39 protein-coding genes, 1 pseudogene and 2 riboswitches (1 of these 42 only partly in view) are annotated in these 52,526 nt (G+C 61.5%); of the genes and pseudogenes, 20 read left to right on the top strand and 20 right to left on the bottom strand.

The window, feature by feature from the left end:
* Together ACQKRQ_RS40585 and ACQKRQ_RS40580 are read left to right on the top strand one after the other, a co-directional pair.
* A partial coding sequence (locus ACQKRQ_RS40585; RefSeq protein WP_427483369.1) for a hypothetical protein occupies positions 1–209 on the top strand: 209 nt, incomplete at its 5' end.
* 239 nt (positions 210–448) lie between these two features.
* Complete coding sequence (locus ACQKRQ_RS40580; protein ID WP_427483368.1) at positions 449–1,393, top strand: flagellar brake protein; 945 nt, start codon at positions 449–451, stop codon at positions 1,391–1,393.
* Between the two features lie 35 nt (positions 1,394–1,428).
* Here the strand turns inward: ACQKRQ_RS40580 and ACQKRQ_RS40575 are convergent, their stop codons facing one another.
* From ACQKRQ_RS40575 to cobW, 4 genes are all read right to left on the bottom strand, one after another.
* Entirely contained in the window at positions 1,429–1,968 is a 540-nt protein-coding gene (locus ACQKRQ_RS40575; protein WP_408318148.1) for a vWA domain-containing protein, read from the bottom strand.
* Positions 1,969–2,099: 131 nt separating this feature from the next.
* Positions 2,100–3,170, bottom strand: coding sequence for an ATP-binding protein (locus ACQKRQ_RS40570; protein ID WP_427483366.1), 1,071 nt, complete (start codon positions 3,168–3,170; stop codon positions 2,100–2,102).
* Complete coding sequence (gene cobN / locus ACQKRQ_RS40565; protein WP_427483365.1) at positions 3,167–6,973, bottom strand: cobaltochelatase subunit CobN; 3,807 nt, start codon at positions 6,971–6,973, stop codon at positions 3,167–3,169. The genes ACQKRQ_RS40570 and cobN overlap by 4 nt, the downstream gene beginning before the upstream one ends.
* A 6-nt stretch (positions 6,974–6,979) precedes the next feature.
* On the bottom strand, positions 6,980–8,071 hold the full coding sequence (gene cobW / locus ACQKRQ_RS40560) for a cobalamin biosynthesis protein CobW (RefSeq protein ID WP_427483363.1): 1,092 nt from the start codon (positions 8,069–8,071) through the stop codon (positions 6,980–6,982).
* A gap of 199 nt (positions 8,072–8,270) precedes the next feature.
* Positions 8,271–8,551: riboswitch (cobalamin riboswitch) on the bottom strand.
* A 67-nt stretch (positions 8,552–8,618) separates the two neighbouring features.
* Positions 8,619–8,870: riboswitch (cobalamin riboswitch) on the top strand.
* 238 nt (positions 8,871–9,108) lie between these two features.
* Here cobW and cobA point away from each other — a divergent pair.
* Genes cobA through bluB form a run of 5 tightly spaced genes read left to right on the top strand, consistent with a single transcriptional unit; the run spans position 9,109 to position 12,881 of the window.
* Positions 9,109–9,882, top strand: coding sequence for a uroporphyrinogen-III C-methyltransferase (gene cobA / locus ACQKRQ_RS40555; RefSeq protein ID WP_427483375.1), 774 nt, complete (start codon positions 9,109–9,111; stop codon positions 9,880–9,882).
* Positions 9,879–10,322 carry a cobalamin biosynthesis protein gene (locus ACQKRQ_RS40550; RefSeq protein ID WP_427483361.1) on the top strand — a complete coding sequence of 148 codons (444 nt, stop codon included), beginning with the start codon at positions 9,879–9,881 and terminating at the stop codon, positions 10,320–10,322. Before cobA ends, ACQKRQ_RS40550 begins: the two co-directional genes overlap by 4 nt.
* 11 nt (positions 10,323–10,333) lie before the next feature.
* Positions 10,334–10,936: a cob(I)yrinic acid a,c-diamide adenosyltransferase gene (gene cobO / locus ACQKRQ_RS40545; RefSeq protein ID WP_408293428.1), complete on the top strand. Its 603-nt coding sequence runs from the start codon at positions 10,334–10,336 to the stop codon at positions 10,934–10,936.
* A gap of 3 nt (positions 10,937–10,939) precedes the next feature.
* Entirely contained in the window at positions 10,940–12,238 is a 1,299-nt protein-coding gene (locus ACQKRQ_RS40540) for a cobyrinate a,c-diamide synthase (RefSeq protein ID WP_427483359.1), read from the top strand.
* Complete coding sequence (gene bluB / locus ACQKRQ_RS40535; protein ID WP_427483358.1) at positions 12,222–12,881, top strand: 5,6-dimethylbenzimidazole synthase; 660 nt, start codon at positions 12,222–12,224, stop codon at positions 12,879–12,881. The genes ACQKRQ_RS40540 and bluB overlap by 17 nt, the downstream gene beginning before the upstream one ends.
* A 12-nt stretch (positions 12,882–12,893) precedes the next feature.
* Here the strand turns inward: bluB and ACQKRQ_RS40530 are convergent, their stop codons facing one another.
* The 6 genes from ACQKRQ_RS40530 to ACQKRQ_RS40505 form a co-directional block, all read right to left on the bottom strand.
* Entirely contained in the window at positions 12,894–13,538 is a 645-nt protein-coding gene (locus ACQKRQ_RS40530) for a DUF4136 domain-containing protein (RefSeq protein WP_427483356.1), read from the bottom strand.
* Complete coding sequence (locus ACQKRQ_RS40525; protein WP_427483354.1) at positions 13,535–16,078, bottom strand: CHASE2 domain-containing protein; 2,544 nt, start codon at positions 16,076–16,078, stop codon at positions 13,535–13,537. Before ACQKRQ_RS40525 ends, ACQKRQ_RS40530 begins: the two co-directional genes overlap by 4 nt.
* 66 nt (positions 16,079–16,144) lie before the next feature.
* Positions 16,145–17,596, bottom strand: a complete 1,452-nt coding sequence (locus tag ACQKRQ_RS40520; RefSeq protein ID WP_427483352.1) for a FecR domain-containing protein — start codon at positions 17,594–17,596, stop codon at positions 16,145–16,147.
* Positions 17,593–18,330: a response regulator transcription factor gene (locus ACQKRQ_RS40515; RefSeq protein WP_132377043.1), complete on the bottom strand. Its 738-nt coding sequence runs from the start codon at positions 18,328–18,330 to the stop codon at positions 17,593–17,595. Before ACQKRQ_RS40515 ends, ACQKRQ_RS40520 begins: the two co-directional genes overlap by 4 nt.
* Before the next feature lie 475 nt (positions 18,331–18,805).
* Positions 18,806–19,033 carry a hypothetical protein gene (locus ACQKRQ_RS40510; protein ID WP_427483350.1) on the bottom strand — a complete coding sequence of 76 codons (228 nt, stop codon included), beginning with the start codon at positions 19,031–19,033 and terminating at the stop codon, positions 18,806–18,808.
* Positions 19,034–19,367: 334 nt separating this feature from the next.
* Complete coding sequence (locus tag ACQKRQ_RS40505) at positions 19,368–19,709, bottom strand: hypothetical protein (RefSeq protein WP_427483348.1); 342 nt, start codon at positions 19,707–19,709, stop codon at positions 19,368–19,370.
* A gap of 627 nt (positions 19,710–20,336) precedes the next feature.
* Here ACQKRQ_RS40505 and hpnJ point away from each other — a divergent pair.
* The 11 genes from hpnJ (at position 20,337) to ACQKRQ_RS40450 (ending at position 35,509) form a co-directional block, all read left to right on the top strand.
* A complete protein-coding gene (gene hpnJ / locus ACQKRQ_RS40500) occupies positions 20,337–21,758 on the top strand; it encodes a hopanoid biosynthesis associated radical SAM protein HpnJ (protein ID WP_427483345.1) in 1,422 nt (473 codons plus the stop codon).
* Between the two features lie 1,191 nt (positions 21,759–22,949).
* Positions 22,950–23,453 (top strand): hypothetical protein, encoded by a 504-nt coding sequence (locus ACQKRQ_RS40495; RefSeq protein ID WP_427483343.1) that lies wholly within the window; start codon positions 22,950–22,952, stop codon positions 23,451–23,453.
* Between the two features lie 301 nt (positions 23,454–23,754).
* A complete protein-coding gene (locus ACQKRQ_RS40490) occupies positions 23,755–23,925 on the top strand; it encodes a hypothetical protein (protein WP_427483342.1) in 171 nt (56 codons plus the stop codon).
* Between the two features lie 783 nt (positions 23,926–24,708).
* A complete protein-coding gene (locus ACQKRQ_RS40485; RefSeq protein WP_408318111.1) occupies positions 24,709–25,206 on the top strand; it encodes a MaoC family dehydratase in 498 nt (165 codons plus the stop codon).
* Between the two features lie 2 nt (positions 25,207–25,208).
* A complete protein-coding gene (locus ACQKRQ_RS40480; protein WP_427483340.1) occupies positions 25,209–26,939 on the top strand; it encodes a PHA/PHB synthase family protein in 1,731 nt (576 codons plus the stop codon).
* Positions 26,940–27,493: 554 nt separating this feature from the next.
* Positions 27,494–28,495 (top strand): AraC family transcriptional regulator, encoded by a 1,002-nt coding sequence (locus tag ACQKRQ_RS40475; protein WP_132377036.1) that lies wholly within the window; start codon positions 27,494–27,496, stop codon positions 28,493–28,495.
* 248 nt (positions 28,496–28,743) lie between these two features.
* Positions 28,744–30,546 carry an acyl-CoA dehydrogenase gene (locus ACQKRQ_RS40470; protein ID WP_427483338.1) on the top strand — a complete coding sequence of 601 codons (1,803 nt, stop codon included), beginning with the start codon at positions 28,744–28,746 and terminating at the stop codon, positions 30,544–30,546.
* Between the two features lie 17 nt (positions 30,547–30,563).
* On the top strand, positions 30,564–32,237 hold the full coding sequence (locus tag ACQKRQ_RS40465; RefSeq protein ID WP_427483336.1) for an electron transfer flavoprotein-ubiquinone oxidoreductase: 1,674 nt from the start codon (positions 30,564–30,566) through the stop codon (positions 32,235–32,237).
* A 61-nt stretch (positions 32,238–32,298) separates the two neighbouring features.
* Positions 32,299–33,495 carry a beta-ketothiolase BktB gene (gene bktB, locus ACQKRQ_RS40460; protein WP_427483335.1) on the top strand — a complete coding sequence of 399 codons (1,197 nt, stop codon included), beginning with the start codon at positions 32,299–32,301 and terminating at the stop codon, positions 33,493–33,495.
* 25 nt (positions 33,496–33,520) lie between these two features.
* Entirely contained in the window at positions 33,521–34,372 is an 852-nt protein-coding gene (locus tag ACQKRQ_RS40455; RefSeq protein WP_427483373.1) for a 3-hydroxybutyryl-CoA dehydrogenase, read from the top strand.
* A 579-nt stretch (positions 34,373–34,951) separates the two neighbouring features.
* The gene (locus ACQKRQ_RS40450) at positions 34,952–35,509 is read left to right on the top strand and encodes a hypothetical protein (RefSeq protein ID WP_427483333.1); all 558 of its coding nucleotides are present in this window, start codon (positions 34,952–34,954) and stop codon (positions 35,507–35,509) included.
* A 7-nt stretch (positions 35,510–35,516) separates the two neighbouring features.
* On the opposite strand, the pseudogene ACQKRQ_RS40445 reads toward ACQKRQ_RS40450, so the two are convergent.
* Positions 35,517–35,673 (bottom strand): annotated as a pseudogene (locus ACQKRQ_RS40445) (IS30 family transposase); the annotation flags it as partial.
* Between the two features lie 245 nt (positions 35,674–35,918).
* Between ACQKRQ_RS40445 and ACQKRQ_RS40440 the strand changes: the two are divergent.
* Both ACQKRQ_RS40440 and ACQKRQ_RS40435 read left to right on the top strand, forming a co-directional pair.
* Positions 35,919–37,508 (top strand): EAL domain-containing protein, encoded by a 1,590-nt coding sequence (locus tag ACQKRQ_RS40440; RefSeq protein WP_427483332.1) that lies wholly within the window; start codon positions 35,919–35,921, stop codon positions 37,506–37,508.
* 701 nt (positions 37,509–38,209) lie between these two features.
* Entirely contained in the window at positions 38,210–38,713 is a 504-nt protein-coding gene (locus ACQKRQ_RS40435) for a hypothetical protein (RefSeq protein ID WP_132377029.1), read from the top strand.
* A gap of 184 nt (positions 38,714–38,897) precedes the next feature.
* On the opposite strand, the gene ACQKRQ_RS40430 is transcribed toward ACQKRQ_RS40435, so the two are convergent.
* From ACQKRQ_RS40430 to ACQKRQ_RS40390, 9 genes are all read right to left on the bottom strand, one after another.
* Positions 38,898–39,722: a hypothetical protein gene (locus ACQKRQ_RS40430; RefSeq protein WP_427483330.1), complete on the bottom strand. Its 825-nt coding sequence runs from the start codon at positions 39,720–39,722 to the stop codon at positions 38,898–38,900.
* A gap of 712 nt (positions 39,723–40,434) precedes the next feature.
* On the bottom strand, positions 40,435–41,589 hold the full coding sequence (locus ACQKRQ_RS40425; protein ID WP_427483329.1) for a BamA/TamA family outer membrane protein: 1,155 nt from the start codon (positions 41,587–41,589) through the stop codon (positions 40,435–40,437).
* A gap of 241 nt (positions 41,590–41,830) precedes the next feature.
* A complete protein-coding gene (gene arcD / locus ACQKRQ_RS40420) occupies positions 41,831–43,306 on the bottom strand; it encodes an arginine-ornithine antiporter (protein ID WP_427483327.1) in 1,476 nt (491 codons plus the stop codon).
* A gap of 192 nt (positions 43,307–43,498) precedes the next feature.
* Complete coding sequence (arcC, locus tag ACQKRQ_RS40415; RefSeq protein WP_132377025.1) at positions 43,499–44,425, bottom strand: carbamate kinase; 927 nt, start codon at positions 44,423–44,425, stop codon at positions 43,499–43,501.
* A gap of 97 nt (positions 44,426–44,522) precedes the next feature.
* Positions 44,523–45,533 (bottom strand): ornithine carbamoyltransferase, encoded by a 1,011-nt coding sequence (locus tag ACQKRQ_RS40410; RefSeq protein WP_342960750.1) that lies wholly within the window; start codon positions 45,531–45,533, stop codon positions 44,523–44,525.
* A gap of 63 nt (positions 45,534–45,596) precedes the next feature.
* Entirely contained in the window at positions 45,597–46,850 is a 1,254-nt protein-coding gene (gene arcA / locus ACQKRQ_RS40405) for an arginine deiminase (RefSeq protein ID WP_427483325.1), read from the bottom strand.
* A 676-nt stretch (positions 46,851–47,526) separates the two neighbouring features.
* Positions 47,527–47,880, bottom strand: coding sequence for a BON domain-containing protein (locus ACQKRQ_RS40400; RefSeq protein WP_132377023.1), 354 nt, complete (start codon positions 47,878–47,880; stop codon positions 47,527–47,529).
* Positions 47,881–48,166: 286 nt separating this feature from the next.
* On the bottom strand, positions 48,167–50,260 hold the full coding sequence (glgX, locus tag ACQKRQ_RS40395) for a glycogen debranching protein GlgX (RefSeq protein ID WP_427483323.1): 2,094 nt from the start codon (positions 50,258–50,260) through the stop codon (positions 48,167–48,169).
* Positions 50,244–52,526: the 3' portion of a glycogen/starch/alpha-glucan phosphorylase gene (locus tag ACQKRQ_RS40390; RefSeq protein WP_427483321.1), read on the bottom strand. It continues 213 nt past the right edge of the window; 2,283 of the gene's 2,496 nt are visible here — the last part of the coding sequence; its start codon lies off the right edge, out of view; the stop codon is at positions 50,244–50,246. Before ACQKRQ_RS40390 ends, glgX begins: the two co-directional genes overlap by 17 nt.

The following is a 52,526-nucleotide window of genomic DNA, read 5'->3' as shown; positions in this document are numbered from 1 at the left end:
ACTACCGGACCGGCACCGCGCGTCGTCAACCTCACAACCACCCGGCACCGCTTCGTTCTGCGTCGCTGCATCAGCAGCAGAGAAACGAGATTATGGAGAGCGAGCGACAGGTCGTCAACCCCCTTCGCGCAATATTTTTCAGAAAGTTGAGAGACACCGAAACAGACCGCCACCACAACGCCGTCAAATTAGTTAGCCATCCGATTTAATTGACCAATCATGAGGCAATCGTGCTCGCGACGACCAGACAGCAATCGGCGACCTCACCTCCCCGCTGCCAACCAGCCAAACCAGCCTCCGTACCATATAGAGAGCCACGAGACCCATCCGGCCCACACCCCAAAGAAGCGCCGCAAGAACCGGAAAGCCGGCCGCGCCGCTAAAACCTAAAGTTTCCCTCTCGCCAGCCGTCAACCAAGATATCCTGTCACTTAAATGGCCGCCGACCATGGATAACCCAGTTGAGGAACACGTCGAGGAAACCTCACTCGCAGCCCAAATGCCAGCTCTGAATCCGGAGAAGGTGCCGGTAGGCACGCCCCTCGACTGGCCAATCGTCGACGCCGACGGCACGCTCCTTTTCGCCAGCGGCACCATCCTCGCAACCACGGACGAGCGCAAATTCCTGTTCGGGCACTTCCGTCCGCAGCGCGGCGACCTGGTGGGCGCGGCCGCGCAACCGACGCTCCAGGCAGAGCCACAAGCGGACCCCAACGGCGAACTGACGCTCAAGGACATGCATCTGGAAATCGGTGCATTGATCGGTGTGCGCTCGCAGCTCGGCAGCGGCGCGCCCATGCATCCGTGCCGCATCATCGGCTTCGCGCCGAATCTTTCGCTCTTCGTCACTCCGCCAATGCACGAAGGCCGCATGCTCCCGCTGGGCGTCGGCGAAAACATCGAAATCGTCGCAATCGCCAGCCATGCGGTGTTTCGTTTCGTCTGCACGATCGAAGCGATTTGCCGCACGCCGTTCGACTACGTCGTGCTGTCGAAGCCGGGCGTGATCCGCCGCCTGCGCGAACGCAAGTCGATCCGCGTCCGCGCGCACCTCGCAGTGCGTTTCGGCATCGGTCAAAGCGGGGAATCGTATGAGGGCCTCGGACTCGCGAGAGGCATCAGCGCACTCGGCATGTCGCTGGACGCCTCGTGGACGCTGGGCGCCGTCGGCGACCGCTTGCGCGTTGCGTTCCGCCTGAAATCGAAGGATCTCGACACGGAGATCGAAACCACGGCGGTGATCCGCAACGTGCAGAAAGGCGGCGGCCCCGGCGAGCCTTCGACTCACGGGCTCGAACTCGATCAGCTCGACGCGTCTCAGCAAATGGCGATGAAAGTCTTCGTGTTCGACCGCCAGGACGACGTGGTGTATTGGTCGAGCGGTCTGAAATAAGCGCAGGCCCGCGAGCGAAACACCTCACGCGCCGCTCAGCCCATCAGTTCTTCCGGCGTGAAACGCCGCGCGCCCCACGCATCGGCGAGCATTTCGCAACGTCCCAACCGGATCGCCTCGCGCTCGAAATCAACGAATACGACTTCGTCCACATCGAGCGGCCGCACCGGCATATCACGCGTGCGACCATCGGTCAGAATCCACAACCAGCGTTGCTGCCCGGGCTTGCGGCGCGCGCTGCGCTCCAGCAGTTCGGTTGCTCGCCGGACGCCCGCCGTCAACGGCGTGCCGCCTCCGCCGCCCACGGGCCTCAGCCACCGCTCGTTCCACCAGCGGGGCACAGCGGGGCCGAAACGCACATCCGCACCGGCGCCGCCGAAACAGACCAGCGCCGCTTCGGCACGCGCGGCGCTCGCGCGATCGAACAAGGCGATCAGCAGTCCCTTGGCGAGCGCGAGGCGCTGCCCGGCCAGCATGGAGCCCGAGCAATCGAGTACGAAGCAATGCAGCACACCGCCGCGCGGCGCCTCGCGCACGAAACGCAGATGCTCGGCGCGCAGCGCGTCCTGGCGCATCGCGGCGAGTGTCGGCGGCCAGTCGATGCGCTTGCGCGGTTCCCCGCTCAAGCGGCCGCGCGCACCCGCGCCCGCGCCTTGCCGCCATCGAAAACCGCTGCGCGAGTCAGCGGCGGCGCCCTTCCGATGGCTCAGCGTTTTTTTACGTTAAGCGGTATGACGCCTTTGACGTGCGTGGTACCGGCCGGTTCGGGCGCGAGGTAGCCCCAATCGCTATCGCCGGTAGCGGCGGCTGGCGGCGCATTTCCTTCCGCAGATGAAGCACGGCTATCGGAAGAAGTCTCCCGCTCGGCGTCACGCTTACGCGCATCGCCTTCGGCCTGCGACTCCCGAACATGGCGCCGATGAACCAACACCGCCTCGGCCACCCGATCGACATGCTCGGCCGTCACCGCGGCCGCCTGTTCGAGCGCGGCCAACGCGCGCGCCGCGCGCAGCATCACGAGATCGGCGCGCAGGCCATCCACGGCGGCGCCGATGCACAGCTCGCTGACATGCGCATGCACGGCGTCGTCGAACGCGAGTTGCGGCAGCGCTTCGCGCGCCGCTCGAATCTGCTCGATATAAGCCGCCTGCTGCTGCGCATAGTCCGCACGAAAACCCTGTGGATCCAGATCGAACGCCAGCCGTGCCTTCACGATCGCCTGACGCACGCGCGGCTCGAAGCAGTTCTGCAACTCGACCATCAATCCGAAACGGTCGATCAATTGCGGCCGCAGTTCACCCTCTTCAGGATTCATCGTGCCGATCAGCACGAAGCTGGCGTCATGGCTATGCGACACGCCGTCGCGCTCGACGGTATTCACGCCGCTCGCAGCCGCGTCGAGCAAGGCATCGACGAGTGCATCGGGCAGTAGATTGATCTCGTCCACATACAGCACGCCGCGGTGCGCTTTCGCGAGCAGACCGGGCGAGAACCGCACCGAGCCGTCGCGCAACACGGTTTCGATATCGAGCGTGCCGATCAAACGATCTTCGCTGGCGCCAAGCGGCAGATTCACCAGTTGCCCTTGCGGCAACAACTCAGCCAGCGCGCGCGCCGCGGTCGATTTCGCCGTACCGCGCGGCCCCGTGACCAGCACGCCGCTTAAGCCCGGATCGATGGCGGCCAGCAGCAGCGCCTGCTGCAACGGCGCCTGCCCGATCAGCGCGGCAAAGGGAAAAGCCGGCCGCGCGGCGCCCGCACTCATCGCTGGATTCATGTTTGCATTCCTTCGATCTGCTGCTCGCTCGCGAGCAGATGCTGTTCGACTTGCGCGCGATAGTCGCCGGGCGCCTGCCACAAACCGCGCTGCATGGCTTCGAGCAGACGCTCGCATATCGAATGCAACGCGTGCGGGTTATGCCGCTGCAAGAACTCACGGGTGTCCGCATCGTTCAGATAGGCATCGGTCACGAGCGCATATTGATGATCGGCGATCACGCGCGCGGTCGCATCGTAACCGTACAGATAATCGACGGTCGCGGCGATTTCGGCCGCGCCCTTATAGCCGTGACGCTTCACGCCATCCAGCCATTTCGGATTGACCACGCGCGAGCGGATCACGCGCGCGATCTCCTCGTGCAGCGTACGCACGCGCGGCGCGGCCGGATTGCTGTGGTCGGCGTGATACACGCTCGGCTGATCGCCAGCCAGATGCCGCACCGCCGCAACCATGCCGCCCTGAAACTGGTAGTAGTCGTTCGAATCGAGCAGGTCGTGCTCGCGGTTGTCCTGGTTCTGCAGCACCACGTCCATCGCGGCGAGGCGCGTACCGAACGCGTGGCGCGCTTCTTCGCCCGAGTTCTTTTGCGTGTACGCGTAACCGCCCCACGCCTGATACGCGTTCGCGAGATCGGCGTCGGTCTGCCATTGCTGCGAATCGATCATGTCCTGCAGACCTGCTCCATATGCGCCGGGCCGCGCGCTGAACACGCGCCAGCCGGCGCGCTTGCGCGCTTCGGCGGCATCCATGCCGCGCGCGATCAACGCATCGCGTTCGCGCAGCACGCGTACGCGAATCGGATTCAGGTCCTCGGGTTCGTCGAGTTCGGCGACGGCCTGCACCGCTGCATCGAACAGATGCATGACGTTGGCGAAGGCGTCGCGGAAGAAACCGGACACCCGCAAGGTGACGTCGATACGTGGTCGGTCGAACGCCTCGATCGGCATGATTTCAAAATCGGTCACGCGATGGCTGCCCGGCGCCCACTTCGGCCGCACGCCGAGCAACGCGAGCGCCTGGGCGATATCGTCGCCGCCCGTGCGCATGGTCGCGGTACCCCAGACGGAAAGCCCAATGGCGCGCGGATAGTCGCCTTTCTCCTGCAAGTGCCGTTCGATCAACTGCTGGGCCGATTTCAAGCCGAGCGACCAGGCCGCTTGCGTGGGAACTGCGCGCGTGTCGACTGAATAGAAATTGCGGCCGGTGGGTAGCACGTCGGGCCGGCCACGCGATGGTGAACCGCTCGGCCCCGGCGGCACGAAACGCCCTTCGAGGCCGCGCTTCAGTTGAAGCATTTCCTGCGGACCGCAAGCGTCGAGCCGTGGCAACACGTCGTTACGCAGACGCTCGATCACTTGCTCCGCTTGCGGCAAGCCGGCCGCAAAAAACGGCGCTACCGATGCGTCCGTTCGATCGCCACACACATCACGTAGCAACTCGGCCGCCAGCAACTCCAACCGTTCCCGCGTATCGCCACAGTGCCGCCACGGCGCATCGCTCACGCGCTGCAGCACATCGGGACGCGGCCCGTCCCACGCCGCCGACCAGTCCACCGACAGCGGATCGAACAGATGATCCATCCGCAGATCACGCGCCAGCGCGTCGATCAAACCGGCCTTGCCGCCTTGGCCGTCGCCGACCGGAAAACGCCCCAACGCTAGCAACGTATCGCGCCGCTGCACGCCATCAGGCGATTGCCCGAACGTATGCAAGCCATCGCGAATCTGCGCCTCCTTCAACTCGCACAACCACGCATCGACGCGCGTGAGCAGCGTGTCTTCATCGTCCTGCCCGTTCGGCGCCGCGAGACTCAGTTCCTCATGCAGCTTATGTTCGACGATGGTCGCCAGAATCGTGCGCCGCAACAGCTTCGAGCGGCGCGGGTCGACCATCAGCGCTTCATAGTATTCGTCGACCTGGCGCTCGAGATCCTGCAAGGGTCCGTAACTTTCGGCGCGCGTGAGCGGCGGCATCAGGTGATCGATGATGACGGCCTGCGCGCGGCGTTTTGCCTGGCTGCCCTCGCCCGGATCGTTGACGATGAACGGATACAGATGCGGCATCGGCCCGAGAATCAGATCGGGCCAGCAGGCATCGCTCAACGCGACGCTCTTGCCGGGCAGCCATTCCAGATTGCCGTGCTTGCCGACATGCACGACTGCGTCGATGCCGAACTGGTGACGCAACCAGAAATAGAACGCCAGATACGCATGCGGCGGCACGAGTTCGGCGTCGTGATAGCTCGCGTAGTCGCCCTGTTCGCGCGAACGCGACGGTTGAATGCCGACGAAGACCTGTCCGCAGCGCCAGCCCGCGATCATGAAGCGGCCGCGTCGCAGCGTCGGGTCCTGTTCGGGCGTACCCCAACGCGCGTTCAGCGCCTGGCGCGCCTCGGCGGGCAACGCATTGAAGTGCGCGAGATAGTCGTCGAGCGCGAGGCTTTGCAGCGCGGGACGCAGATCGCGCACGACCGGATCGTTGGTCACGCCTTCGGTGAGCTTCTTCAACAACGCGTCGCCGTTCGCGGGCAAGTCGGTGAGACGATAGCCCTCGGCGCGCAGCATCGACAGAATGCCGACCACCGAGGCGGGCGTATCGAGGCCCACGCCATTGCCGATGCGCCCTTCGCTCATCGGATAGTTGGCGAGGATCAGCGCGAGTTTCTTGTCCGCGTTATCGAGTGAACGCAGACGGCACCAGCGCCGGCTCAGTTCAGCGAGAAAGCCCACTCGCCCGGCGTCAGGCTGATAACGCACCACGTCGACCTGAGTGTGAGGACAACGGTACGCGAGTCCCTTGAAACTGATCGCGCGCGTGATGATGCGGCCATCCACTTCCGGCAGCGCGATATGCATGGCGATATCGCGCGAATTGAGGCCTTGATTGTCCTTGACCCAATCCTCGCGATTGCCGCCGCTCAGGATCACCTGGAACACCGGAGCGTCGCCGGCGAGCGCAAGCGGCTCGGGGTCGTCGATCGCGGACGCGGCGAAGGCGGTCGTGTTCAGCACCAACGCGACCTCGTGCTGCGCGCACAGCGACTGCACGACGTCTCGGCTCATCGCATCTTTCAGCGAGGTGATCGCGATCGGCAGCGGATTCAGACCTTGCGATTCGAGCGCGTCGATCAGCGCATCGAACACGGCCGTATTGGCCGCCTGCAGATGCGCCTTGTAGAACAGGATCGCCGCGACCGGCGCGTCCTGCCGCCAGCGCGCCTGCCAATCGGCAACCGTCGGTGTGTCACGCTCGGGATGGTAGAGCGTCGCGGCGGGCAACGCGCGCGGCGGCGCCGGTTCGCGTCCCCAGCCGCAGACACGGTGCGCGATACAGCGCAGGAACGCCTCGGCATTTTGTGGGCCGCCTTCACGCAGATAGCGCCACAGCTGATGGCACAGATCGGCGCTCGCGGTGCTGCGCGCGAGCAGGTTCGGATCTTCCTGCAGATCGCCGGAAAACATCGCGAGCGTCTGCTGCTTGCGCTCGGCGAGCGCCACCACCTGCTCGATGCCGTAAGGCCAATACGCCTCGCCGCCGAGATGATCGACCACCACCACGCGTGCATGCTGCAAGACGTCTTCGACATAGAAATCGACCGACGCCGGTTGCCGCAAATACGTGACGTTCGCGAGCCGCACGCTCGGGAAGCCCTCACCGAGGCGCGGAAAAACGCTCGCCAGCAGCGACAGCGTGGTATCGGCGGAGCTGAGCACCACGATATCCGCGGGCTGCTGATCGATACGGATCACGCCTTGCGTATCGTCGACAAAACCGCCAGGCGTGGTACGCAGCAGATGCATGAGCGCTCACGCCTGTTGCGTTTCGACGCTCGACGGCACGCCGAGCGCCGCGTCGAACGCGCGCTGCAACGCGGCCTGATCGAGGTCCTCGCCGATCAGCACGAAGCGGCTCGGGCCGCTTTCGCCGGCCTGCCAGCGTCGATCGAAATAGCTGTCGAAGCGCCGACCCACGCCCTGGATCACGAGACGCATCGCCGCGGCCGGCAGCGCCGCGAACCCTTTGACGCGGTAGATCGTGTTCGTTTCGACCAGACGCTGCAACGCAGCGATCACCGCTTCGCGCGACGACACATTCGCCTGCACGACCACCGAATCGAACTCGTCGTGATGGTGGTCGGCGTCGTCGGCGGAACCGTGGTGATCGTGGCGCAAGTGGATCGTGTCTTCCGAGGCCGCTTCGAGTCCCAGCAACGTGTGCAGATCGAGTTGCCCCATGTGCGCGCGCACGATCTTCACTTGCGGCGGAATCTCCTCGCGGAGCAACACTTCAACCGCGCTTTGCTGCGCGTCGTCGAGCAAATCCGTCTTGTTCAGAATCACCAGATCGGCCGCGGACAACTGATCTTCAAACAGTTCGTGCAACGGCGACTCGTGATCGAGATTCGGATCGGCCTTGCGTTGCGCATCCACGGCGACGGGGTTGTCGGCAAACTGGCCGCTAGCCGCGGCCGGACCGTCCACTACAGTCACCACGGCATCGACGGTGAAACTGTTCTTGATCTGCGGCCAGTTGAAGGCCTGCACCAGCGGTTTCGGCAACGCGAGACCCGACGTCTCGATCAGCACGTGATCGATCTGATCGCGGCGTTCCACGAGCTTTTCCATCACCGGAAAAAACTCTTCCTGCACGGTGCAGCACAAGCAGCCGTTCGCGAGTTCATACAGTTGGCCTTCGGTTTCGACGCCGTTTTCATCGCAACCTATGCCGCAACCCTTGAGGATTTCCCCGTCGATGCCGAGTTCGCCGAACTCGTTGACGATCACCGCGATGCGCTTGCCGCCCGCATGCTGAAGAATATGCCGCAGCAGCGTGGTCTTGCCGCTGCCGAGAAAGCCCGTGACGATGGTGACGGGGATCTTGCGCATTTGAGTTTGCATCGTGAGGTCCATCCGTAGGAGTTGCACGCGCACGCCGCTGTGCCTGTATGGCCATCTGCCTGCGCCGGGCAAAACGAGGCACAGGCCCGGCCAGCCACGACGATAACAAAACACGGGGACGAACGACGGCGTTGCCGCGACAACAGAAAAACAGAAAGCGGGAATGAGGTCATGAACGCAGCGCCGCATCCCCGCGGCGTTCGTCCTTCGTATTCTGGCCGGTATCCGGGCTGGCGAAAGCGCCGCTTCCCCTTCCCGGGCGAGTGATTTCTCGCCCAGTGGTGATATGCCGACGCGGCCTTGCGCGTGGACATCGAAGCCGGCTCCGCGGCGCTAATGAACTGAACTTAGCACCACATTTCGCTTACCGTTGCGGGGGCAGCACAGGTTGACCCGATCCATGGCAGGTGGGCACCCTGTTTCCCGTTTAACTGCATGCGCACGAGCGCGCATACGAGCACCAAAGTGCGTGCGAGTGTAGGCCCGCGGCCCGGTGCCGTCAAGGAACCGCAAGCCGCGAGCGCTTATCGGGCGGGGCGCCATGTGCTATCGTATGCGCGCGTTTGGTGCCCGCACATGCATTCGCGTGTGCAGTTAAACGGGAAACAGGCGGCGCTCCATGCGCTCAACCTGTGCTGTCCCCGCAACGGTAAGCGACCTGCGGCGCAATCTTGAGTTGTCTTGCGCCGCGCATGCGTTTTTTCGATGCCACTGTCCAGCACATTCCAGCGAATGCGGACGGGAAGGCAAAGCGCATGAGGCCGCCAGCCCGGATACCGGCCAGACGCGGAGGCGGCGAACCTCAGGGCAACATCGCGCCGCCGGCAGCCGGAATCCGCGAGGGACGGATGTGAAGGCGCTGAAGCACGACATGGTGTGTCCACGTATGCGGATTCCGGCTGGAATCGCTACGCGCCACACATTGCGCCGTGCCTGAATCCGTCGTACCGCATGACCCCAAAGTCCGCCGCCTGGCGACCGTCCGCGCTTTACCCCTTTCCGCTTGTCACGACATGGCGCTCGCCATGCACGCCGCGATGACCCGCGCCTGGCTGATCGGCGCCGGCCCCGGCGACGTCGAACTCATGACCATCAAGGCGACCCGTGCATTGGCGCAGGCCGACGTGGTGCTGGTCGACGATCTGGTGAATCCCGAGGTGCTGCAGTTCGCGCGTGCCGACGCGCTCGTCGTCTACGTCGGCAAACGCGGCGGCCATCCATCCACGCCGCAGGACGGCATCGTCGCGCAGTTGCTCGAACATGTGCGGGCCGGGCGCAGCGTCGCTCGTTTGAAAGGCGGCGATCCGTTCGTATTCGGCCGTGGCGGCGAAGAACAGCAGGCGCTGCACGCGGCGGGCATCGAGGTGGAAGTCATCAACGGCATTACCGCGGGAATCGCGGCGCCCGCGGCAATCGGCATTCCCGTCACGCATCGCGATCACGCGCAGGGCGTGGTGTTCGTCACCGGACACGGCGCGGGCAGCGGCGAGCCGGACTGGGCCGCGCTCGCGGCCACCCGCATGACGCTCGTGATCTACATGGGCATGCGGCGGCTCAACGATATCGTCGGCGCGTTGCTCACGGCCGGCATGAGCGCCGACACGCCGTGCGCGACGATCGAATCGGCCACGCGTCCCGAGCAACGCCATGCGCTCGCGCGGCTCGGCGAATTCGCCGACACCGTCGCGCGCGCCGGGCTCGGCTCGCCGGCGATCGTGGTGATCGGCGGTGTGGCGTCGCTCGCCTTGGAGCGCGCGGCGGCGCAGGCCGACGCCGCAACGCCGCCCGCAGACGAAACGGATACGCAATGAAAACGCTGAGCGTCGGCATCGGTTGCCGTTTGCACAGCCCGGCTGAGCAGATCGAAGCCGCGGTGCGCGCCGCGCTCGGCGCGCATTCGTTCGACGAAATCCGCAGCGTGGCCTCGCTCGATACCAAAGCCGACGAAACGGGCCTGCTCGAATTCTGCGCACGTCATGCGCTGCCGCTGACATTCTTCAGCCTTGATCAGATCGCGTCGATGCCCGTGGCGGAGGCTTCGGCGGCGGTGCGCGAGCATCTCGGCGTGGACGGTGTTTGCGAGCCGTGTGCGCTGCTTGCCGCGACTGCCGGGCTCGGCGAACCCGGCGCGCTCAATGCGGATCGAGCCCGCCTCGTCGTGCGCAAAACCGTCCATGCCGGCGTCACCGTGGCGATTGCTTCGAGCGCCGCGCACGCCGATAGTGAACACCCGAACAACGACACTCAGTAACAGGACCTGCCATGAAAACCGATCCCGAATCGCATCAACGCATGACCGAGCGTCGCCGCGAAGGCCACGAGAAAAAACAGGCCAACGCTACCGTCGAAAAAGGCCTGCTGATCGTCAACACCGGCACCGGTAAAGGCAAAACCACCGCCGCATTCGGCATGGCCGTGCGCGTGCTCGGCCACGGCATGCGCCTCGGCGTCGTGCAGTTCATCAAGGGCGCGCTGCACACGTCGGAGCGCGACTTTCTCGGCGCAATCGCCAACTGCGATTTCGTCACGATGGGCGACGGCTACACCTGGAACACGCAGAACCGCGACGCCGACATCGCGACCGCGCGCAAAGGCTGGAACGAAGCGCGCCGCATGATCGAGAGCGGCGATTACCAGATGGTGATCCTCGACGAACTGAACACGGTACTCAAGTACGAATACCTGCCGCTCGACGAAGTCCTCGCCGTGCTGACCGCGCGCGCGCCCATGCTGCATGTGGTGGTGACCGGCCGCCACGCGCCGGACGCGTTGATCGAAGCCGCCGATCTCGTCACCGAAATGCGCATCGTCAAGCATCCGTATCGCGAGCAAGGCGTGAAAGCGCAGCGCGGCGTGGAGTTCTGAGCGATGGCCGCGTGCCCCGCCCTGTTCATCAGCGCGCCCGCGTCGGGCCAAGGCAAGACCACGATCACGGCGGGTCTCGCGCGCTACCATCGGCGGCTGGGGCGACGCGTGCGCGTCTTCAAGACCGGACCGGACTTTCTCGATCCGATGATTCTGGCGCGCGCGAGCGGCGCGCCCGTGCTCTCACTCGATCTATGGATGGTGGGCGAAGCCGCCTGCCGCACGCTGCTCGCGCAAGCGGCCGCCGAAGCCGATCTGATCCTGATCGAAGGCGTGATGGGTCTGTTCGACGGCACGCCGAGCAGCGCCGATCTCGCCACCACGTTCGGCGTGCCGGTGCTCGTGGTGATTTCGGCGAAGGCGATGGCGCAGACCTTCGGCGCGGTCGCCTTCGGTCTCGCGCAATTCCGGCCGCAGGTGCCGTTTTATGGCGTGCTCGCCAATCGCGTCGGCTCCGCGCGGCATGCGCAGATGCTCGAAGAAGCGTTGCCGCCGGAGTTGCGCTGGTGCGGGCACATTGCCGCCAGCGATGAAATCGCGCTGCCCGATCGTCACCTCGGCTTGCATCAGGCGGACGAAATCGACGATCTCGACGCGCGCCTGGATCGTGCCGCTGACACGCTAGGCCGCACCGCGCTCGCCGAACTGCCACCGCCTGTCGAATTCGGCGCGCCCTTATCGGACGTCCTGCCGCGCCTGCTGGAAGGCAAGACGATTGCGATTGCGCGCGACGCCGCGTTCTCGTTCATCTATCCGGCCAACATCGCGCTGCTGGAAGCACTCGGCGCGCAAGTCGCCTTCTTCTCGCCGCTCGCCGACGAAGAACTACCGGAACACGCCGACGCTTTGTACCTTCCCGGCGGCTACCCTGAACTGCACGCCGCCACGCTGGCCGGCAACACCCGCAGCGGCGCAAGCATTCACGCGCACGCGAGCTCCGGCAAGCCGCTCGTCGCCGAATGCGGCGGCATGCTCTATCTGCTCGACCAACTCACCGACACGCACGGCGTGACCACACCGATGCTCGGCCTGCTGCCCGGCCACGCGACGATGCAAACGCGCTTCACCGCGCTCGGCATGCAGCAGATCGACAGCCTGCACGGGCCGATGACGGGCCATACGTTTCATTACTCGAAGCTGAACACGTCGCTTACGCCGCTGCGTTCAGCGACCCGGCCGCAGGGCGACGCGCCGGGCGAGGCCGTCTATCGCGCCGGCTCGATCGTGGCGACTTACATGCACGCTTATTGGCCCTCCAACCCGGCCTTCACGGCCGCCCTGTTCCATGGCGAAGCCTTTTAACGATTCCGAGCGCGACGCCGTCTACCGCGCGATTTACGAACGCCGCGACATGCGCCATTTCGTGCGCGACCCGGTCGACCCCGCCGTGCTGCAGCGTCTGCTCGACGCGGCGCATCACGCGCCGAGCGTCGGCTTCATGCAGCCGTGGCGAATCGCGCGGATCACCGATCCTGCGCTTCGGACCGCTTTGCATGACACGGTGGAGAACGAACGCCTCGCCACCGCCGACGCGCTCGGCAAACGCCGCGAAGAGTTCATGAAGCTGAAAGTGGAAGGCATGCTGGACTGCGGCGAGCTGCTGGTGATGGCGCTGATGGACGGCCGCGAGCGCCACATCTTCGGCCGCCGCACCTTGCCGGAGATGGACCTCGCGTCGGTGGCGTGCGCGATCCAGAACATGTGGCTGGCCGCGCGCGCCGAAGGTCTCGGCATGGGCTGGGTGTCGCTGTTCGACGTCGACGTGGTTCGCCAACTGCTGCACATGCCCAAGGGCGCGCGGCCCGTGGCGATTCTGTGTCTGGGCCACGTCGACCAGTTTTATAGCGAGCCGATGCTGGAAACCGAACGCTGGGCGAACCGCATGCCGCTCGTCGATTGCGTGTTCGAAAACCGCTGGCCGGAAGACAGCAATGCGCCGGAATGATCCCGACGCGCGTTACGGCCGAAGCGGCTTTACCGACATGACTTTCGGCACGCCGCTCGCCTCGTCGGCGCGCAGTTTCACGCGCCAATCTGGCGGCGCATCGAAGGGCAACCTGGCCAGCGCGCTTTTGACGAGCGTCGGCATGGCATGCAACGGATCCGCATCGCGGTCGCTGCTCACCGCGCTGACTTTGTAGACCTCCTGTCCGCTCGCACGCTCGAAAAACCGCAGCGTCAGCGCATGCTGATACGCAGGGCCGCCGAACAGCGAGAATGGTGTTTCGGGCGGTCGAACACAGTCGCCCGACGTGCAGCCTGTTTCACCGACGCCGATCGTCGCCCGGCGCGTGTCGTAGGCCACAGAAAGCAGATAACGCCCGGACTGCCCCGTCGTTTCGACGAAGCCCTGTTTCGTCAACTCGTCCACCAACAGGCTTTCGAATTGCGGATGGTCCGCACTGGCCTCCTGCGACGGCATGCGCGCCATCGTGTAAGTCCGCTCGCCTTGCAGCGCGGCGGTCGCGTTCGCGGCGTCGGCGGTATGCACGTCGGCGCTCAGGCCCGCGCAACCGGTGAGACTCGCCGCGGCCAGCGCGGCACAGATCAGGATTGCTTTCACCATCTTCTCGCTTCGATAGGGTGCGTATTCATATGTCATGTTCGTGGCACGAGCGAGGCGCCCGATTGCGCGTCTTCGAGCACCGGTAAGCAGATCGTAAATGCCGTGCCCTGGCCGGGCTCGCTGGCCACTTCGACATCGCCGCCGTGGCGCGTGACGACCGTCTTGACGAAGGCCATGCCGAGCCCCGCGCCGCCCACTTCCGGCCGCTCGCTTTCGTGAAACCGCCGGAAGCGCTCGAACAGCCCTGCCTGCTCCTCTTTGGGTATGCCGTAGCCCTGATCGCTAATCGTGCACGACACGCGCCTGGCCGCGCCCGGCACGCCCTTCGGCGTCAGGCTCGCGAGGCTGCACACGATCCGCGTATCCGGCGGACTGTACTTGACCGCGTTGTTCAGAATGTTGACGAGCGCGCGGGTCATCAACGAACGGTCGGCGCAGATCCAGTGGCCGTCATCGGCGGCGTCGGCGGCGCCAGTCTCCGTGTGCAGCGTGATGCGCTTGGCGTGCGCCTGCGGCCAGACTTCGTCGCTGGCGTCGATCAGCAACTCGGTCAGGCTCACCGGTTCGAGCACATAGGTTTGCGATTCGGCGCGCGCCAGTTGCACGAAATCGTCGGCCAGCGTGAGCGCGCGCTGCGCGTAGCGTTCGATGCGCTCCAGCAAGGCGCGCGCGAGCCCCGGCTCGCTGCGGGCGCGCTCGATCTCCACCAGCGCCAGAATCGACGCCTGCGGCGAGCGCATGTCGTGCGACAGAAGCCGCAGCGCGTCTTCCCGCTGACGCTCGGCCGCATGCAAGGCCGACACGTCGACAAGGCCCGCGATCCAGCCGGTGGTCTCGCCCTGCTCGTTGGTGCAGTTCGCGTAGCGCAGCAAGTGGTCGCGCTCGTGGGCGTCGCGCACCTCGACGCCGTGCGCCATCAGCGCGGCGAATTCGTGGCGCGCCGGATCGAGCGGCGCCGGCCAGTGCGTGCGGGCGAACAGATTGTTTTCGGCATCCGACGCCGCGTCGCCGTCGATCGTCTTCACGAGCGTCAGGCCGCCCAGCACGGCTTGCATCGAACGGCCTTCGGGCAGCGGCGCGCCGAGCCGCGCGAAATGCGCCTTGGCGGCATGATTCGCGATCAGCACGACGCCACGCACGTCGCTCACGAGGATCGGCTCGGGCATGCTGTCGAGGCTGTCCCACACGAAACGCTTCATGTCCTGCACGCGCTGCGCGGCCTGCGCCATCAGCGCCATGTGCTGCTCCAGCACGTCGCCGCCGAACTCGCGGCGGCGCTGCGGCGTTTCCGGCAGCAGATGGGGTTCGTCGGCGAGGCGCTGCAGTTCTCCGCGCAGATACGCCATCGTCATTTCGAGGCGCCGCCAGTTCCAGATCGGATAGACGGTCACGACACCCAGAATCGCCGGCACCGGCGACATCCACAGCCGCGCGCCGTACAGCAAGGCCGCGCTGCCGGCCGCCGCGAGCAGACACAGTGCGCCGGTCAGCAGCAACGAACGGCGCGGCGACAGCACCAGAAATCCGGCCAGCAGCGCGGCAAGCGGCGCGAGCGACGCCGCGAACAGCATCCACGGATAGACCGGCTCGATTTCGCGGCCGGTGAGCAGCGTATCGAGCACGTTCGCGTGGATATACACGCCGGGCAGCGGGCCGAGTTTGCCGGACACCGGTGTCGCGAAGCGGTCGTACAAGCCCGACGCGGTCACGCCGATCAACACGATGCGGCCGCGCAACTGGTCCGGTGTCACGTCGCCGGCGAGCACGCGCGCGAAACTCAGCTTGGTGTAGTTCTGCGCGTTCGGACCGAAGGGGATCAGGAAGCGGCCTTCGCCGCCGTCGGCGGCTGCGGCTGCGGCTGCGGCTGCGGCTGCTGATGCGGATGCGGCTGCGGATGCGGATGCGGATGCGGATGCGGCCAAAGCATGGCTGCGCTGCCAGCCGTTCAGATGGAGCGAGCCAAGCTCCGCCGCCTGGGCGACCGGCACCATCAATTGCGGCCAGCGTGAATCGGCGTCGCCCTCGTACCGCGCGACGCTGCGCACGATGCCGTCGCTGTCGACTTCAAGATTGATATGGCCGAGCCCCGCCGCCGCATGCGCGAGCGGCGCCACCGGCTCGACCACGACGCGGCGGCCGCCGTCATCGGCTGCGGTGAGCAATACCGGCAGATAGGTCGGACTCAGCGCGATGGCGCGGGCCAGTTCGGCGTCTTGCGGATTGGCCTCGGTGAACAGCACGTCGTAGATCACCGCGGCGGGCTTCGCGCTGGCGATCCGTTCGAGCAGCTTCGCGTGGACATTGCGCGGCCACGGCCAGCGCCCGAGTTGCGCGATGCTCGCGTTGTCGATTTCGACCACCACGATATCGCGCAGCAAAGGGTGCGCATGCAGGCTCAGAAAGCGGTCGTAGACCAGTTGATCGACACTCGCGCTCAGACGGCCGAGCGAACTGAGCAGAATCACCACGATGCCCAGACAGCCGATGCCCACCCATTCGATCAGGAAGCGGCGGCCGGCGCGCCGTCCGAGACGGGCGCGCGGATCGAGGCTCAGGCGCGTAGGTGTGGTCGGCAAAGGGTTGCTTGGTTCGAAGCCAGGAAGCGGGCTGATGCATGGCTCAGCCCCGTGAATCTACCAGCGTCAGCGCGCAAGCGTAAACGAGCGCACCGCGCTGCTCTTTTCGTAGAAGCGGCCGTTCTCGAACTGCTCCGCGACAATCGTCCAGTAATAGACGCCGGCCGGCAGATCGCTTACGACCAGTTGGCCGCCCGACAGATCGGTGCGGTCCACAAGCGGATGGCGCAGATCGGCCGTGGTCGCCAGCACGAAACGAAAGCGTGTTTCGACCGTGGCGCGGCTGACGAACCAGCGGAATTCATAGTCGCGGCTGCCAGCCCGCTGCGCCGCCGACGCGGCTAGCCCGAGCTGGCGGCGTTCGAACGTGTACACCTGCGGCAGGCCTTCGAGCCCGTTGGAGTCGAGCGCGGCGATGCGTACGAAATAGGTACCGTCGGCCAGGTCGCCGAAATCCGCATGCGGCTCGCTCACGCGCTGATCGCGGATCAGGTCGAGCTGGTCGGCGTCGCGTGCGATTTGCACGCGATAGGCCACGGCACGGTCGGCCGGCACGAGATCGAATGCGACGGTCTTGCCGTCCTGCACTTTGGCCGGCTGCGTAAGCGCCGGCGCGGGCAGCAACTCGACAGGTTCGCCGATCGCATCGCCCGAGCGCGTCACACTGCCGAAGCGCGCCTTCACGAGCTGCGCGGAGCTCTGCAGCGGCACACCGGGCAGCGGCGCCGAAGCACGGCCGCCGAGCGCCGCCGGGTCGACGCCGACTGCGCCGTCCAGCACTTCGACCGCGGTGGTTCGCGCGTCGCCGTCGTAAGCGACCTTGAAGCGCGTACCGCGCACACCCGCCACGACCGACGGCGAGCGGATCTGAAAACGGTCGTCCTTTTTCGTCGCGTGCGTTACCTGGCTTTCGACTTCGCCGCTGTGCAGTTCAAGCATGCGATCGCCGGCGCCGGTCAGTATGCTGCGCCGCAGCGCGCCGATATCCAGCAGGCCGTTCTGCCCCACCGTGACGTGCGAGCCGTCCGGCAACTCCAGCGTCACAAAGCCGTTGTCCCCGGTGCGGATGCGGTCGCCTTCGCCAAGGGTCGTGCCTTCCGCGAGCGGCACGTAGGGGTTCTTACCGAACGCGTGCTCGGCCGGTCCGCTGGTCGCGATCACGCGGGCCGACTCCTGTTCCTGTTTGAGTTTGCCGGCGGGCAGAAGCAGCGCGATGCCGGCGGGCATGCGGCGTGGCGCGGGCACATGATTCAGGCGGCTCAGCACGGCCCAATCATTCGGATCGCGCATATAGCGGCCGGCGATGTCGTACAGCGTGTCGCCTTCGTGGGTCAGATACGACACGTATTCCGGCGCAGCGGCTTTTGCACGCTTCGGTGCGCGCGACGATTGCGCGGACGCCGACACCGGCGCGAAACAGGTCATCGCGAGCAGGCCAACGGCCGCCAGCCATGCACCGCTGCGGCGCCCCGGCGAAACCGCGCCGCCGCGCGCTGCTCCATCGACGGAAAACGTCACGCCTCCCCCGCTTCGGGGCGTTCGTCGGCTGCTGCCGGCGGCGCGGCGGAATCGACCCGCTCGAGCCGGTAGCCATAACCGTAAATCGGCGTCAGACGATAGCCGTGCTCGGGGCGCAGACCGAGCTTGCTGCGCAGCATCGACACGTGGGTGTCCATGGTGCGCGACGGAATGTCGGTTGCCTGCTTCCAGATCACATCGAGAATGTGCGCGCGCGACAGCGGCCGGCTCAGATGCTGAAACAGCAGGAGCGCAAGCTCGAATTCCTTCTGCGTGACGGCCACTGCCGTGCCGCGCACCACCACGTGCTTGGCGCCCAGATCGAATTCGAATTCGCCGAAGACTTCCTTCGCCGCGGGCGGCTTGAGGTGGTAAGCGCGGCGCAGGAGTGAGCCGACGCGCGCCAGCAAGACCGCGGCGGACACCGGTTTGACGACATAGTCGTCCGCGCCCGTGTTGAGAATCGACGTGATGTCGGTTTCGCGGCCGCGGCTCGTCATGAACAGCACCGGCAGGCGCTCGGAGAGGCTTTCGCGCACCCAGCGCAGCACCTCTTCGCCCGACATGTCGGGCACGTTCCAGTCGAGCACCAGCAGATCGAACGTCTGGCGCCGTAACTGCCGCACGAGTTCGCGGCCCGCACCGTATGCGTGACAGATATGGCCCGCCGCCGACAGCGTTTGGCAAACCAGGTCGGCCTGAGCCGAATCGTCATCCAGGACAGCAATTCTCATAACACCCCGCAACGCGACATCCTTCGTAACTGGTGGCCGGCTAACCGGCAGATGACCGGGATGACGGCGTAAAGCACCGACGATCCGGCTTCCAATTTCATCTTCGGCTGCACATTTTTCGACTAGTGGTCCTTTGCCTTACGCCCTGTCCGGTCCGGTCCTGCCGCCGCAGTCTCGATATTGGGACGCGTGATTGACTTTATCGCGCCGGGTATCGAAGGGGGCGGTTTATCATAATCGAAAAACGGCCGCTGTTTTCCGGATGCGATTAAGCCGCTATCCGGTCCGGCTATGCGACGCTATTTATTGCTATCGACCGCAAGGATCGTAGTTCGGGTCGGCTGGTCTCGCTCGCACGGTAATTGGCCCCGTTTGCCGTTGTCTTTTCAGGCCGCGCCCGGCATTGAGGTTACGGCGATTTGACAATTTGCGAGTCAGTATAGAAACAGTCTCAAAATAAATCGTTTAAAGATTGTTAAACCGAATTGAGGCTGCCACCGCAGAAATACATCGAAATGCGCAGATCGCCGCGGCGGTCGTCGAGCGGAAGGCAAAATGAAATATCCGTGACACTGGCGATGATCCCGCCCGCGACCGACGTCGTGCCAGAGCGCACGCAGCCGCATCGGACGCCAAAAATGGTGTTGGTGCATATACCGTCCGTCGCCTCGTCACCGACTATCTGGCCGGACACGTAAAGCACAACACCAGTTCCGCAGTGCAGGCAAATACCCGATACGCGCTCGGCATCCCCATCGAGCCGATTCTGGACAAGCTTCCTGAAACCGTCACTCGCAAGATGGACTTCGATAGGTTGGAACGGTTAACAGATCGCCCCACCTATGTGAACCGCATCAAGATGAAACTTGGCGAACCTGGCTGTCGCTGATCTATCCAGCGACTTCGATGATTCTGCTTCCATACTTCTGGTCTGCTGCATACGCGTTGCTGCTCGCGGTGCGCGGCGAGACGTACGAACCGGCAAGCCCCAAAAGGAAGAAACGCCTTGACGCGTCGACGTTCGTCGAAGCGTGCGTTTACGGGTCCACCTCCAGCGTTACGCCGGCACAGCGAATCACGTGCAGGTAAGCGACCGTATCCCCGACTGCGGCGGTGGCCTGCTCCGCAAGGCTCCGCATGCGCGAAGACTTTTCGGCGCACGCCATCATCGTCTCGAGAGCGTCCGAATCTGCGAACCCGTGAGCTGCCGCAGCACCGAGTATGGCATCGAGAACACGTCGGGCCGCAACTCGGGCAGCGATCGGCGCCAGCGGAGCCCGATACGTAAGAAAGCCTGCCATCAGTAAAAATTCGACCGGGCTGATGCGCTCGCCGTTGCCAACAGGAACACCGTCTGTATTGACTCGTTCTTCGGTCATGGTTCGTCTCCCGCTCTGGAGCAGCAAGCGCTGTGATCGCGCAGATCCGTGCCGCTGTTGCCGCTGGCCGGTCCGTAGGGGATTCGACGACGGCCCGGTGCTGCACGCAGCACCGGACACCGCTTGATGTCCGAGGTGATGTCTCGGGCGGCGCAGAAATAGTCTAGTACAGGATGAGTCGCCAATGACGGTAAACACGGCGTAAGATCGCCGCGGACGTGGCCTTGTAAGTGTGCGTTTCGCTAGCTGAGCATCGACACCGGGTTTATGCGACCTTCCACCTTCAACGTAATCGCACTGTAACTATCGACAGGTTAAAAGATCGATTTTTCGTCATGCCGAGGCGCCAAGTCGTAGTATTCTTGATTCGCCTCCTGCTCCCCAGCGATAGCCGCTGCCTCACCACTTCACGTCAACTGTTGTGCGGCTCTGAAAATGTGATGATACGGCGAATCCCTGCACGCCCGTTTCCGTGGGCGCACACGAGATGACGACTTCCAAAGCAACTACCTGGTCATTGTTATCTTTTTGAAGGCTTCGAAACACTTCGCGAACATCGCCGATGCCTGGCGAGTCCAAGTGGGTGACTAATCCCGGCCACGCGGACTATTCTCTTCGAGGGTATTCATGAAAACGCTGTTTCTGCAGGCACCTTCATTTGAAGGCTTCGATGGCGGAGCGGGCTCACGCTTCCAAACGAAGCGCGAGATTCGATCATTCTGGTATCCAACGTGGCTCGTCCAGCCCGCTGCGCTGATTGAAGATAGCCGCGTCGTGGATGCGCCCGCAGATGACCTGTCGCTGGATACGACACTCGACATTGCTCAGAAATACGAACTGGTAATCATTCACACAAGTTCTCCATCGTTCCAGAGTGATGTTCAATTTGCAGAGCACCTGAAGCGGCGCAAGCCCCGGATCCTGATCGGGATGATCGGCGCAAAAGTCGCCGTCGATCCTCACGGCTCGCTGACTGCGAGCGACGCACTCGACTTCGTGTGCCGCGAAGAATTCGACTTCACTTGTCGCGAGATCGCACAGGGCCTCCCGTTCAAATCGATTCTCGGACTGAGCTATCGTCTGCCGGATGGCGGGATCATGCACAACGACGCCCGACCGATTCTCGAAGACATGGACCAGTTACCGTTCGTCTCGCCGATCTATAAGCGCGACCTGACGCCGGAGAACTATTTCAGCGGCTATCTCAAGCATCCGTATCTGTCGCTCTACACGGGGCGAGGCTGCAAATCCAGATGCACCTTTTGCCTCTGGCCGCATACGGTTGGGGGTCATCGCTACCGCACGCGCTCGGTCGAGAACGTCCTCGAAGAAGTGAAATGGATCAGGGACAACATGCCCGAAATCAAGGAGATCATGTTCGACGACGATACCTTTACGGATCTCCGACCGAGAGCCGAAGAGATCGCTCGTGGTCTCGGCAAGTTAGGCGTGACGTGGTCGTGCAACGCCAAGGCGAACGTGCCCTATTCGACGCTCAAAGTGATGAAAGAAAATGGGCTGCGACTCTTGCTCGTCGGGTACGAATCCGGCGACGATCAGATTCTCGTGAACGTCAAAAAGGGCCTGCGCACCGATATGGCCCGCCAGTTCAGCGACGATTGCCACAAGCTCGGCATCAAGATCCACGGCACATTCATTCTTGGGCTTCCCGGCGAGACGCACGAAACGATCCAGAAGACGATCAAATACGCGAAAGAGATCAATCCCCACACGATTCAGGTGTCGCTCGCCGCGCCCTATCCGGGAACCGTCCTTCACAAGCAAGCGGTGGAGAACGGATGGTTGAATGATGGGAAGGTCATCGCCCTCGTCAATTCGGCAGGCACCCAGGCTTCCACGATTGGCTATCCGCATCTGTCGCGCGAAGAGATCTACGTTGGCGTTGAGGAGTTCTATAAACGCTTTTATTTCAGACCAACAAAGATCTGGGAAATCGTCCGCGAGATGCTGGTGAGTTGGGAGATGATGAAACGGCGCCTGCAGGAAGGCGTAGAGTTCTTCAGATATCTTCGTGCACGCAAGGCATGAGGCGCCGGTCTACCTTTCTCGGAATGATGGGCCGCCCGGCATCAGGACGAACATCGCACGGGTCGGCCCAACTGCCCGGACCGACTCACGCTTAAAGTGACAAGAAGCGTGTCGCGGTCGCGGTCGGGAATCCAGGTCGGCTTTCTACGGCCAGACCCGCACTCGGCTCGGAAGCCTCTGCGGCACAACTATCGTCCGGTCGAACTGGCTACCGGATTGCACGCTCAGTGCTTTTTGGTCTCGGGCGTCTCGTTGAACGGACAATTTGACATACGTCATTTGAACGGCAAGGGGCAGAGATAGGTTACCGGTACCGCGTAATTGCTGGCACCTGCCATGTCGCAGGAGAGTGTGGATGACCAAGTGCGTTGCGCGGATGCCGGCCCGCGCATCGGCACGGGTCACTAACACTGGCGAGGCAAATACCATGGAATTTTTGTTATTAGCGGCAATCTTCCTTACATCGGCTGGATTCCTTGTTAGCGCTGCCGTAGCGCCGAACCCGCCTGCAGCGATGGCGCCAGCCTCTGCTTCCGGCTCCGGGGAAGACAGGACCACGGCCCCGCAGCCACGTCCAGAGTCGCCCGGGATGAATGTTCCACTCCCTCAGCAGAATCCTGAGCCACACTCTCACCAATAAGGCGTCGAACAAACGCATAGGTGTGGCTGCGTGTGACCGGAGTGTCCCGTCTTCGCGCGAAGATACGCGAGTTGCTGGACGTAGTGCGAGCGAGTATCAGCAGCAATGCCGACAACGTAGCCACGGTCGCAGTGCCACCAACCTTCATAACAGTATGCCCTTGGTGAGTCACCCAACTAGCGTCGTGGAATACGACCTCGACGATAAGCGAAATCAGTTTCATGAGAGCGTGAGGCTATTGGCAGGCAGAACGAGTGATGGTCATGTAGATTTGGGTGGAAGGTTGCACGAGTTCGAAGCAGCCGGACCCGATACAGAACAGTGTACCGGTGCATTCGATAGTCGTATGTTGGGCGACGAAGATTGCACGAAAACACCTCCCCGTGCCGTTGAACAACTTGCTAGTAAGACGGTTATTGCCGCTTCGTCGTTTCAGGCGTAACGAATACGTCCGACAGCAGCGCACGCCTGGACCTCGCTCATCAAGCCGCAGTGCAATGTTCCATGAGAACGAGACTGCCAGGCGCGATTACCGATAGTGGAGCACTTCCATGCTTAACCGACTTGCACTCCAGATCGTTGGTATTGCGGCGTTGATGCTTGCGGGTTGTACTGAGCCGCATCGGCAGGTGGAAGCTGGTGCAGACCAGTCTGTACTTATTGCCCGCTTGGGTCCGCCCAAGGAAACGTACGATCTACCGAACGGTGGCAAGCGGCTGATGTGGCCGACCCAGCCCATGGGAACGACGACAACGGCAGCCGACATCGACGCTTCCGGCAAAGTGGTTGATGTTCGGCAGGTACTTCAAGACAAGGAGTTCTATCGCGCGGAGGTGGGAAAGTGGACCCGGGACGACGTGCTGGTCAACTTTGGCCGCCCTTTCGAAACCTCCTACTTCAAGCGGGTGAACAGAGAAGTGTGGTCCTACCGGTACATGGAGAACAACATTGAGCATCTGATATACAACTTTTACTTCGACGATCAAGGAGTCCTGCGACAGACGCAGAGATCACCCGATCCGCAATTCGATCCCAGCCAGCGCAATCGGTTCTAACGACAGCAAGCAGGCGATCAATTGTTCGCGAGGCCGCGAAAGGCAAACCCATTATCTTTGTCGGATTGATCCGTTACGGGTTGCATGTAGCGCTCACTCAGCGCAGGGTCTACAGTCCGTATATATGTCATCGCGCAGTTCACGCGGAAGAGCCTGGCTCCATTGCCCACTGGCGGCCAGTGATGGCCGTACCGCAGGGATCATGGCGTAATTGGGTGGTCACCGACTACCAGCATCTGTGAACGCACGCGATACCGGTTCTGCCTGTATATCGACACTCGGTCGACTTCTGGAGATCAATATGAACGGCCGCCGCGGCCCCGTTTTTGCATCCGTTTTCTACGTGGCACTTTCATTCCTGTCGGCGCCTGTGGCATTCGCCCAAACCGGCGCCGCGGCGACTAAGCAGATGCAGGACACCCAGCGCAAGGCCCAGCAAAAGGCTCGCGAGGCCAAAAAAGCCGCCCCCTAGGACGCGGACACCCAGACTGAAAAGAAGGCCAAACCGGCGTCCGAAGCTGAGTAAGCGTTGCATACGCCCACGCGATGCTCCGTCCGAGCGGGCGTCGCATCGAAGAAACGGTTCGGGAAAGCTTTCGCGTTATACGCTGTTCGTCTGCGGGTATGGACGAGGTCAATGGATGGGAAAAACCGCAGCGCTCGATCGTACTCCGATGCAAATGCGTCGCCCGTTCGGCAGGTTACGCTGTTTTTGTGCGGCCAATTAAGGACTCCGGTCAGAGTTGTGACTTGAGGCCGGTGAGTGATTGCAGTTCGCATGGCATGTTCCAAGGAAACAGCGCGGTGTGGTCATCGACGGCCTGTACAAGTGGGATAAGTCGGAACAGCCAGGTGAGTTACCGGTACGAATCGACGCCGCTGAGGCACCCGGACCCGCTGCCCCTGCAGTGGGGCAAACACGCATCGGCGAACCACCTGCTTCGCAAGTCATGGCCGACTTTGTCAATAGATGGGCCGCTTTAGGTAGTCGGTTCGCGTCCCATTGGGACTAAGATCGGCTCAACGGTTAGCGCGCCGGCCCATTAACTCTGCCCAACCCGTGTCCCCTCTTCGATCGCTTTTCTCGTGATTGCGCCGTTGAATCTTGAAGGTGACAAACATCCAGGTACCGCGCGCGGCGGCAGAATTTCACTTTGCCGCATTCCAGGGCCCGCGTGAAATTGACGCTGTGAGGCGACGACACTTCGGAAGCGTACAGGGTCAGTCCATTCAATAACAACCAGTTGAGCAACAGATGAACGAAATCGGCGGTTACGACATTGAAGACCTGGAAACAGGCATGAGCGCCACCTTTGCGAAGACCATAACGGAGACGGATATCCTGTTCTTCGCGGCCGCATCGGGCGACAACAACGCCGTACACATTAACGAGGAATTCGCGCGGACCACGCCGTTCAAAGGGCGCATTGCGCATGGGATGCTGACCGCAAGTGTGATTTCCGCGACCCTCGCCGGACACCTTCCGGGCCCCGGTACGGTGTACCTCGGGCAGAACCTGCGTTTCAAGGCACCAGTCCGGCCCGGCGATACGGTGCATGCAACGGTCGCTGTGAAAGAACTGCAGCCGGAAAAGGGCCGTGTCGTGATGTCGACCGTCTGTACGGTTGGCGGAAAGGTGGTGATCGACGGCGAAGCAACCGTCCTGGCCACGTCCCGTGCGCGGCGCCTGGTTGAAAGCGCGGCCAGTGCCGAACCGTCTGCAATCATGAGTCAATCAAGCGAAGCGGTGTGATCATGTCATTAAACGTACCCACTGAATATGTACAGGGATTCCTCAAGTCCGGGCAGCGGTTCTGGCGCGCAATGACCGGTCTGGAGGCGAATGGCGCTCCGCAATACGACACGCACACCAGAGCGAAGCCCCCGGAAGCACTAGCCGTTTCCGCAGCGCTTCTCGAGGCTCACTCGGCGTACTGGCCGCAGCTGGCGTCGGTATGGACCCGCACGCTAGCCAGCACGATGGGCGCGGAAACCGAGCCCGTGATTGCGCCGCCGCGCAGTGACCGCCGCTTTCTCGCCGAAGACTGGCGCAAGAATGCCTGGTACAGCCTGCTCAAGCAGAACTACCTGCTCAACGCGCGGTTGCTTGAAGACGTCGTCGATGCGGTTGTCCTAAGTGAAAAGGACAAACGGAAGCTCGAATTCTTCACGCGGCAGTTCATCGACTTGCTGAGCCCAGCCAATTTCGCCGCAACCAATCCCGAGGCGCTCAGGCTTGCGTTCGAATCCAGCGGTGACAGCTTGCGTGACGGCTTCACGAACCTGCTTGGTGATCTGCAGCGCGGCAACATTTCGATCACGGATGAGACCGCTTACGAGGTCGGGCACAACGTGGCAGCGTCCCAAGGCGCGGTCGTGTTCGAAAACGATCTATTCCAGTTGATCCAGTATGCCCCGCTCACCGACAGGGTAGCCAAACGCCCACTGGTGATCGTGCCGCCCTGCATCAACAGGTATTACATTCTCGATCTGCAGCCTGACAATTCCTTTGTGCGCTTTGGCTGCGAACAGGGGATGACCGTGTTCATGGTGTCGTGGCGCAACCCGGATGCCGCGATGGCGCAGACGACATGGGACGACTACGTCGAACAGGGTGCATTGACGGCAATCAACGTAGCGCTGGCGATCACCCGTGCCGATCAGGTCAACGCGGTCGGCTGGTGCGTGGGAGGCACGATTCTGTCGTCTGCCGCGGCGATTTCCCGGGCACGGGGCGACGACAATATGGCTAGCATCACGTTGCTCACCACGATGCTGGATTTCGAAGAACCTGGCGAGCTGGGCGTCTTCATTGACGAAGCAGGCGTCGTTCAGCGCGAGAGTGCAATCGGTCGAGGCGGCATCTACTCAGGCAAGGAACTTGGGTTCACGTTCCAGACGTTGCGAGCAAACGATCTGATCTGGCCATATGTGATCGACAACTACCTGAAGGGCAAGTCGCCGCCGCCGTTCGACCTGCTGTACTGGAACGCCGATAGCACGAATCTGCCGGGGCCCATGTACACCTGGTATTTGCGCAACATGTACCTGGAGAACAACCTGTGCAAACCAGGGCGGTTGACGGTATGCGGCATGCCAGTCGACCTGGGACGCATCGACACCCCGACCTACGTACTGGCAACCGAGGAAGATCATATCGTGCCGTGGCGGTCGGCTTATCGATCCACACAACTGGTTGGCGGCCCGACCCAATTCGTTCTCGGCGCGAGCGGCCACATAGCCGGGGTCGTCAATCCTGCGTCGAAGAACAAGCGAAGCTTCAGGGCCAGTGGCGATTTGAGCAGCGATCCGGATGCGTGGCTGGCGTCAGCCGAAACACGGCCGGGTAGTTGGTGGACCCACTGGATCGAGTGGCTGAAGCCGTACGCTGGAGATTCGGTCAAGGCGCGCACGAAGCCGGGAAGCGCCCATCATAAGCCGATCGAACCGGCGCCCGGGCGCTATGTGAAAGCTCGCACGGCATAGGGCTTGCTCCGGGCAGCACGGCCCCGGCATGCCGATTCCCTGCCACTCCTCGCGTGTTCGCATTTTTTGCTCCACGGAATCGAACGCATTCCGTGGACTTTCGCGATGCTTCGAAACCTTTCCCCGGGCACAGGGCGATATTGCTCTCGCTACTTGCGGCCTACTTGCGGCCTGACACTGGCGCCACCCCCGATCGATTCTATTCAATCATTCACCTTCCTATTTATCATGCACCGCAAATCAACCGTATCTACTCTCGCGCCGGACGAAGTGAAGGCAACCTCAAGTGCGACGGATCTCCACCCCGTTGCAAAAACAGAACACGAAAGCAACGCACTGCAAGCGGAAACGCCGGCCACACGCATGCCAAAAGCAACGTGGGCCTGGGCTGAAAGCTCCAGACACTTCGACTGGATGGACTGGCATACTCCCTCGGCCCATTCGACCATCACTGACTTTGACCTGTAGATATAGGTGGGGCTGTTACCTGGTCTGAACGGTGCCGTACAATGACTGACGTGGTGAACCGACATTAACGAGTCCCGTCAACGCCCATGCATTCACCCAGCGCCACCGTCCCGATCTCACTTGTCAACGGTTTCCTTGCGGCCGCGGGTGCACGGCCGGGTCTGGTCGGCAAATACCTGGACGAAGCCAGCATCTCGCCGGCGCTGCTGATCGAACCGGGCGCGCGAGTCACCGAGGAACAGTTTTCGACTTTATACCGTGCCCTCGCCATTGAATTCGACGATGAAATGCCGGGCATCTTCGCCCGTCCAATGCGCAGCGGCACCCTGAAGTTTCTTTGCCTGAGCCTGCTCGATGCGCCCAACCTGGAAATTGCCATGCATCGGTTCGGGCAGTTCTTTCACATTGTCCTCGATGACTTCAGGTTCGAATCGCGCAGAGACGGCCTGATAGCGTGCGTTGCCCTTCACCCTGATCCATCGTCGACCGTCAGCATGCTCGGGCAGCAGCTCATGTTAAAGCTCGCACACGGCGTGGCGTCATGGCTGATCGGTCAGAAAATCCCCCTGCTGCAAGTCGAGTTCGCGTTTTCCTGTCCGCCGCACACGGTGGATCATCTGTACCTGTTCCCCGGACCTGTCCATTTCGACTGCCAGCAAACGCTGATGCGCTTCAGCGCCGCGTATTTCGACATGCCCATCCGCCAGCGCAAGACGAATTTGCGCAAATTTCTCGCACGGGCTCCGGAAGACTGGATTTTTGTTTCCTTCAGCGAGCAGCTCACGAGCCACCGCATCCGGCAATACCTCGCAGCCAGTTTGCCGGATGTGCCGACCGTCGAAGACGCCGCGCGGAGTTTTCACTGGTCGGTGCGCACCTTGTGCCGGCGCCTCGCCGCAGAGGAAACCGCATTCCAGACGCTGAAGGACGAGTTGCGGCGTGATATTGCGATCCAGCGACTCACCGGCACCAATGACCCGATCGCCGCGATCGCGGGCGATGTCGGCTTTGACGATCCCACCGCATTTCATCGGGCCTTTCGCCACTGGACTGGCAGCACGCCTGGCGAGTACCGCCGGCAACCCTGAGCGCGACCCTGCCCGTCTGCCGGAACCGTTGAACCGCAACCGGACTTGCTCGCCCCGCATGATGGGGTAAACGCCCATCGGCGCTCTGCCCGTTTCGCAAGTCGTGGCCAACTTTGTCAATAGATGGGCCGATTTAGGTAGTCGATTCGCGCCCAATCGGGACTACGATCGGCTCACTGTTACCGCGCCGGGCCGCTTCGTCTGCCCTGCCCGCGTCCCCTCTTAGATTGCATTTCTGGAAATCCATCATGAGCTATACGGCGCCCGTCAAGGACATGCTGTTTGTCATCAATGAACTTGCCCATCTCGATCGCGTATCGACGCTCCCGGGCTTCGAAGACGCCACTGCCGACACCGCGCAGGCGGTGCTCGACGAAGCGGCGAAGTTCAGCGCGGACGTGATCGCGCCGTTGAATATCGAAGGCGACAAGAATCCGAGTACCTGGCGCGACGGCGAGGTTCACACCACGCCGGGCTTCAAGGAAGCGTTCCGCCAGTTTGCCGAAGGAGGCTGGCAAGGTGTCGTGCATCCCGTCGAATATGGCGGCCAAGGCTTGCCTAAACTGCTCGCGGCACCGTGCATCGAGATGCTGAATGCCGCCAACCTGTCGCTTGCGCTGTGCCCGCTGCTGACCGACGGCGCGATCGAGGCGCTCTTGACAGCCGGCACTGAGGCGCAGAAGCAAGCCTACGTGCCGAAGCTGATCTCTGGCGAATGGACCGGAACGATGAATCTGACCGAACCCCAAGCCGGCTCGGATCTGGCATTGGTACGCACGCGCGCCGAGCTTCAAGGCGACGGGACGTATCGAGTGTTTGGCACAAAGATCTTCATCACGTGGGGCGACCATGACATGGCGAAAAACATCGTCCATCTCGTGCTGGCTCGTACGCCCAATGCGCCTGAGGGCGTCAAGGGAATCTCGCTCTTTGCCGTACCCAAGTTTCTCGTCAACGAAGACGGCTCGTTGGGCGATCGCAATGACGTGCATTGCGTGTCGATCGAACACAAGCTCGGCATCAAGGCAAGCCCGACCGCGGTTTTACAGTTCGGCGATCATGGCGGCGCAATCGGGCAACTGATCGGCGAGGAGAATCGCGGCCTCGAATACATGTTCATCATGATGAATGCGGCTCGCTTTGGCGTAGGCGTGCAAGGCATCGCCGTTGCGGAAGGCGCGTATCAGAAGGCCGTAGCCTACGCGAAGGATCGCGTGCAAAGCCGGCCGGTTGATGGCTCCGCCAAGCAGTCTGTGGCGATCATTCAGCACCCGGACGTGCGCCGCATGCTGTTGACGATGCGCGCGCTAACCGAGGGCGCCCGTGCGCTCGCCTATGTTGCAGCCACGCATAGCGACATCGCGCATCGCCACGCGGACGAAGCCGTGCAGGCAGAGCATCAGGCCATCTATGAATATCTCGTGCCGGTCGTGAAGGGCTGGAGCACGGAAATCTCAATCGAAGTGGCGAGCCTCGGCGTGCAGGTCCACGGCGGCATGGGCTTCATTGAAGAGACTGGTGCTGCACAGTACTATCGCGACGCCCGCATCCTGACGATCTACGAAGGCACCACGGCGATTCAGGCGAACGATCTGATCGGACGCAAAACCTTGCGTGACGGCGGCGCGGTGGCGAAAGCAATCCTCGCCCAGATTGATCGGACGCTGGGCGAACTGCAAGACTGCGCGGCGTTCTCGTCCAACCCTGCATTCCGGTCGCTGCACAAGCGGCTCACGACCGGCCGCCAAGCTCTCGCGAGCGTAGTGGAATTCATGCTAGCCAACGCCAAAAGCGATCCGAACGCAGTGTTTGCTGGCGGCGTGCCCTATCTGAAGCTGGCTGGCATCGTCCTCGCAGGCTGGCAATTTGCACGCGCCCTGTTGGTGGCTGCTGAGAAGCACGCTGAGGATAAGTCGTTCTACGACTCGAAGATCGCAACCGCTCACTTCTTTGCCGATCACATCCTGTCGCAAGCCGTCGCGCTTGAGGCATCCATCGTCAGCGCGAAGAACAACGAAGGCATGTTGGCGCTGAGTGAAGACCAGTTCTAAAGAAAAGGCATCGCATCGTGATAGACGCAAGTCTCATTGAGCAGTACGGTCCGCGCGAGTCAATGGAATACGACGTCGTGATCGTCGGCGGCGGCCCGGCCGGCCTGTCCGCGGCGATCCGCCTGAAGCAGCTGGCGGCGGAAAAAGGCGTCGAGCTTGGCGTGTGCGTACTGGAAAAAGGCTCGGAGATCGGGGCGCATATCCTGTCGGGCGCGGTGATGGATCCGCGCGCTTTGAACGAGCTGGTCCCTGACTGGAAGGAAAAAGGCGCGCCGCTGACGGTGGACGTGACCGAGGACAAATTCCTGTTCCTGACGGAAACCGGTTCGAAGAGCGTGCCGACCTGGGCGCTGCCGGACAATTTCAAGAATCACGGCAACTATGTGATCAGTCTCGCGAACGTCACGCGCTGGCTGGGTCAGCAGGCTGAAGCGCTGGGTGTCGAGATTTTCCCGGGCTTTCCGGCGGCTGAAATCCTCTACAACGACGACGGTTCGGTTAAAGGCGTCGCGACCGGCAATCTCGGTATCGGCAAGGACGGCGAGCCGACCGAGAACTTCCAGCTCGGCATGGAACTGCACGCGAAGTACACGCTGTTCTGCGAAGGCGCGCGTGGGCACCTCGGCCGCCAGCTGAACGACAAATTCAAGCTGCGCGAAGGCGCCGATCCGCAAGTCTACGGGATCGGCATCAAGGAACTGTGGGAAATCGATCCGGCGAAGCACAAGCCGGGTCTGGTGATGCACACCGCCGGCTGGCCGCTGGAAAACGACACCTACGGCGGCTCGTTCCTCTATCACATGGATAACAACCAGGTGGTGGTGGGTTTCGTGGTGGGCCTCGGCTACACGAACCCGTACCTGTCGCCGTTCGAGGAATTCCAGCGCTACAAGACGCATCCGGCGATTCGTGCGGTGCTCGAAGGTGGCAAGCGTGTGTCATATGGCGCGCGGGCGATTACCGCCGGCGGCCTGATGTCGCTGCCGAAACTGGTGTTCCCCGGTGGCGCGCTGGTCGGCGACGATGCGGGCTTCCTGAACGCATCGCGGATCAAGGGTTCGCATGCGGCGATCAAGACCGGCATGCTGGCCGCTGAAGCGGCGTTCGACGCCGTGCAGGCTGGCCGTCAGAACGATGAACTGACGGCGTATCCGGAGAGCTTCAAGACCTCGTGGCTGCACACCGAACTGCATCGCGCGCGCAACTTCAAGCAGTGGATGAGCAAGGGCCTGTACCTCGGCACGCTGATGGTCGGCATCGAGCAGAAGCTGCTGGGCGGCAATGTGCCGTGGACGCTGCATCACCAGCATTCGGATCACGAAATGCTGAAGCCCGCATCGCAGTGCAAGCCGATCACGTATCCGAAGCCGGATGGCAAGCTCACGTTCGACCGGTTGTCCTCGGTGTTCATCTCGAACACGAATCACGAGGAAAACCAGCCCGCTCACCTGACGCTGAAAGATCCATCAGTGCCAGTTAACGTGAACTGGCAGACCTATGCCGGTCCGGAATCGCGTTATTGCCCGGCAGCGGTGTACGAGTTCGTCAAGAACGACGACGGCAGCGAGCGCCTCGTGATCAACGCGCAGAACTGCGTGCACTGCAAAACATGCGATATCAAGGACCCGACGCAGAACATCGTGTGGGTCACGCCTGAAGGTGGCGGCGGTCCGAACTATCCGAACATGTGATTCGATACCCGGGGCGTCGAAAACGATGCCTGCGTGCGCCATCTAAATCAAGGAGTGCAACGTGCAAAGAGAGGTCGTTATTGTGAGCGGTGTGCGCACCGCCATTGGAAAGTTCGGCGGAAGCCTGAAAGACGTGCCGCCGACCGAGCTTGCAGCGCTTGTAGTGCGAGAGGTACTGGCACGGGCGAATGTTGCCGGCGATCAGGTAGGACATGTAGTCTTTGGCAATGTTATCGCAACTGAACCCAAAGACATGTACATGGCACGCGTGGCCGCCATTAACGGAGGTGTCTCCGAAGCGGCGCCGGCACTGACCGTGAACCGCCTGTGCGGCTCCGGATTGCAGGCCATTATCTCTGCCGCGCAAGCAATTCTGCTGGGTGACGCCAACGTTGCCATCGGTGGCGGCGCGGAAAACATGAGCCGTGCGCCCTACATGACGCCCGACACACGCTTTGGCGTGCGGATGGGCGATGCGCGTCTGATCGACATGATGCTCGGCGCGCTTAATGATCCGTTCCATGCTGTTCCGATGGGGATCACGGCAGAGAATGTTGCGCAGAAATATGGCATCACGCGCGAACAGCAGGACGCATTGGCCGTGGAATCGCACCGCCGTGCAGCGCGCGCGATCGCCGAAGGGCGCTTCAAGGAGCAGATTGTTCCGGTAACGCGCCGGGTCAAGGGGAAGGAAGTGTCGTTCGACACGGACGAGCACGTGCGTCCGGACGTCTCCCTTAATGACCTTTCCGGTATGCGACCCGCTTTCCAGAAGACCGATGGCACCGTGACGGCGGGTAACGCATCCGGTATCAATGACGCTGCCGCCGCCGTCCTGATGATGGAGCGAGGAGCTGCCGAACAACGCGGGCTCAAGCCGCTGGCCCGCCTGGTGTCCTACGCTCATGCCGGCGTGGACCCGCTCTATATGGGCATCGGTCCCGTGCCAGCCACGCGCATCGCGCTCCAACGCGCGGGTCTGGAGATTCGCGATATCGACGTGATCGAAGCAAACGAAGCATTCGCCGCACAAGCCTGCGCCGTCGCACAGGAACTCCAGTTCGACGCCGACAAAGTGAACCCCAACGGGTCCGGCATTTCACTGGGTCATCCGATCGGCGCAACCGGCGCATTGATCACCGTCAAGGCCCTCCACGAACTGAAGCGTGTTCACGGGCGCTTCGCGCTGGTGACCATGTGCATTGGCGGCGGTCAGGGTATCGCGGCTATCTTCGAAAACCTCCAGGCGTCGCCATGAACTATTTGACTATCGGAGATCGAACATGACCATTGAAACGATCGGCGTCGTCGGCGCCGGAACGATGGGCAGTGGTATCGCGCAGATCGCCGCAACGGCCGGACTCAAGGTCGTTCTGATCGACGTCACCGAGACTGCCCTCACGCGAGGCATGGCGGCATTGCGGTCGAGTCTGGAGCGGCTTGTAGCGAAGAATACGATCGCCACGGAGGTGGCCAGCGCGACGCTGGCGCGCATCGATACTTCAACCGACTATCAGCGCCTCGCCGAGGTGGATCTGGTCATCGAGGCCGCAACCGAACAGGTCGAGCTGAAACGCGCGATCCTGAAGCAGATCGAAGCGGTCGCAAAACAACACGCGATTATCGCCACGAACACCTCGTCGATCTCCATAACATCGTTGGCATCGAATCTTGCCGATCCTTCCCGCTGCGTCGGCATGCACTTCTTCAACCCGGTGCCCCTGATGCCGCTCGTCGAGATCATCCGTGGTGTGCAGACCAGCACGGAAACTGTCGACGCAATTCACGAATTGTCCCGCCGGCTCGACAAATCGCCAATCGGGGTCAAGAACTCGCCAGGATTCGTCGTCAACCGGATTCTGGTGCCGATGATCAACGAGGCATTTTTCGTTCTGGCGGAGGGAGTCGCAACGGCGGAAGAAATTGACGAGGGGATGCGTCTTGGCGCCAATCACCCCATCGGACCGCTTGCATTGGCGGATCTGGTGGGCCTCGATGTTTGCCTCGCCGTGTTAGAGGTACTCGCGAAGGACCTTGGCGATCAGAAGTATCGCGCCTGCCCTTTGCTTCGCGAACTGGTGGCCGCTGGGCGTCTCGGGCGCAAGACCCGGCACGGAGTCTACCGCTACGACTGATCTACGGTAAGTGCCAACGTCGGCTGCCGCATTCGAGAGCATGAAACTCCCCGTCACGATGGAACTCACGCTCAGGATCAGCCTACCGTGAGCCCTGGGGTACATGTTCGCCCGCACGAAATGCCCCTGAAAGACCTACACTGATAGACGGCACCGCCAGATTGCGAGGCTGGCCATCACCCCGGACAAGATTCGTTAGACGCCAGGAATGCATCCACCGCCGCAGCCGTCACGGGGGAATGTCCATGAAGACTCTGATAATACTGGCGTGCGTGATGCTGTCGGCGAACGCGTTTGCAGAATGCGCGAAGAACGCCCGTGGCGAAACGGTCTGTGGCACACCGCCATGAGCAAATCCGTACATGAGCACCTGCGGCGCAGAACGAAGTGCAGCGGCGGTTCAAGGCGCGCCGTGGACAAGATGGTCTCGCTCCGGCCAAGGCAGTAATGGACAGGCCGGGCGCGACGCGCGCATCGCAAACAAGTACCTGATCGCACAAGGTGACTGCCATGCCATTCCGATCGAATACTCGCATTTCCGCTGCCCGCCGCTGTATTTGCATTGTTGCGGCTTTGGGCTTGTCCGCCGCATGGATTCCCGAGTGCGGTGCGGACGACGCCGTCCCGTCGGCGGCTGCGCAAGCCGTCCCAAGCGGCGCATCCGTCGACAGTGAGAGCGGCACCGTCAGCCTGATCGACCAGCGAAACGCAATCATCGTCGTGACCGTGCCGGGCCACGAGGACCTGAGTTTCAACGCTAAAAACCACCGGGACGCGCTCAGCGCCGTCAAAATCGGCGACAAGGTCACGGCGAGCTATCTGGAACCCTATGTCACTGAGCTGTCGCTCGCGAAGGGCGTGCCGCTCACGCGCCTGAACCGCACGGTCAAGCTGACCCAGTATTCTCCGGGTGCCGGACAAGAGGAGTTTCAGGCGCTCAGAGTCTTCCAGGGCGTGGCCGAAGTCACCGGCGTCGATCACAAGCTCAACCTGCTGACGATCGAGGACAAGGAAGGTACGGCGCATTCGGTCCGGGTCAGCCGCCCCGAGCTCGTCAAAGTGATGCAGTCTCTCGCGCGCCATAGTCACGTGAGGATCATGTATGAATCCGAGACCACGGTGGTTGTCGCGCGCTAGGGTGACATCGCAGTGACACCGACGCAGCCAGAATCCCTTGTGCCGACGAGTGGTTCCGATCAAAAAACCCGGGCGATCTTCTGGAGAGATTCGCCCTTTCGCCAACGTTCCCACATCAGCGCTTTCTGCTTCTCGCTGTAATAAATCCGGCGTCGCTGTTTCATCTGCAACACTCCCACTGCTTGCGCAGTCTTTTGTGTGTTGCATCCACCGGTTGAATCCGCCGCCGTCGAAGATCGGCTGTTCGCCTTCGCCTGGAGCCGGTACAGAGCGCACAAATCAAAGCGTTGAAAAAATAGCTCCAGATACTATTCTTCATACTGCATCGTAATTCCACGCGTTCGAACCAGAGCATGCCGCACTTGTGGCGTGACGCCCCCTTACGGTCATTCACGACGGGACTTGCGAGATGATCAAGCGGCTGTCGCTTATTTCTGCTTCCGTCGCACTGGGCTGCATAGCTACGGTCGCCCCGGTACTGACCAGCGTCTATATCGCCAACGAGGATGCAGAACGTCGAGAACAAGAAGATCTGCAGCAGTTCGCCGCGAAAGCTGTGATGCGCACGGAGCTTGTCACCTACCAGGCATTCGCCGCTATCGCGGACATGGAGGCGGCCCCCGGCAGTCTCTGCTCTCCCACTCAGATCGCACGGTATGCCCGTGTGTCTTTTAACTACCGATACGTGCAGGACGGCGGGGCGTACGGTGGCGGACGCTATCTGTGCTCACCGCTTCTAGGCGACGTTCGGACACAACAGCTGACGCTGCCTGCGCCCGATTGGCAGACGAAAGATGGCTATCTGGTCTGGTTCAGACATAACAACCCCCTCAGCGCCGAGCGTCAGGATATCCAGATCGGCCGCAACGGACACTATGTCTCGATCGACCCGCAGTCCTACGTCGATCTAATCGACCCCGCCCGACGACCGATCGCGGTGGTCAATGTCGAGACAAACACAGTCCTTGCGTTGTCCCCTGGCGCGAACGGCGACGACATGCTCAACGCATGGAAGTTGGCTGGGCGCGTGAGCAATGAACAATGGCACTACGCTGTCGCCCGTTCGACGAGCCGGCCCCTCGGGGTGATAGTCAAGTCTCCGCGTAGCAGCCTCGTGGGTCAATGGCCTGGTTTGCTCGTGATGTGGCTTTCGATTGGTGTCGTTGTCGGAGGTTTGCTTGGCTGGATCGCGTTCAGGCGAATCTCGCGGCAGCTCTCGTTCCCGGCGACGCTCGAATGGGCCATAGCACGCAAGAAGCTCGATGTGGTTTTCCAGCCGATCGTCCGCCTCGCGAGCGGCGAATGCGTTGGCGTAGAAGCGCTTGTCAGGTGGAACCTGAACGGACGCTACGTCTCACCGGAAATCTTTGTCGCGGTCGCGGAGCAAAACGGCCTTATTCAGCAGTTGACGGATCTCGTACTGGATAAGACGCTTGACGAGCTGTCGAAGCTCTTGCGCTCGCGTCCTTCGTTCTACGTCTCAATCAACGTGAGCAGCGAGGATTTGCGGACGCGCCGTTTCCTGAACGTTCTTACGGCCAGGTTGCAGGAGACGGGTATTCGACCTGCTCAGGTCAGAATCGAAGCAACGGAGCGAAGCTTCATGGATGCCGACGCAACGCGGCAAACAATAGCGGCATTCAGGAATGCTGGCCACCCTGTCTATATCGATGATTTTGGAACCGGGTATTCCAGCCTGTCGTATCTGCAAACCTTTACGATCGATGTCCTGAAAATCGACAAGTCATTTATCGACACCATTGCACAAGACGCAGCATCCAGCGTGGTCGCGCCTCATATCATCGAGATGGCGCACGAACTAAGGGTGGAAATCGTAGCGGAAGGCGTCGAGCGCGATGTCCAGGTCGAATATCTGGTGCAGAGAGGCGTCCAGTACGGACAGGGCTGGCTGTTCGCGAAGGCCATGCGTGTCAACGAACTTGTCCTCTGGCTTAACGAAAGCAATACGACGCTTCAGCCAATCCATCAACAAGCCTGATGCGCAATGCGACGCCACGGTGCCCAATTCACAGACGAACCGCAACTGATCGACGACACCACTTTCCAGGCGAAGCCGAGAACCGATCGTCTCTTATCCGTGCCTGGCTCAACGGACACGTTCAAGGGGAACTAGTCAGCCGTCTCCTTGCGCAGGCGGCCGCCCCTCTGCGTTTGCAGTCAGCTATTTTCCCTTCGAGACACTGCTGTTAGACGGCAGTCTGCCCTCGTCCCGATAGAGGTTCGATTGGCAAGCGCCTTCGCACGCGGCCCGGCTAGTGGATTGATGACCGTGCCTCCGCACAGAACAGGCAGAAGTTAACGCTGCCAGAGAGGACCGTCGCGCCGGACGGCAATCTCGAACCCGGCTGCAATGTATAGCTCCTTTGCATCGCGGCTTTATGGCTGAGCAAGGTTCAATTTCATCGCAGGCAGATCTCATGTGGTCCCGAGCTTAGTTTTCTTGTTGCCTATAGGCCTCTTATGCACTATGCAATGATATGTAGAGCAATCAATTTCTCAAGAAAATCCCGCGGCGGCGTGGGCAACTCACCTGTCAATAAAGTTATCGCAACTTCATCGTTTCAGGCGTAGCGAATACGTCTGATAGCAACTCAAGCCTGCACTCGTACATCGAGCGGCGAAGCAATGCCCGATGAGAACGGCGACTGCCAGGCCGATCACTCATAGCGGAGCACTTCCATGCTTAATCGACTTGCATTCCTGACGGTGTGTACCGCAGCGCTGGTGCTCGCGGCTTGCACCGCGCCGCATCAGCAGGTGGAAGCTGGGGCGGATCAGTCGGTCCTCGTTGCCCGCCTGGGTAAGCCAAAGGAAACGTACGATTTGCCGAATGGCGGCAAGCGCCTGATGTGGCCGACTCAGCCCATGGGCACAACGACGACCGCGGCCGACGTCGATGCGTCCGGCAAAGTGATAAGTATTCGACAAGTACTTCAAGACAACGAGTTCCATCGCGCGGAGGTAGGAAAATGGACCCGAGACGACGTGCTCGTCAATTTTGGCCGCCCCTTCGAAACTTCGTATTTCAAGCGAATGGACAGAGAAGTATGGTCATACCGGTACCTGGAAAACAACATCGAACATCTCATCTACCACTTTTACTTCGATAATCAGGGCGTTTTACGACAGACGCAGAGATCGCCAGATCCGAGATTCGATCCAAGCCAACGCAACCGGTTCTAGCGGCAGCAAGCGCGCAATGTGCTCGTCTCGCTGCGCTCGCCGCCCGCATTGATCGTCACGCGATCACCGCGCCGGCGAGGCCTGCGTTTAGCTGTCCTGTCGCCCGCACGACGAAATTATTGACACTATCAGCGACGACGAGTGCACCGTCACGATCCAGCCAGCTGTGCAATCCGGATCGAATCTAGAATCGAAAGGTCGCGCTCAAGACTGGGCCCTTGAAACGCAGACTTTGAACAAGTTGATCACCCGAACCGTAGAACGCGAGATAGCGATATGACAGGGTGACGTCGCCCCACTTCATTGCATACGCAATACCGGACGCTGCCTGCCAGGTGAAGTCCGATGTACCGGTGCCTACATCGAGATAGAACGGAACGTACCAGCGGCCATCGCCGGTGAGTGACACTCGACCGCGAACGCCGATAAACCCGTCATAGATATCCGCGCTTTGCGACGCGTGGAATTCCGGGGTGAAACCTGGTCCGGCACCTCCAGCAGTGGTGTTGCGAGACACGTCGAGCGAGCTGCGCACGCCAAGATAGCGGATTCCCACAATCGCATCGAGTGTGACGCGCGACAGCTGTACGACGGTGTGGCCGCCACCCAACTGAATCAATACGCCCTCGAAGCTGGTTTCGCCGCTGCTTTCCAGTTGACGCTCGAGAGCACCGCTGCCCTTTGTCTGTACTGTTGCGGAGTGATTGCCGAAGTTCAGGTAAATTGCGTCGGCGAAGATGCTCCAGTCGCCCTTGCGCGCTTCGCCCTGCAGCATCGCAAAAAAACGGATGTTCTGGAAATAGTTATACGGGCCAGTCGATGCATCGGCCTCGCCGTTGTCCGGCAACGAAAAACGCATCGAACCGTCGACGCTGGGCAACCAGACATAGGGCGTCAGAGCGAATTGCCACCGAGTGCTGGTATCTACAATGGGAGGCGTGTCCGCCCATGCTGGCAAACTTATGAGCACGACACTCGAAAGCGCGATTCGAAGAATACGGCGACGCATAACGAGCCCCTACGCAACGATTGACCTGGAAGCGCACTTCCATGCCCTCGATGATTGGGTGGACATGAAGTACCCGGAAAACGGTGCAACTTAATGGAAGGGCCGTACGGTCATTGCGTTCGGCACTCGGTCGGGTCGACGTGCTACATCGGTCCTTGAGGAGGTAACGCCGGCAGGCGGACGGCAACACGGGCGACCAGTGCTCTACTGGGGGTGGCACCGCTGAAGCCCTGGAACGTCAGATCAAGCTCGTCAACGGAGACATCTACTATCCTCACGGCGTTGTCCTTGCCGATGCCTATATGCATTGATTCAGTTTAGGCGATCAAAATGTGTTCACACACTGTCGCCCGAATCCGCTGTCCCTCACGCCGTGATACGTCTCGTTGAGCCCCACCGCTCACCATAGGTTGCGCCAGGTCCACCGCCCACGAAATTCCGCGTGTGCATCGGAACCCACGCGCTCGGGTTCACCGACGAACGCGCGCCCCTTTAGACAACTCCGCGGTTCGTGACAACGGTGTGTTCACCGCACAACTGATATGGGCGGCTCCAACGTGACTGGATTCATATCCGACATGGCCGTCGCCTTCCTGGGTCGTATCGACGTTACGAGTCTGCGAAATGCCCGAAGCGTCGGTGTCGTGCATTGAAAGGTTGAGTGCAAACACAAGGTCGATTGGAAACCGGTACGATCGCTGTAGTTCGATTCTCAACGCCATGCGCTTCCGACCTGGATATAGAACGCGTTCTGGTCCTTGCTGTGGGCGACGTCGATGCCAATGGACACACCCAGCTTACGAGCGATCAGATAACGGAAGCCCGCTCCCACACTTTGCACGTTCTGTGCCGCAGAAAAGCTCTGAAGCCGTCCGTATGCTTTGCCTACACCCGTAAAGCCGAGTAGTGACCACCGGGGCGTCACGTCCCAGCGCAATTCCGCTTCAGACGTGATCGCATTGCGATCCTGGTATCGTCCCTTCTGTACACCCCGCAGATCCACGTATGGTTGCGCGTAGAAAGGAATATCGCCGGTTGAAAATTTTGTGTCCAGACGAAGGCCCAGAATCAGTGCATGCGAGAGTGGCATCCAGATGAAGCCACGTGCGGCGTATACGTTGTAATTCTCGGTGCCACCGAAACCTGTGCGCGCGAACTGCGTCTCGAATTCCGCAAAACTACCTGCCGCAGGATAGAAAATATTGTCGCGAGAATCATAGTCAAGTATCAGGCTCCCGGCGCCGATTCGCTGGTCCTTCTGCAAGTTGCCAAGTTCACCCGGAATGCTGCCGCCCGCGAAGGTGGATGAAGAGTCAAAAAAGACGTAACGCACACCGCCATACCAGCGGCTGTCCGCGATGCGCGCAAGAAACTGCTGGAACAACGCGGTACCCTGCAGGGTATAGGCCCTCGGCTGGCTGGACAGTCCAAAGTAGTCCAGGTGAGCATCGATTTTTGCCAATGCCCCGAGGTAACGGTACCGGTCCTCGTCCCACGTGTGAAAGTGGCCGACAGCCGCCGCCCACGTGCCGTTCTCGGTATAGAGGCCACCCAATGCAGTGACGTTCGGTGGGACGCGGTGTGCTCGATTGTCCGATGGGTCCGGATCAGCGTCGGCTACCGGGCCGGAAAAGAACAGCAAACCCAGTCCAAGGCCATAACCGACGGCCGGTTCGGTGATCACGATGGGAACTGGCAGCGCGCCTTTGTGTTTGAGAAGGAAGTCGCTCATGTCCAGTTGCCCATCTTTTGGATCAATGAAACTTAGCGGCTCTTCGCCAGCGTACACGTCGCAACACACCGCCATTGTTGTTGCAAAGATGGCGGCAGCCCGTCTCACGAACAATGACGCCGGATAACGACCCATCGTAGGTGGCCTCACGCGCCCGAGCCAATGTCACACAATGGCAGCGATCAGCCCTTTGCCCCAGAAGATGATGTGTGCAGCCATTTCTCAACCTGTGCAAAGTTACCGAAGTGCCTGCACACCTCCGCATGCGGCAGCATGAGACGCCCGTGAGCACGGATCAGGACCATACAAGGCCGGGCTGTTTCGCCATGAGCGTCGAATCGGAGCCGTTTCCACCCTCACCCTGACTCTCCACAATTCAGAGCGTGATGAACCCCTTGTACAGGCCAAATGCAGCAATTGCCGCACCGATCATTACTGCCGCGAAGATGCCCTTCTCGATGTGTGTAAAGACCGGCTGCCCGATCTCGCGTTTCGCCTTGGCAAACAGGAGCACGCCCGGCGCGTACAGAAGGGCCGACAGCAACACATATTTGAGCCCGCCGGCGTAGAGAAGCCATATTGCGTAGATCACCGCGATAGCGGCTATGACCATGTCCTTGCGACGCTCCCGGCTTGCGGCCTCGTATGACTCCCCGCGCACCGAGATCAGCAGCGCGTAGGCGGCGGACCAGAAATACGGAAGCAGAATCATCGACGTCGCCAGATAGATCAGCGAGAGATACGTGCCCTTCGAGAACATCGTAATCACGAGAAATAGCTGAATCATCCCGTTCGTGAGCCAAAGCGCGTTTGCGGGCACCTTCTTCGCGTTTTCCTTACGCAGGAAACCTGGCATCGTGTGGTCGCGCGCCGCCGAAAAGATAATTTCCGCGCACAACAGGACCCACGACAGCAGCGCCCCTGCCAGCGAGATGACCAGCCCGACGCTAATGAGAATGGCACCCCAGTGACCCACGACGCGTTCAAGCACCCCGGCCATCGACGGATTCTGCAGGCCGGCCAACTCCGGTTGCGTCATGACACCGAGCGACAGGATGTTCACCAGCATGAGCAGAAGGAGCACACCGATGAAGCCGATCACGGTCGCCTTGCCCACATCCGTGCGATGCTCGGCCCGCGCCGAGAAAATGCTCGCGCCCTCGATACCGATGAACACCCATACCGTCACCAGCATCATGTTGCGTACCTGGTTGGCGACACTGCCAAGCTTGGGGCTACGCAGGCCCCAGATATCTGCTGAGAAAGTTTCATACTTGAAGGCGAACGCGCAGAGCACGATGAATAAGAACAGTGGCACCATCTTCGCCACGGTTGTCACCATATTGATAAATGTGGCTTCCTTGATGCCCCGCAAAACGAGGAAATGCACGCTCCAAAGCAGCACCGACGAGCAGACGATGGCAATGGGCGTGTTACCTTGGCCGAATACCGGAAAGAAATAGCCTGCCGTGCTGAAGAGCAAAACGAAGTATCCGACGTTGCCAAGCCAGGCGCTGATCCAGTAACCCCACGCGGAACCGAAACCCATGTAGTCGCCGAAGCCCGCTTTCGCGTACGCATAGACGCCACCGTCGAGTTCAGGTTTGCGGTTGGCGAGCGTCTGGAATACGAAAGCTAGCATGAGCATGCCGACAGCGGTAATGGCCCAGCCTATCAGGACCGCACCAGCGTCGGCGCTGACAGCCATGTTCTGCGGCAGGGAGAAGATGCCTCCCCCCACCATCGAACCAACGACCAGCGCAGTTAGCGCACCGAGCCTGACCTTGCTCGACGATGCGGACGCCGATGTCGGCGTCGATCCGGACGCGGGCGAAGACGTTGGAATAGACATGGCACATCTCCTTCAGGCAAGAACACCAGTTGCAATATGCCACGTGGGGTCACCTTCTCCGACTGCCTCGGAGGGTGTCAGCAGACGCCCACGAAATCCGCTTTGCCTAACCAGTGTGGCCTTGATCGGGCGATCGATAGCAGCGCATGCGGTTCATACACGACCTTCGCTGGTGCTCGAAGCCCCCCGCTCTCAGTACCGGATACCCTGGACCGCGGTGCTCACGCGTGTACCGGCCTGACGTCCTGTGATAGCGACGATGTCCGACAGCGCGCCGATCGCGGCGTCCCTTCCCGTGTTACGCGCAAAGCCGATCGCGGCTCCCACTTTCGGTCCCATCGAGCCGGCGGCGAAGCCCAGTTTTTCCAGTTCATCCGGATGTGCTTCGCGCACTGCCTTGCGGGTGGGCTTCTCCCAGTCCACGTAGACCGCGTCAACATCGGTGGCGATGATTAGCATGTCTGCTTCGAGCTCCTCGGCAAGCAGCGCCGAACACAGGTCCTTGTCGATGACGGCTTCCACGCCGGTGAGCTTGTGATTGTCGTCGTACATCGTGGGGATACCGCCGCCGCCCGCGCAGATGACGATGGTGCCGTGTTCGAGCAGCCACTTGACGGGGCGAATTTCGAAGATGTGCTTCGGGCGCGGGCTGGCCACCACGCGGCGGAAACGGTCGCCATCCGGCGCGATGGCCCAGCCTTTTTCCTTCGCGAGGCGCTCTGCTTCCTCTTTGCTATAGACAGGGCCAATCGGCTTGGTCGGGTGCTGGAAGGCCGGATCGTGAGGGTCGACTTCGACCTGCGTCAGAATCGTCGCAAACGGCACCTCGTAGGCAAGCAGGTTACCCAGTTCCTGTTCGATCAGATAGCCGATCATGCCCTCCGTCTGGGCTCCGAGCACGTCGAGCGGATACGACGCGACATCCTTGTACGCCGCGCCTTGAAGTGCCAGTAGACCCACCTGCGGGCCGTTGCCGTGTGCAATGACCAGTTCATGGTCGGTAGCAATCTGCGCGATCTGCTGTGCCGCGATCCGTACGTTCTCGCGCTGGTTCTCCGCCGTCAATGGTTCGCCGCGGCGTAACAACGCGTTGCCGCCTAATGCAATCACAATGCGCATGATCCACCTCGTTCGATGTATTCCCGTCGGCATGTCGCGCAGGGATTTCCGGCGCCCGCGCCAACGCTCCTGACGGCGTCGCGCGACAACTCCCCAGTCAAATCTCGGCGAGCGTCGACACGAGGATTGCCTTGATGGTATGCATGCGGTTTTCCGCCTGTTCGAATGCAATGTTCAACGGAGACTCGAATACCTCCTCGGTGACCTCGACGCCATTGGCAAGCGCCGGATACTGCTCCGCGATCTTTTTGCCGACCGCGGTTTCGCTGTTGTGAAACGCGGGCAGACAATGCATGAACCTTGCCTGTGCGTTCCCCGTCGCCTTCATGAGATCCATGTTCACCTGATACGGGAGCAGTAATCCGATTCGTTCACCCCAAGCCTCTACCGGCTCGCCCATCGACACCCAGACATCGGTGTGCACAAAATCCACACCCTTGACGGCGACCGCCGCGTCTTCCGTCACCGTCATTCGGGCACCGCTTTCTTCGGCGAACTTCCCGCAGGCGGCTATATGGTCTTCATGTGGCCACAATGCTTTGGGTGCCGCGATCCGTACGTCCATGCCGAGCTTGGCGCCAATCAGCAGGAGTGAATTGCCCATGTTGTTACGGGCGTCACCGAGATACGCGTAGCTGATGGCGGTCAACGGCTTGTCGCTATGTTCTCGCATGGTCAACACGTCGGCGAGCATCTGCGTCGGATGGTACTCATCGGTCAAGCCGTTGAACACGGGCACGTTCGCATAGCGCGCCAGTTCCTCGACAATCTCCTGGCTGTACCCCCGGTATTCGATCGCGTCGTACATGCGTCCGAGCACGCGTGCGGTATCCTTCATGCTCTCCTTGTGCCCGATCTGCGAAGAGTTCGGATCGATGTACGTGACATTTGCGCCCTGGTCGTAGGCCGCGACTTCGAACGCGCAGCGGGTGCGAGTCGAGGTCTTTTCGAAGATGAGTGCGATATTGACGCCCTTCAGATGTTGCTGTTCCGTGCCTGTGTATTTCGCACGCTTCAGGTCACGCGACAGGTCGAGCAGATAGCGGAGCTCGCGGGGCGTGTGATGCATCAGACTCAGAAGATTCCGGTTGTGCAGATTGAATGCCATGATGGCCCTCGAATGTAGAAACGAAGTTGCGCTGCGTTAGCCGGGCGAACCATCGCCAGTTCGTCAGTCGACCGGATCCCGGATGATTGGGCAGGTCATGCAATGGCCGCCTCCGCGGCCGCGCCCCAACTCGCTGGCCGTGATTGTGATGACTTCCACACCGGCCTTCCGCAGCAAGGTGTTGGTATACGTGTTGCGGTCATAGCCGATCACCACGCCGGGCTCGATACAAACAACGTTGTTGCCGTCGTCCCACTGCTCGCGCTCCGCGGCGAACCGGTTTCCCCCGGTCTGCACGACCCGCAGCTTCGGCAGCCCCAGTGCTTCGGCTACCACGTCCATGAACGGTTTTTCCTCGTGCCTGATACTTAACTTCGATGGACTGGCATCGTCCGGCCGCACGGTAAAGGCAACGATTTCCTTCACTACGTCCGGAAAGATGGTGACCAGGTCGCGATCGCAGAACGTAAACACGGTATCGAGGTGCATCGCTGCCCGCGATTTTGGCAGGCCCGCCACGATGATCCGTTCAACTGCGCCTTTGGCGAACAGCGACTGGGCAAGTTCGCCGATTGCCTGCCGACTCGTGCGCTCGCCCATGCCAATGAGCAGCACACCTTTTCCGACCGGCATCACGTCGCCGCCTTCGAGTGTGGAGGATCCGTGATCGACGTCGGGGTCGCCGTACCATGTCTCGAACTTCGCGCTTGCGAAGTCTGGATGGAACTTGTAGATCGCGGCGGCTAGCAGCGTCTCCTGACGCCGGGCTGGCCAGTACATGGGATTCAGCGAAACGCCGCCGTACATCCAGCACGTCGTGTCGCGCGTGAACATGCTGTTGGGCAGGGGCGGCATCACGAAACTGGAGTAACCCAGGTAGTCGCGGAACATCTTCAGCGTATTGCTCTGTTCGGAATCGGGAATGTCTTCTGCGACCACCCCGCCAATCAGGAACTCTGCGAGCCGGCGCGGTTCAAGTCCGTCGAGCCAGCTCACCACCTCGCCGGCGAGGCCCACGCCGGTCGTGTTCGGGCGGATCTTACGCTCGAGGATCCACGTTCGCGCTTCGGGGTTTTTGACTGTCTCGGTAAGCAGATTGTGCATCTCGACGACTTCAACGCCGCGTTCGCGCATCTTCGTCACAAAATCGAAGTGATCGCGCTTGGCCTGACTGACCCAGATCACGTCGTCAAAAAGCAGTTCGTCGCAGTTGCCAGGCGTCAAGCGCTGGTGCGCGAGTCCGGGCGAGCACACCATCACCTTGCGCAACTTGCCAGCCTCGGAGTGAACCCCGAGCTTGAATGTCTCCGTGCTCATCGTGCTTCTCCTGAATTGCGAGGGTGAGAAAGCCCTTGCAGGTTTCGGGCGCGGCAAGCAGCCCTCCGTTCTGCAAACCGGACGGCAGTTCTTTTTCCGTACGTAAATGCCATTTCCGGACTCACGCTTGTCGTTTTGGCGAGCTGGCCCAGTGGGCGTCGAGGTCGCAGCGGATGCAACTCAGAGTCGAGCCGCCAGACATGCCTGCCCCGGTTGCACAGAAACGGCCACGATCAGCAGATCGACAAAGACGTGCGAGGCGCCATGGTGCAAACTAAAAATAGCTTTGCTGGCGCATTGCCACAATAGGACTTTGGTTTTACTGGCTGGTCGAAATCGACGGTGCAAAGTCAACGGTTGCAGACTTGACGGTCTCGACCGTCATCGACGGCTGGGCCAGACATCATGTCGGGCGTGCCCGACCAAATCCTCGACGTATGGAGCCAGTCGGTTTAGCAGGTTTGTGACGATTTCATGGTCGCTCCTGAGCAATGCGAAACTGGAATTGCGCGACCAACCAGGTTAATGACGCTCTATCTTAGGAGTGTGGAAACGATGACGCTTAGTGCTTTGAGCGATTAAAGACAAGGCGCGAATTCAACCCGTGGCTCGAGCGAGTCGTGATGCCACATTCACGATGAAAACGGCCAGCACATCCCGACGCCACCTTGAAGGATTAATACCCCTTCGTATAGAGCGCCAGATGGTTATTCACCGACACTACACCCGGCACGCCGTTCGCCACATCCGCGGCCTGCTGGATCTGAGGGCCGTCCGGCACGCTGCCAGATAGTGTCACGACACCGCCACGCGCCTTGACGAATACGTTCGACACATTGAAGTTGGGCACTTTCGACAACGCCTTGCGTACATCGCGAGCCAACTGCTTGTCCGATGGCGTCGCCTTGCCTGAACTTGTAGCCGAACTCGACGCCGTCGGCATGGCGTTGCTGGCTTGCGCATAGGCGTTCGACGTCGGCATCACGCATGCCGCGAGGACGAGCGCATTCACGACGTTGCATGCTTTCATGATTGCCTCTATTGTTCGGCCTGACAGATCGTGACTTAAAGATAGCCAACATTCCGCTTCTAACAAAGCCGTTTGCACTATCAAGGGAAAACGCGCATCCAGACGCGCGTCCGCCGGCAAGCCGATCATCGCCCGAGCTTCCGAACAGCCTGAAGAATCAGCCCCTTGCCGCCGAATCGCCGGATTGCAGAGGTTCGCCCAGCCGCCGTTCTACCCGGCATCCAATCATCGGCGGCGACCGGGTCGCGATGGTCCTTCATGCCGTCACGTCGCTCCGTAGGTCCGTTCACCTCTCTTCGAAAACCACCACACTGCGCGCTTGCACACGACATGCTTGGCTTTCCGCCCTGACCTCTTCGGCAAGCGGGACGATGTCGTGCGGTGGGACGGCTGCCGTATCGACGACGCGCCGCCAGCCCCGCTCGTCGAGGTCAGGAAGCGCGACGAGGCGCTCCACCTGGTCCATGTTGAACACCACGTGCAGCAGCGGCTCGTCGGAAGTTTGCCCGGCAAGCGTGAAAGCGAGAAGACAGGATTCCGGGTCGTGCCATGCGGGCTCATGCAGGCGCTCGCCGTGCCAGGCCACGTCGGGGTGCGTCTGCCCGCTTGCGGGACGCCCGGTGAAAAAGCGCGCACGGTGCAGACTCGCGTGCCGTTTGCGCAACGCAATCAACTCACGCACGAAGCGGGACATGTCCATACCGGCATCTGACGGCGTCCAGTCGAACCAGCCAAGTTCGTTGTCCTGGCAATAGCAGTTGTTGTTGCCACGCTGGCTGCGCAGTACCTCGTCGCCGGCGAGTAGCATCGGTACGCCCCGGCTCAAGAACAGGATGGCAATCAGGTTCCGCGCCTGGCGGAGTCGAAAGCGGAGCACTTCAGGGTCGTCGGTCTCGCCTTCGGTGCCGCAGTTCCACGAGATATTTGCATCGCTGCCGTCGCGATTCTCTTCGCCGTTGGCTTCGTTGTGCTTTACCTCGTAACTCACCAGATCGTTTAGCGTGAAGCCGTCGTGGCAAGTGACGAAATTGATGCTGTTGCTGGGGAGCCTGCCGTCGTCCGCATAGAGGTCCGAACTTCCCGCGATGCAGCTGGCAACTTTGCCGACGAGGCCGCGATCGCCGCGCACGAATTGGCGAATCACATCCCGGTAGCGGCCGTTCCACTCGGCCCAGGCCATGCCAGGGAAAGCGCCGACGTGATAAAGACCGGCAGCATCCCATGCTTCGGCGATCAGCGGCACGCGCGAAAGCACTCGCGAAGACTCGATAGCCCAGGGGATCGGCGGGTCGGTCATCAGTTCGCCTCGCTGGTCGCGCGCGAATACGCTTGCCAGATCGAAGCGGAATCCGTCGACGCCCAGCTCCTCCACCCAGTATTCGAGGCAATGCACAATGAATGCGGTTACCACAGGATGGTTGCAATTGACCGTATTTCCGCAGCCCGTGTAATCGCGGTAGCGGCGCCGGTCGCTCCCGTCGAGATGGTAAAAGATGTCGTTCGCCAGGCCCTTGAAGTTAATCACCGGCCCTGAAGCATCGCCTTCCGCCGTATGGTTGAAAACGACATCGAGCAGCACGAAGATGCCCGCGGCATGCAACGCGTCGGTCAGCTCCCGGAATTCCTGCGGAGCACGGCTGGTATCGATGCAGTATCGGGGATGCGGGCTGTAGTAGCTGTGCGTGCTGTAGCCCCAATAGTTGCAAAGCCCGCGCACGGCTGCGGCTTGCGGCACGTCCTGCTCATCGAAGGCCATGACCGGCAGCAGTTCGACGTGGGTGACGCCGAGCTGCTTCAGGTACGGAATTTTTTCGATTAAACCGGCGAACGTTCCGGGATGCGCTACACCGCTCGAAGGATGGCGGGTGAAACCGCCGACGTGTAACTCGTAGATAATCGCGTCGTCCAGTCCGCGCGATGCTCGGCTGCCGGACGCGAGCATCGGCTCCGTCACGATCGCGCGGTGTGTTGCATGCCCGGCGTCGGCCGTATCGCCAGCAGGGCGCCGTGTCCATAGATCAGCTGACACGGCACGGGCAAAAGGATCAAGCAGTTCCTTGCTCGGATCGAACGCGCAGCCGGTATGCTGCGTGTCCCGTGGTCCATCCGCGCGCCATGTGTAACAGGTGTGCAGCGGCAGGTTTTCCACCAGCACATGCCAGTAGAAGAAGGTTCGATTACGCTCGGGCACGAGCGGGACGATCTGGAACGGCTCGCGACTGCTCGGGGCCGCATAGAGCAGAAGTTCGACCCGCGTTGCGTGGCGGCTGAAAACGCAAAAGTTGACCCCTCCGGGCACAACCGTTGCGCCCGGGGGGAAACGGGATCCGGGATGAACCGGATAAACTCGGGCCGGCCCGGTTTCAGGGTCGCTGGTCAAGATCGACGCTCACCGGGTGAATCTTCCAGATCTGTTCGCAATATTCGCGTATCGCGCGGTCGGAGGAGAACTTGCCCGCCCGCGCGGTGTTGAGTATCGACATACGGGTCCAGCGTCGCGCATCCTGCCAGGCGGCGCTCACCTCCTCCTGGCACGCCACGTAGGCCGCATAGTCCGCCAACACGAGGAACGGATCGGTTTGCCGCAGATTGTCGATCAACGGGCGGAACATGTTGCGGTCTCCACGCGAGAAGTGCCCATCCGCGATCAGATCCAGTGCTTCACGCAGTTCCTCGTTCGCATTCACGCAATCCGCCGGACGATAGCCCTCGCGATGGATCTGCTCCACCTGGTCTGCGGTCAGGCCAAAAAGGAAAAAATTCTGGTCGCCCACTTCCTCCCGGATCTCGACGTTCGCGCCGTCGAGTGTCCCGATGGTCAGTGCGCCGTTCATCATGAATTTCATGTTACCGGTGCCTGACGCTTCGTTGCCGGCGGTGGAGATCTGCTCGGACAAGTCGGCGGCCGGATAGATAAAGTGTGCGTTCTTCACGTTGAAGTCCGGGAAGAACACGACCTTCAGCCTGCCATCCATCGCAGGATCATTGTTCACGACTTCAGCCACACCGTTGATCAGTCGAATGATCAGCTTGGCCATTGCATACCCCGGCGCCGCTTTTCCGCCGAACACGAAACAGCGGGGCGCGACAGCCAGTTGCGGGTCGCGACGCAAGCGCTGATACAGCGTAACGACGTATAGCGCATTCAGGTGCTGACGTTTGTACTCGTGAATGCGCTTGACCTGAATGTCGAACAACGCGGTAGGGTCCACGACGACACCAACCGCGCTCCGCATGTGCTGCGCCAGAGCCTCCTTGTTCGCACGCTTGACTCCGCGCCACTCGTCCTGGAAGGCCGCGTCGTCGGCATGCGCTTCGAGAGCCCGAAGCCGCGTGAGGTCGGTCACCCATCCCTCCCCCACCGTCTTGTCCAGCAGCCGCGCCAATCCCGGGTTGCTGAGCAGCATGAAGCGACGCGGTGTGACGCCATTGGTCACGTTATGAAAGCGCTCGGGCCACAGTTGCGCGAAGTCGCGCATCACGGTCTGCTTGAGCAACGCGGAATGCAGCGCCGCCACGCCGTTCACGGCACAACACCCGACAGTCGCCAGATGCGCCATGCGCACTTTTTTCTCGCCTGCCTCGTCGATCATCGACATCCGCGCAAGGCGTGCGTCGTCGCCGGGATAACGTTGCCGGACCTCGTCGAGAAAGCGGCGGTTGATCTCGTAGATGATTTCGAGCGGGCGCGGCAGCAGGCCGCGAAAGAGCGGCAGCCCCCAAGTCTCGAGTGCTTCAGGCAGCAGCGTATGGTTCGTATAAGCGAGCGTGCGCCGGGTGATGCTCCACGCCTCGTCCCAAGGCAGCAATCGCACGTCCACGAGCAGGCGCATCAGTTCCGCAACGGCGATTGAAGGATGGGTATCGTTCAGTTGCGCCGCAAACATGTCCGCGAAGCGCCCAACGGGTTCGCCCTTGAGATCGAGCAGGCGCAGCATGTCCTGCAGCGAGCAGGAGACGAAGAAGTACTGCTGTGCGAGACGGAGCCGCTTGCCGGCTTCGGGCTCGTCGTTGGGGTAAAGTACCTTGGACAGCGTTTCGGATATCACCTTCTCCTGCACGGCCTGGTAATAATCGCCAGCGTTGAAGTCCTGCAGATCGAAGGACTCGACGGCTTCGCTCTTCCACAGGCGCAGCGTATTGCAGGTATTGACCCGGAACCCCAGCATCGGCGTATCGCAGGCCACGCCCTTGACCATGTGCGCCGGAATCCATTGCACGCGCAGGCGGCCCTGCGGATCGGTCTCGCTTTGCGTATGTCCGCCGAACGCAACGTAGTAAGCCACGTTCGGGCGCACGATCTCCCACGGGTTGCCCTTCTGCAACCACTTGTCGGTAACTTCCACCTGCCAGCCGTCGCGGATCTCCTGATCGAAGATGCCAAACTCATAGCGTATGCCGTAGCCCACGGACGGTATTTCGAGCGTCGCCAGCGAGTCCAGATAGCAGGCGGCAAGCCGTCCGAGCCCGCCGTTGCCGAGTCCCGGCTCTTCCTCGATCGCGAGCAGCGCGTCGAGGTCCTGGCCGAGCGCCTGCATGGCGGCACGCGCATTCGCCTCGATACCCAGATTGACGAGGTTGTTGCCGAGTTGCGGTCCGATCAGGAACTCTGCGGAGAAGTAGCAAGTCACCCTCAAGTCGCGTTC

The sequence above is a fragment of the Paraburkholderia sp. NPDC080076 genome (genome assembly GCF_050281145.1).
In the GTDB taxonomy this organism is placed as follows: Bacteria; Pseudomonadota; Gammaproteobacteria; order Burkholderiales; family Burkholderiaceae; genus Paraburkholderia.
The sequence above is the reverse complement of the archived record's forward strand: the minus strand, read 5'-3'. Positions and strand labels throughout refer to the sequence as shown.

Excerpts from the sequence above, each read along its gene's own strand:
- ACQKRQ_RS40400 (WP_132377023.1), bottom strand. The coding sequence starts at position 47,880 with ATGAAAGCATGCAACGTCGTGAATGCGCTCGTCCTCGCGGCATGCGTG.
- ACQKRQ_RS40540 (WP_427483359.1), top strand. The coding sequence starts at position 10,940 with ATGGCCGCGTGCCCCGCCCTGTTCATCAGCGCGCCCGCGTCGGGCCAA.
- cobO (WP_408293428.1), top strand. The coding sequence starts at position 10,334 with ATGAAAACCGATCCCGAATCGCATCAACGCATGACCGAGCGTCGCCGC.
- ACQKRQ_RS40490 (WP_427483342.1), top strand. The coding sequence starts at position 23,755 with ATGAACGGCCGCCGCGGCCCCGTTTTTGCATCCGTTTTCTACGTGGCA.
- ACQKRQ_RS40470 (WP_427483338.1), top strand. The coding sequence starts at position 28,744 with ATGAGCTATACGGCGCCCGTCAAGGACATGCTGTTTGTCATCAATGAA.
- ACQKRQ_RS40410 (WP_342960750.1), bottom strand. The coding sequence starts at position 45,533 with ATGGCATTCAATCTGCACAACCGGAATCTTCTGAGTCTGATGCATCAC.
- ACQKRQ_RS40570 (WP_427483366.1), bottom strand. The coding sequence starts at position 3,170 with ATGAATCCAGCGATGAGTGCGGGCGCCGCGCGGCCGGCTTTTCCCTTT.
- cobN (WP_427483365.1), bottom strand. The coding sequence starts at position 6,973 with ATGCATCTGCTGCGTACCACGCCTGGCGGTTTTGTCGACGATACGCAA.
- ACQKRQ_RS40455 (WP_427483373.1), top strand. The coding sequence starts at position 33,521 with ATGACCATTGAAACGATCGGCGTCGTCGGCGCCGGAACGATGGGCAGT.
- cobA (WP_427483375.1), top strand. The coding sequence starts at position 9,109 with ATGACCCGCGCCTGGCTGATCGGCGCCGGCCCCGGCGACGTCGAACTC.
- ACQKRQ_RS40550 (WP_427483361.1), top strand. The coding sequence starts at position 9,879 with ATGAAAACGCTGAGCGTCGGCATCGGTTGCCGTTTGCACAGCCCGGCT.
- cobW (WP_427483363.1), bottom strand. The coding sequence starts at position 8,071 with ATGCAAACTCAAATGCGCAAGATCCCCGTCACCATCGTCACGGGCTTT.
- ACQKRQ_RS40495 (WP_427483343.1), top strand. The coding sequence starts at position 22,950 with ATGCTTAACCGACTTGCACTCCAGATCGTTGGTATTGCGGCGTTGATG.
- ACQKRQ_RS40435 (WP_132377029.1), top strand. The coding sequence starts at position 38,210 with ATGCTTAATCGACTTGCATTCCTGACGGTGTGTACCGCAGCGCTGGTG.
- ACQKRQ_RS40485 (WP_408318111.1), top strand. The coding sequence starts at position 24,709 with ATGAACGAAATCGGCGGTTACGACATTGAAGACCTGGAAACAGGCATG.
- ACQKRQ_RS40480 (WP_427483340.1), top strand. The coding sequence starts at position 25,209 with ATGTCATTAAACGTACCCACTGAATATGTACAGGGATTCCTCAAGTCC.
- ACQKRQ_RS40505 (WP_427483348.1), bottom strand. The coding sequence starts at position 19,709 with ATGACCGAAGAACGAGTCAATACAGACGGTGTTCCTGTTGGCAACGGC.
- ACQKRQ_RS40575 (WP_408318148.1), bottom strand. The coding sequence starts at position 1,968 with ATGCGCCAGGACGCGCTGCGCGCCGAGCATCTGCGTTTCGTGCGCGAG.
- ACQKRQ_RS40580 (WP_427483368.1), top strand. The coding sequence starts at position 449 with ATGGATAACCCAGTTGAGGAACACGTCGAGGAAACCTCACTCGCAGCC.
- hpnJ (WP_427483345.1), top strand. The coding sequence starts at position 20,337 with ATGAAAACGCTGTTTCTGCAGGCACCTTCATTTGAAGGCTTCGATGGC.
- arcD (WP_427483327.1), bottom strand. The coding sequence starts at position 43,306 with ATGTCTATTCCAACGTCTTCGCCCGCGTCCGGATCGACGCCGACATCG.
- arcC (WP_132377025.1), bottom strand. The coding sequence starts at position 44,425 with ATGCGCATTGTGATTGCATTAGGCGGCAACGCGTTGTTACGCCGCGGC.
- ACQKRQ_RS40515 (WP_132377043.1), bottom strand. The coding sequence starts at position 18,330 with ATGAGAATTGCTGTCCTGGATGACGATTCGGCTCAGGCCGACCTGGTT.
- arcA (WP_427483325.1), bottom strand. The coding sequence starts at position 46,850 with ATGAGCACGGAGACATTCAAGCTCGGGGTTCACTCCGAGGCTGGCAAG.
- ACQKRQ_RS40430 (WP_427483330.1), bottom strand. The coding sequence starts at position 39,722 with ATGCGTCGCCGTATTCTTCGAATCGCGCTTTCGAGTGTCGTGCTCATA.
- bluB (WP_427483358.1), top strand. The coding sequence starts at position 12,222 with ATGGCGAAGCCTTTTAACGATTCCGAGCGCGACGCCGTCTACCGCGCG.
- ACQKRQ_RS40475 (WP_132377036.1), top strand. The coding sequence starts at position 27,494 with ATGCATTCACCCAGCGCCACCGTCCCGATCTCACTTGTCAACGGTTTC.
- ACQKRQ_RS40530 (WP_427483356.1), bottom strand. The coding sequence starts at position 13,538 with ATGACATATGAATACGCACCCTATCGAAGCGAGAAGATGGTGAAAGCA.
- ACQKRQ_RS40440 (WP_427483332.1), top strand. The coding sequence starts at position 35,919 with ATGATCAAGCGGCTGTCGCTTATTTCTGCTTCCGTCGCACTGGGCTGC.
- ACQKRQ_RS40425 (WP_427483329.1), bottom strand. The coding sequence starts at position 41,589 with ATGGGTCGTTATCCGGCGTCATTGTTCGTGAGACGGGCTGCCGCCATC.